The organism is Mesobacillus foraminis, from assembly GCF_004340465.1.
GTDB classification, from domain to species: domain Bacteria; phylum Bacillota; class Bacilli; order Bacillales; family Cytobacillaceae; genus Mesobacillus_B; species Mesobacillus_B foraminis.
In genome coordinates this window covers 233,578-276,994 of record NZ_SLVV01000005.1, presented here as the reverse complement: position 1 = coordinate 276,994, position 43,417 = coordinate 233,578, and the positions used below count along the sequence as shown (strand labels likewise).

Annotated in this window: 36 protein-coding genes; all 36 read left to right on the top strand. The window is 44.4% G+C overall.

Features of this window, described 5'->3' with window-relative positions; all coding sequences use genetic code 11:
- Positions 1 to 236 precede the first annotated feature (236 nt).
- The 36 genes from pyrH to EV146_RS10005 all read left to right on the top strand — a co-directional run bounded on the left by pyrH (position 237) and on the right by EV146_RS10005 (position 42,616).
- Entirely contained in the window at positions 237 to 959 is a 723-nt protein-coding gene (pyrH, locus tag EV146_RS10180; RefSeq protein ID WP_121609234.1) for a UMP kinase, read from the top strand.
- 2 nt (positions 960 to 961) lie between these two features.
- Positions 962 to 1,519: a ribosome recycling factor gene (gene frr, locus EV146_RS10175; RefSeq protein WP_132005477.1), complete on the top strand. Its 558-nt coding sequence runs from the start codon at positions 962 to 964 to the stop codon at positions 1,517 to 1,519.
- A gap of 237 nt (positions 1,520 to 1,756) precedes the next feature.
- The gene (locus EV146_RS10170; protein WP_132005474.1) at positions 1,757 to 2,533 is read left to right on the top strand and encodes an isoprenyl transferase; all 777 of its coding nucleotides are present in this window, start codon (positions 1,757 to 1,759) and stop codon (positions 2,531 to 2,533) included.
- 16 nt (positions 2,534 to 2,549) lie between these two features.
- Positions 2,550 to 3,344: a phosphatidate cytidylyltransferase gene (locus EV146_RS10165; RefSeq protein WP_132005471.1), complete on the top strand. Its 795-nt coding sequence runs from the start codon at positions 2,550 to 2,552 to the stop codon at positions 3,342 to 3,344.
- Between the two features lie 90 nt (positions 3,345 to 3,434).
- Positions 3,435 to 4,577, top strand: a complete 1,143-nt coding sequence (gene dxr, locus EV146_RS10160; RefSeq protein ID WP_132005468.1) for a 1-deoxy-D-xylulose-5-phosphate reductoisomerase — start codon at positions 3,435 to 3,437, stop codon at positions 4,575 to 4,577.
- Positions 4,578 to 4,595: 18 nt separating this feature from the next.
- Entirely contained in the window at positions 4,596 to 5,855 is a 1,260-nt protein-coding gene (gene rseP / locus EV146_RS10155) for an RIP metalloprotease RseP (RefSeq protein ID WP_121609229.1), read from the top strand.
- Positions 5,856 to 5,984: 129 nt separating this feature from the next.
- Positions 5,985 to 7,688, top strand: coding sequence for a proline--tRNA ligase (locus tag EV146_RS10150; protein WP_132005465.1), 1,704 nt, complete (start codon positions 5,985 to 5,987; stop codon positions 7,686 to 7,688).
- 207 nt (positions 7,689 to 7,895) lie between these two features.
- Entirely contained in the window at positions 7,896 to 12,224 is a 4,329-nt protein-coding gene (locus EV146_RS10145) for a PolC-type DNA polymerase III (protein WP_132005462.1), read from the top strand.
- 790 nt (positions 12,225 to 13,014) lie between these two features.
- The gene (gene rimP / locus EV146_RS10140; protein ID WP_121609226.1) at positions 13,015 to 13,485 is read left to right on the top strand and encodes a ribosome maturation factor RimP; all 471 of its coding nucleotides are present in this window, start codon (positions 13,015 to 13,017) and stop codon (positions 13,483 to 13,485) included.
- A gap of 67 nt (positions 13,486 to 13,552) precedes the next feature.
- Complete coding sequence (gene nusA, locus EV146_RS10135; RefSeq protein ID WP_132005459.1) at positions 13,553 to 14,668, top strand: transcription termination factor NusA; 1,116 nt, start codon at positions 13,553 to 13,555, stop codon at positions 14,666 to 14,668.
- 18 nt (positions 14,669 to 14,686) lie between these two features.
- The gene (gene rnpM, locus EV146_RS10130; RefSeq protein WP_121613720.1) at positions 14,687 to 14,968 is read left to right on the top strand and encodes an RNase P modulator RnpM; all 282 of its coding nucleotides are present in this window, start codon (positions 14,687 to 14,689) and stop codon (positions 14,966 to 14,968) included.
- Entirely contained in the window at positions 14,968 to 15,267 is a 300-nt protein-coding gene (locus EV146_RS10125) for a YlxQ family RNA-binding protein (RefSeq protein WP_162990102.1), read from the top strand. Before rnpM ends, EV146_RS10125 begins: the two co-directional genes overlap by 1 nt.
- A 19-nt stretch (positions 15,268 to 15,286) precedes the next feature.
- Positions 15,287 to 17,770 (top strand): translation initiation factor IF-2, encoded by a 2,484-nt coding sequence (infB, locus tag EV146_RS10120; protein WP_132005456.1) that lies wholly within the window; start codon positions 15,287 to 15,289, stop codon positions 17,768 to 17,770.
- Positions 17,770 to 18,051: a DUF503 domain-containing protein gene (locus EV146_RS10115; protein WP_132005453.1), complete on the top strand. Its 282-nt coding sequence runs from the start codon at positions 17,770 to 17,772 to the stop codon at positions 18,049 to 18,051. Before infB ends, EV146_RS10115 begins: the two co-directional genes overlap by 1 nt.
- A gap of 19 nt (positions 18,052 to 18,070) precedes the next feature.
- Complete coding sequence (gene rbfA / locus EV146_RS10110) at positions 18,071 to 18,442, top strand: 30S ribosome-binding factor RbfA (RefSeq protein WP_121609221.1); 372 nt, start codon at positions 18,071 to 18,073, stop codon at positions 18,440 to 18,442.
- Between the two features lie 83 nt (positions 18,443 to 18,525).
- Positions 18,526 to 19,443: a tRNA pseudouridine(55) synthase TruB gene (gene truB / locus EV146_RS10105; protein WP_132005450.1), complete on the top strand. Its 918-nt coding sequence runs from the start codon at positions 18,526 to 18,528 to the stop codon at positions 19,441 to 19,443.
- 38 nt (positions 19,444 to 19,481) lie between these two features.
- A complete protein-coding gene (gene ribF, locus EV146_RS10100; protein ID WP_132005447.1) occupies positions 19,482 to 20,426 on the top strand; it encodes a bifunctional riboflavin kinase/FAD synthetase in 945 nt (314 codons plus the stop codon).
- 120 nt (positions 20,427 to 20,546) lie between these two features.
- Positions 20,547 to 20,816, top strand: coding sequence for a 30S ribosomal protein S15 (rpsO, locus tag EV146_RS10095; protein ID WP_132005444.1), 270 nt, complete (start codon positions 20,547 to 20,549; stop codon positions 20,814 to 20,816).
- 310 nt (positions 20,817 to 21,126) lie between these two features.
- Positions 21,127 to 23,247 (top strand): polyribonucleotide nucleotidyltransferase, encoded by a 2,121-nt coding sequence (gene pnp / locus EV146_RS10090; protein WP_121609217.1) that lies wholly within the window; start codon positions 21,127 to 21,129, stop codon positions 23,245 to 23,247.
- A 129-nt stretch (positions 23,248 to 23,376) separates the two neighbouring features.
- Positions 23,377 to 24,336 (top strand): polysaccharide deacetylase family protein, encoded by a 960-nt coding sequence (locus EV146_RS10085; protein WP_132005441.1) that lies wholly within the window; start codon positions 23,377 to 23,379, stop codon positions 24,334 to 24,336.
- Between the two features lie 91 nt (positions 24,337 to 24,427).
- Positions 24,428 to 25,660 carry a M16 family metallopeptidase gene (locus EV146_RS10080; protein ID WP_132005438.1) on the top strand — a complete coding sequence of 411 codons (1,233 nt, stop codon included), beginning with the start codon at positions 24,428 to 24,430 and terminating at the stop codon, positions 25,658 to 25,660.
- Positions 25,661 to 25,772: 112 nt separating this feature from the next.
- The gene (locus tag EV146_RS10075; RefSeq protein ID WP_121609215.1) at positions 25,773 to 26,015 is read left to right on the top strand and encodes a YlmC/YmxH family sporulation protein; all 243 of its coding nucleotides are present in this window, start codon (positions 25,773 to 25,775) and stop codon (positions 26,013 to 26,015) included.
- A 150-nt stretch (positions 26,016 to 26,165) separates the two neighbouring features.
- The gene (dpaA, locus tag EV146_RS10070) at positions 26,166 to 27,062 is read left to right on the top strand and encodes a dipicolinic acid synthetase subunit A (protein ID WP_132005435.1); all 897 of its coding nucleotides are present in this window, start codon (positions 26,166 to 26,168) and stop codon (positions 27,060 to 27,062) included.
- A 3-nt stretch (positions 27,063 to 27,065) separates the two neighbouring features.
- Positions 27,066 to 27,665 (top strand): dipicolinate synthase subunit B, encoded by a 600-nt coding sequence (locus EV146_RS10065; protein WP_121609213.1) that lies wholly within the window; start codon positions 27,066 to 27,068, stop codon positions 27,663 to 27,665.
- 212 nt (positions 27,666 to 27,877) lie between these two features.
- A complete protein-coding gene (asd, locus tag EV146_RS10060; RefSeq protein ID WP_132005432.1) occupies positions 27,878 to 28,927 on the top strand; it encodes an aspartate-semialdehyde dehydrogenase in 1,050 nt (349 codons plus the stop codon).
- Positions 28,928 to 28,985: 58 nt separating this feature from the next.
- Positions 28,986 to 30,230: an aspartate kinase gene (gene dapG, locus EV146_RS10055; RefSeq protein ID WP_132005429.1), complete on the top strand. Its 1,245-nt coding sequence runs from the start codon at positions 28,986 to 28,988 to the stop codon at positions 30,228 to 30,230.
- 15 nt (positions 30,231 to 30,245) lie between these two features.
- Positions 30,246 to 31,115 carry a 4-hydroxy-tetrahydrodipicolinate synthase gene (gene dapA, locus EV146_RS10050; RefSeq protein WP_132005426.1) on the top strand — a complete coding sequence of 290 codons (870 nt, stop codon included), beginning with the start codon at positions 30,246 to 30,248 and terminating at the stop codon, positions 31,113 to 31,115.
- Positions 31,116 to 31,278: 163 nt separating this feature from the next.
- Complete coding sequence (locus EV146_RS10045; protein ID WP_121609209.1) at positions 31,279 to 32,949, top strand: ribonuclease J; 1,671 nt, start codon at positions 31,279 to 31,281, stop codon at positions 32,947 to 32,949.
- A gap of 159 nt (positions 32,950 to 33,108) precedes the next feature.
- Positions 33,109 to 33,846 carry a ClpP family protease gene (locus tag EV146_RS10040; protein ID WP_121609208.1) on the top strand — a complete coding sequence of 246 codons (738 nt, stop codon included), beginning with the start codon at positions 33,109 to 33,111 and terminating at the stop codon, positions 33,844 to 33,846.
- An 11-nt stretch (positions 33,847 to 33,857) separates the two neighbouring features.
- Positions 33,858 to 34,055 (top strand): YlzJ-like family protein, encoded by a 198-nt coding sequence (locus tag EV146_RS10035; RefSeq protein ID WP_241993882.1) that lies wholly within the window; start codon positions 33,858 to 33,860, stop codon positions 34,053 to 34,055.
- A 153-nt stretch (positions 34,056 to 34,208) separates the two neighbouring features.
- On the top strand, positions 34,209 to 36,563 hold the full coding sequence (locus EV146_RS10030; protein WP_132005421.1) for an FtsK/SpoIIIE family DNA translocase: 2,355 nt from the start codon (positions 34,209 to 34,211) through the stop codon (positions 36,561 to 36,563).
- A 332-nt stretch (positions 36,564 to 36,895) separates the two neighbouring features.
- Entirely contained in the window at positions 36,896 to 37,621 is a 726-nt protein-coding gene (locus tag EV146_RS10025) for a GntR family transcriptional regulator (RefSeq protein WP_121609205.1), read from the top strand.
- 82 nt (positions 37,622 to 37,703) lie between these two features.
- On the top strand, positions 37,704 to 38,816 hold the full coding sequence (locus tag EV146_RS10020; protein ID WP_132005418.1) for a BMP family lipoprotein: 1,113 nt from the start codon (positions 37,704 to 37,706) through the stop codon (positions 38,814 to 38,816).
- Positions 38,817 to 39,081: 265 nt separating this feature from the next.
- Positions 39,082 to 40,617, top strand: coding sequence for an ABC transporter ATP-binding protein (locus tag EV146_RS10015; protein WP_132005415.1), 1,536 nt, complete (start codon positions 39,082 to 39,084; stop codon positions 40,615 to 40,617).
- A complete protein-coding gene (locus tag EV146_RS10010; protein ID WP_121609202.1) occupies positions 40,610 to 41,656 on the top strand; it encodes an ABC transporter permease in 1,047 nt (348 codons plus the stop codon). Before EV146_RS10015 ends, EV146_RS10010 begins: the two co-directional genes overlap by 8 nt.
- Entirely contained in the window at positions 41,657 to 42,616 is a 960-nt protein-coding gene (locus EV146_RS10005) for an ABC transporter permease (protein ID WP_121609201.1), read from the top strand.
- Positions 42,617 to 43,417: the final 801 nt, after the last annotated feature.

Here is a 43,417-nt window from a genome sequence, read left to right as displayed (position 1 = left end):
GTCATAAGTCAAACACCTTCAGAAGTCAAAGAACGACTTCCTGCGGCGTTCGCCTTATGCCTGTCGGGGCTGAGCAAGGCGCTTCCACTTTTCTTTATGTCTAGTTCCAGCGCCTAGCCCCTCGGGGTCATAAGTCAAACACCTTCAGAAGTCAAAGAACGACTTCCTGCGGCGTTCGCCTTATGCCTGTCGGGGCTGAGCAAGGCGCTTCCACTTTTCTTTTAATGGAGGTTTTTATGAGCGGCCCAAAATACAAACGCGTTGTCTTAAAATTAAGCGGTGAAGCCTTGGCTGGCGATAATGGCTTTGGCATCAACCCATCCGTGATCAAAAATGTTGCCGGACAGGTAAAAGAGCTTGCCGAGCTTGGTGTCGAAGTTGCTGTAGTAGTTGGCGGCGGAAACATTTGGCGCGGCAAAATCGGCGAAGAAATGGGAATGGATAGAGCGACTGCAGATTACATGGGGATGCTCGCAACAGTAATGAACTCACTGGCCCTTCAGGACAGTCTTGAACAGGAAGGCATTGAAACGAGGGTTCAAACTTCAATCGAAATGCGCCAGGTCGCTGAACCCTATATTCGCAGACGGGCCATTCGCCATCTGGAGAAAACAAGAGTGGTCATTTTTGCAGCAGGTACAGGGAACCCGTACTTCTCTACCGACACGACAGCTGCTCTTAGAGCTGCAGAAATAGAGGCGGAAGTCATTTTAATGGCTAAAAACAATGTTGATGGCGTCTATTCTGCAGACCCGCGAACAAATAAAGATGCTGTGAAATATGATGAGTTATCCTACCTTGATGTGATTAAAGAAGGCCTGGCTGTAATGGATTCAACTGCTTCTTCTCTATGTATGGATAATAATATACCGTTGATCGTATTCTCCATCATGGAGGAAGGAAATATCAAGAGAGCAGTAATGGGTGAAAAAATCGGAACAATTGTGAGGGGGAAATAATTATGGCAAATCAAGTCATCGAAAAGGCTAAAGAAAGAATGACCAAAGCCATTCAGGCATATACACGCGAATTAGCCAGCATCCGCGCTGGCAGGGCAAGTGCTTCGCTGCTTGATCGAATTACAGTCGATTATTATGGAGCACCAACTCCAATTAACCAGCTTGCCGGAATTTCCGTACCCGAAGCAAGATTGCTTGTCATTCAGCCATACGATAAAACCATTTTGGGCGAGATTGAAAAGGCGATCCTTAAATCAGACCTTGGCATCAACCCGACAAATGATGGTTCAATCATCCGTCTGGCCATTCCTCAGTTAACAGAGGAGCGCCGTAAAGAGCTTGCAAAGCAGGTTAGAAAGGAATCTGAAGACGCCAAGATAGCAGTCCGAAATATTCGCCGTGATGCAAATGACGAGCTTAAAAAGCTTGAAAAGGGCGGAGAAATTACTGAAGATGGACTTCGCGGCTTTTCAGATGACATCCAAAAACTGACAGATGATCAAATCAGTAAGATCGACCAGATTACCAAAGATAAGGAAAAGGAATTATTGGAAGTTTAATTCTTACCATCCAACCTGATTATGAAAAGACCCTCTTTTACAGGGGGTTTTTTTATAGAAACATATTCCTCCAACTGTAAGATTCTGTTTAAGAACCAATCTACATACTATTTTATAGAGATATCTTTTTTCATTTTTGGTATGATAGGAGCATATGGAAATAGGGCAAGATTGTTTAACGCTTTCACCTTATTTTTATATTGGAGGTACGTTTATCCTATTTAGGGGAGCTGTCTTATGTTAAATAAAATAAATCCCTGGAAGACCCAAAATAAACCTTCCAGTCTCCATGAAAGAATAGACCAAATAAAATCCCAGGAGGTTCCTTCCCATATTGCCATCATAATGGACGGCAATGGCCGGTGGGCCAAAAAGCGTTCCCTGCCCAGGATTGCAGGTCACCACGAAGGAATGAAAGTGGTTCGCAAAATAACGAAGCTAGCTAATCAGCTTGGTGTAAAGACGCTGACGGTTTATGCTTTTTCGACGGAAAACTGGAAACGGCCGAAACGGGAAGTTGACTTTCTTATGAAGCTTCCGGAAGAATTCCTTGGAACCTTTCTTCCAGAACTTATTGAAGAAAACGTCAGGGTCAAGATGATGGGGTACAAGGATAAATTGCCTGCACATACCCTAAAGGCAGTTGAAAAGGCAATGGATGACACAAAGGATAACACAGGGCTGATTCTAAATTTCGCTTTAAATTATGGAAGCAGGGCTGAAATATTAGAAGCTGTCAATAAGGTCATAACAGACAGTAAAAATGGAATAATAGAAGAAGAAACGATTTCTGAAGAATTATTCTCGTCTTATTTAATGACCTCTGAATTAAAAGATCCCGATCTGCTGATCAGGACCAGCGGAGAAATAAGGCTCAGCAATTTTATGCTCTGGCAGCTCGCTTATACGGAATTCTGGTTTACCGAGGTTTTATGGCCGGACTTCAGTGAAGAGCATTTTGTTGAAGCTATTGAAGTATTTCAAGGACGCCAGCGGCGCTTTGGAGGAGTTTAATAAAGGTGTGGATTAGATGAAGCAAAGAATCATAACAGCAGTCGCAGCAGCAGCAATATTCCTGCCAATCGTGATTTACGGTGGAATCCCATTTGTCTTAATGGTCTTTTTACTGGCGTCGGTTGGTCTGTATGAGGCACTTAAGATGCGCAATTTGAAACTGTGGTCAGTTCCAGGTATCATTTCTCTTATATTATTGTGGATTTTCCTGATTCCAAATGAATATCATGATATACTTGATCGCCTGAATTATTCTAAAATCGAGCTCGCTCTATTTGCGGTATTGCTTTTCCTGACCTACACGGTTGTCACGAAAAACCGATTCTCATTTGAAGACGTGGCCTTTTCCATTATGTCAACACTTTATGTTGGAATTGGTTTTTACTATTTTATCGAAACAAGAGGCGCGGCCAATGGGTTGACCTTTGTATTTTATTCTTTGTTCATTATTTGGGCAACTGATTCAGGTGCTTATTTTATCGGCCGTGCTTTTGGGAAAAGGAAATTGTGGCCGGAAATAAGTCCTAATAAGACAATTGAAGGTTTTTTTGGCGGCGTCTTTTGTGCGTTAATCGTCGCGGTTCTTTTTGCGGTCTTTAGTGAAGTAGATGTTCCGTTTATCCTTCTTCTGCTGGCTACTGCGGTCCTCTCTATTTTTGGCCAGGTTGGAGATCTTGTAGAATCTGCCTTGAAACGGCACTACAATGTTAAGGACTCGGGAAGAATTCTTCCTGGGCATGGGGGAATTTTGGACAGGTTTGACAGTTTATTATTTGTCTGGCCTCTCCTGCATTTTATGCATTTGTTATAATATAAGAATGAGGTGGGATCATCAATACCGACCTCATCTTTTGGCTTTGAAGCCTGCATGGCTTCACGGTAGAAATTGGGAGTGAAGTTAGTGAAGAAAATTAGTTTATTAGGATCGACAGGGTCGATAGGGATTCAGACCCTTGACATCATTAGAGAGCATCCGGATGAATTTAGGCTTGTCGCGATGTCTGCGGGCCGGAACATTGATTTAGTCAGAAAAGCCATCACAGAGTTTAAACCAGAATATGTATCTGTTCAGGAAAAATCTGGAGCAGAAACGTTAAAGACTGAATTTCCGGCAGTGGCCTTTGGCTTCGGGCCAGAGGGATTAGAAGAAGCGGCAACGTTTGCGAAATCTGATATCCTTGTAAATGCGGTCCTTGGAAGTGTCGGGCTGTCACCCACTTTAAAAGCAATCGAGGCGGGGAAAACAATTGCTATTGCAAATAAGGAAACACTTGTAACCGCCGGTCATCTAGTGATGGCGGCTGCAAAGAAATATGGGGTGGCCATCCTCCCGGTTGATAGTGAGCATTCAGCAATTTACCAGGCTTTACAGGGAGAGAAAACGAAAAATATAGAAAGATTGATCCTGACTGCCTCTGGCGGAAGCTTCCGTGACCGAAAACGAGAGGAATTAAGGAACGTAACAGTCGAAGAAGCCCTTAACCACCCAAACTGGTCAATGGGGGCGAAAATCACTATTGATTCAGCTACCATGATGAATAAAGGTCTTGAAGTGATTGAAGCCCATTGGCTATTCTCTATGCCATATGAAAAAATTTCAGTGCTTCTTCATAAGGAAAGCATTATTCATTCGATGGTCGAGTTTCACGACAGCAGCATAGTGGCCCAGCTAGGGACACCGGACATGAGAGTTCCTATCCAATATGCATTGACGTATCCAGATCGTTTGCCGCTGCCGTCAGGAAAAAGGCTGAATCTTGCTGAAATCGGGAAACTTCACTTTACTGAAATGGATTACGACCGTTTCCGCTGTCTGAAATTTGCTTATGATGCCGGCAGGGCTGGAGGGTCAATGCCTGCCGTATTAAATGCTGCCAATGAAGCAGCGGTCGCCGCCTTTTTGGAAAACCAGATTACTTTTCTGGAGATTGAAGATTTGATACAAAAGGTCCTGGATTCCCATGAGACCATCAGCAATCCGGATCTTGAAACCATACAGAAGATTGATGACGAAACAAGACAAATTGTAAACTCACTTCTTTAAAAAAAGGTGGTTATCCATTTGAGCACAGTTATAGCTTTTATTGTGATTTTTGGAGCTCTCGTTTTTTTCCATGAACTTGGGCACCTGATTTTTGCCAAGCGTGCGGGAATTCTGTGCCGGGAATTCGCGATAGGCTTTGGTCCTAAAGTGTTTTCACATAAAAAAAATGAGACAACATACACGATTCGCCTATTGCCGATCGGGGGCTTTGTCAGGATGGCCGGCGAAGACCCGGAAATGATTGAAATCAAGCCGGGCCACCGAGTGGGACTGTTGTTTGATAAAAATGAACATGTAAACAAGATTATCCTTAATAATAAAGACAAGTATCCAAACGCTGTGGTTGTTGAAGTGGAACAGGCTGACATTGAGCACAGCTTATTCATCAAAGGATATGAAGATGGCGACGATGAGCAGCTGAAAAGCTTTGCGATCAGCCCGACCGCGGTCCTTGTTGAAAATGGAGTCGAAACTCAGCTTGCACCATACGACAGACAGTTTGCCTCCAAGACACTGGGGCAGAGAACAATGGCGATCTTTGCCGGACCAATGATGAATTTTATCCTGGCCCTGGTTGTTTTTATGATCATTGCCCTCTTTCAGGGAATCCCTTCCAACGAGCCGATTTTAGGTGAACTTACTCCAGATGGTTCTGCCCGAGAGGCTGGGTTAAAAGAAGGAGATGTGGTCCAGAGTATAGAGGGATCAGAAATCTCAAGCTGGTCGGATGTAGTGGAAATGATCCAGAAAAATCCCGGAGAGACACTTGAATTCCTTGTTGAGCGTGACGGAAATACAGTTGAAATTCCCGTAGTGCCCGATACCAGGGAAGTCGAAAATGAAACAATCGGGATCATCGGGGTGTACAGCCCTATTGAAAAGTCACCGCTAAAATCCATAGCCTATGGGTTTGAAGAAACCTACACATGGACAAAGGTGATCATTACTTCCGTAGGAAAGCTTGTGACGGGACAATTTTCAATTGATGCACTTTCAGGCCCTGTCGGGATTTATGAATCAACCAGCATTGTGGCTGAATCAGGTGTATGGTATTTGATGAGGTGGGCAGCTATTCTTAGCATTAACCTTGGCATCATGAACCTTTTGCCAATTCCAGCCCTTGACGGCGGCAGATTGATGTTCTTTGCAATCGAAGCAGTCAGAGGAAAGCCGATCGACCGACAGAAAGAAGGAATGGTTCATTTCATCGGTTTTGCACTTCTAATGCTTCTGATGCTCGTTGTTACCTGGAATGATATTCAAAGATTCTTTTTATAAACCTCAGGCATATTACGGTTAAAATTCCATCCCAGTATCAGGGCACGTTGTCCTATGGGGTGGTTTGTCCTGGGTATTTAAGTAAGCATAGTATTCTATCATACGAATTAGATGAGGAGTAATAATTACATGAAGCAAAGTATGACCCTAATCCCTACACTTAGAGAAGTTCCAGCAGATGCCGATATTAAAAGCCATCAACTGCTCTTAAGAGCAGGATTTATCCGCCAAAATGCGTCCGGGGTATACTCCTATCTTCCGCTTGCCAGAAAGGCTCTTCAAAAAGTGGAAACAATTATCCGCGAGGAAATGGATAATGCGGGGGCAGTGGAATTGTTAATGCCGGCTCTCCAGCAGGCAGAATTGTGGCAGGAATCGGGAAGATGGTACACTTACGGTCCTGAACTGATGAGATTAAAAGACAGGCATGACCGGGAATTCGCGCTTGGGGCTACTCATGAAGAAGTAATCACCAGCCTTGTGCGCGATGAAGTGAAATCCTATAAGAGGCTGCCGTTGACTCTTTATCAGATTCAGGCGAAATTCCGTGACGAAAAACGCCCGCGTTTTGGCCTGCTTCGCGGACGTGAGTTTATTATGAAGGATGCCTATTCATTTCATTCCTCCCAGGAAAGTCTCGATGAGGTTTATGACAGGATCTTTACTGCCTATTCCAACATCTTTGCGCGCTGCGGCCTGGATTTCCGTGCTGTCATAGCGGATTCGGGAGCCATGGGCGGAAAGGATACCCATGAATTCATGGTCCTTTCCGATGTTGGCGAGGATACCATCGCTTATTCAGATACGTCCGGTTATGCTGCCAACATTGAAATGGCACCTGTTTCTATGGAGTATACGAAAAAGGCAGAGGAAGCCAAAGAGCTGGAGAAGGTCCGGACAGAAAATAAAAAGTCGATTGAAGAAGTTACAGAATTTTTGAAGGTGGAAGCGAAAGACTGCATTAAGTCACTATTATTTAAAGCAGATGATCGTTATGTCCTTGCGTTAGTGCGCGGAGACCATGAGGTAAACGACATCAAGCTGAAAAATCTCCTCGAAGCAGCCAATTGTGAGCTTGCAGATGCGGAAGAAACGAGAAAAGTTCTCGGCTGTCCAGTCGGTTCACTGGGACCAATTGATGTCAGCCAGGTCGAGATTGTAGCAGACCATGCAGTGGCTGCCATCGTAAACGGTGTTTGCGGTGCCAACGAAGAAAACTTCCATTATATTAACGTAAACCCTGAGAGGGATTTTAAAGTCAGTCATTATGCGGACCTTCGTTTTATCCAGGAAGGTGACCCATCTCCTGATGGACAGGGCAATATCCTGTTTGCAAAAGGAATTGAAGTCGGCCATGTGTTTAAACTTGGGACAAGGTACAGTGAAGCGATGAACGCATCCTACCTTGATGAAAATGGAAGGTCTCAGCCAATGATCATGGGCTGCTACGGAATTGGTGTTTCAAGGACGATGGCCGCCGTAGCGGAACAGTTCAATGATGAAAAAGGGCTTGTATGGCCTGCTGCCATTGCACCGTTCCAGATGCACCTAATTGCCATAAACATGAAGGACGAAGCACAAGCGCAGCTTGCAGGTGATTTATATGGAAAGTTCAGAGCTGCCGGGTATGATGTTCTTTTTGATGACCGTCAGGAACGTCCAGGGGTCAAGTTTGCAGATTCAGATCTTATCGGTATGCCAATCCGTATAACAGTCGGCAAAAAGGCCAGCGAGGGAATCGTGGAGGTAAAGGTAAGGAAAACAGGAGATATGCAGGAAATCCATATCGACCAGCTTCAAGAAGCAATTGAAAATAGTTTAAAGACACTTTAACATATTATGGGATCTCTTCGGAAGAAGGGATCTTTTTTTGAACTAACTCATAGACATATGTCACTTTAACTCGAGCAAACTACTAATCATTTCCTCATTTTTCTCATACCTTGCGAATTATCAGTCATAGTTTTTGTGTTATAATTACCTTTGCTAAAAAGAACTTTCTATCAAAGTTGGATAGTAAAAATAGATAGGAGGGAAAAAATGAGCGATCTTTCCTCTAAAAAGAAAGAAAGTTTCCAAGTGCTTCTGCAGCAGCTGCAGCTGACAGAAGATGCGATCGTACAGCATTTTTACAATGCTTTGATCGACAGGGTAATCATAGAAAAGAAATCCAAGAAGTGGCACTTTTTCTTTCAATTCGAGCGGATTATTCCCTGCAGTGTTTTCAGCAGGTTTAAAACCCAGATAGAAAGAACCTTTTCACATATTGCTTCTGTCACTTACAGCATTCATGTCGTTGAACAAAGTTTCAGCGAACAGGATATTCATGATTATTGGAAAAACTGCGTACAGGAAATCGACGGGATTTCTCCGCCATTACTGAAGCTATTGAATGAACAGCTCCCAAGGGTGCAGGGCACAAAGCTCATCTTAAATGTACGGAATGATACCGAAGGCCTGGCGATTAAAAGAAAATATGCCAGCCTGATTTCTGATATTTTTCAGTCGTTTGGTTTTCCGGCACTGGCTATAGATACTGAAACTGCTGCCAGTGATGCAGCTTCAACCGAGTATCAGGATTTTATAAAAGCGAAGGAAAAGGAAGACCAGGAACGGGCTTTAATGGCAATGGTCGAAATGCAGAAGAAAGAGGCAGAGAAGGACCAGGGAGACGCTGGTGCGGCGGAAGGCCCTGTTACGATTGGTCTTACTATCAAAGACGATGCAGACTACCGCCGGCTTGAAGAAATCGTTGATGAAGAGCGCAGAGTTATGGTTGAAGGCTATGTATTCTTTGCAGAAACGAAAGAGCTGCGCAGCGGAAGGACTCTATTAACCTTTAAAATAACGGATTACACAAGTTCCATCATGGTCAAGATGTTTTCCCGGGATAAGGAAGATGCAGCGATTTTCCAGCGTGTCAAGAAAGGCATGTGGTTGAAGGTCCGAGGCAGCATCCAGAACGACACCTTTGTACGGGACCTGGTCATGATCGGGAATGATGTGAACGAGATAAAACCAAAGCTTCGCCAGGATACAGCACCAGAAGGCCAGAAGCGGGTAGAATTGCACCTCCATTCACCAATGAGCCAAATGGATGCTGTCTCAAGTGTAAGCGACCTTGTTTCCCAGGCGAAAAAATGGGGGCATCCGGCAGTCGCGATAACGGACCATGCTGTTGCTCAATCGTTTCCGGAGGCATTTGGCGCCGGGAAGAAAAACGATATAAAAATTTTATATGGTGTTGAAGCCAACCTCGTAGATGATGGAGTACCAATTGCTTATAACTCTGCCCATCGCCTGCTTGCTGATGACACGTTTGTAGTATTTGATGTTGAGACAACTGGATTATCGGCTGTCTATGATACCATCATTGAACTTGCGGCAGTAAAAATACGCGGCGGCGAAATTATTGACCGGTTTGAATCGTTTGCAAATCCTCACCATCGGCTGTCAGCAACGATCATCGAGTTAACAGGAATTACGGATGATATGGTTGCAGATGCTCCAGAAGTGGATGATGTTTTAAGGCGCTTTTATGAGTGGACGGGCGATGCGATCCTGGTCGCACATAATGCTGCCTTTGACATGGGCTTTTTAAATACCGGCTATAAAAAAATCGGCTTAGGTAAATCGCCCAACCCAGTAATCGATACCCTTGAATTAGCTCGATTCCTGTTCCCGGAAATGAAAAACCACCGTCTTAATAACCTGGCCAAAAAGCTGGATGTCGAACTTACGCAGCATCACCGCGCCATTTATGACGCAGAAGCAACAGGATTCATTCTAGTGAAAATGCTCAAGGAAGCCGGAGAAAAGGGAATTGAATACCATGACCAAATGAACGATTATATGGGGCAGGGGAAGGCCTACCAGCGGGCAAGGCCGCACCATTGTACAATATTGGCACAGAATGAAACGGGGCTGAAGAACCTTTTCAAGCTTGTTTCCATTTCCCATATCGATTATTTCTACAGGGTTCCCCGAATTCCAAGATCCATCCTGGAAAAACATCGTGAAGGACTTTTAATCGGTTCCGGCTGTGACAAGGGCGAGGTTTTTGAAACGATGATGCAAAAGTCGATGGAAGAGGCCGAAGAAGCAGCTTCGTTCTACGATTACCTTGAAGTCATGCCTAAGCAAGTATACGCCCATTTAATTGAGCTGGAGCTGGTCCGGGATGAAAGGTCACTTGAACATATCATTACCAATATTGTCAAACTTGGAGAAAAGCTTGATCTGCCTGTAGTGGCTACAGGAAATGTTCACTACCTGAACGAGAATGATAAAATCTATCGCAAAATTCTTGTCAACTCCCAGGGCGGCGCCAATCCGCTGAATCGCCACCGCCTTCCCGATGTCCATTTCAGGACCACGAATGAAATGCTTGAAGCTTTCTCCTTCCTGGGGAAAGAAAAGGCAAAGGAAATTGTGGTGGAGAACACTAACAAAATTGCCGATATGATTGACGTGATCAAGCCGATTAAAGATGATCTCTACACCCCTAAAATCGAGGGGGCAGATGAAGAAATGCGCAATATGAGCTACGCGATGGCGAGAAGCATCTATGGTGAAGAGCTGCCGGAAATCGTGGAAGCAAGGCTTGAAAAAGAATTAAAGAGCATCATCGGCCATGGGTTTGCGGTTATTTACCTGATTTCCCACAAGCTGGTTAAAAAATCGCTTGATGATGGTTATCTGGTAGGTTCACGGGGATCCGTCGGTTCTTCCTTAGTAGCGACGATGACGGAAATAACAGAGGTTAATCCGCTGCCGCCCCATTATGTCTGCCCGTCCTGCAAACATTCAGAGTTCTTCAATGATGGTTCGGTCGGCTCCGGATTCGACCTTCCTGATAAGGACTGTCCAAATTGTGGCTCCAGATATAAAAAGGACGGTCACGATATCCCGTTCGAAACCTTCCTTGGCTTTAAAGGAGACAAGGTTCCAGATATCGATTTGAATTTTTCCGGCGAGTATCAGCCAAGGGCACATAACTACACGAAAGTTCTATTCGGTGAGGATAATGTATATCGCGCAGGAACAATAGGAACCGTTGCCGAAAAGACAGCCTATGGCTATGTTAAGGCCTATCAGCAGGATAATAATCTCCACATGCGCGGGGCGGAGACAGACCGCCTTGTAGCTGGCTGTACAGGGGTTAAAAGGACAACCGGTCAGCACCCTGGCGGTATCATTGTTGTACCAGATTATATGGACATCTATGATTTTTCGCCGATCCAGTTTCCTGCTGACGCCAATACATCAGAATGGAAGACAACGCATTTTGACTTCCACTCGATCCACGATAACCTTCTAAAGCTCGATATTCTTGGGCACGATGATCCGACGGTTATCAGGATGCTTCAAGATTTAAGCGGAATTGATCCAAAGACCATTCCTACGGATGATCCGGAAGTTATGAAAATCTTTTCCAGTACGGAATCCATCGGAGTAACTGAACAGCAAATCATGAGTAAAACCGGCTCACTTGGAATCCCTGAATTCGGGACTAGATTTGTACGCCAGATGCTTGAGGATACAAAGCCAACGACTTTCTCAGAACTAGTCCAGATCTCAGGTCTTTCTCACGGAACGGACGTATGGCTGGGGAATGCACAAGAGCTCATTCATAACAATATCTGCTCACTGAGTGAAGTAATCGGCTGCCGGGATGATATCATGGTGTATTTGATCTATCAGGGACTCGAACCTTCTTTCGCTTTCAAAATCATGGAATCTGTCCGTAAAGGAAAAGGGCTTTCTGACGAAATGGAAGAAGAAATGAGAAAGAACAGCGTCCCGGAATGGTACATTGATTCATGTAAAAAGATAAAATACATGTTCCCTAAGGCGCACGCAGCTGCATATGTATTAATGGCTGTCAGGATCGCTTATTTCAAAGTACATCATCCGCTTTTATATTATGCAGCCTACTTTACTGTCCGGGCGGAAGATTTCGATGTAGAAGCCATGGTTCGCGGGAGCCAGAGCATAAAGGCACGTGTAGATGAAATCAATGGCAAAGGGCTCGATGCATCAACAAAGGAAAAGAACCTTCTGACTGTCCTGGAACTTGCACTCGAAATGTGCGAACGAGGATATTCTTTCAAAAAGGTTGACCTTTATCAGTCCAGTGCAACTGATTTTATCATTGATGGAGATACGCTGATTCCTCCATTCAATTCCATTCCCGGTTTAGGAACAAATGCTGCGATAAACATTGTTAAGGCTCGTGAAAAAGGAGAGTTTCTGTCAAAAGAAGATCTCCAGCAGCGAGGGAAAGTTTCAAAAACAATCATTGAGTTCCTGGATAATCACGGCTGTCTGGAGGCTTTGCCGGACCAGAACCAGCTTTCATTATTCTAGGGTCTTGTCCTTGAGACTGGAGTCATTTCCAGTCTCTATTTTTTATGTATGTTTACGTAAAAGTATTGTATATTACTTTATTTCGGCCTTCGGGATTAACATAGACGGAGACGAGGCAGCGGCACAACGTGATATTTACCGGAAAATTCCTGTATTCTTGCAATTCTGGTGGTTTTTCACTAGATAAAATTGCGGTTGTATTTCTTTTCTTAAAAAGTGCTTCAAAAATAGAGTCAATTGCGTGTAAAAGAGGATAATGGGACGGTTACATTGCGCTTTGATTTCATGTTATTCTTTTATGCATCGATGAAAAGAATTTATGGATAGTTTTTGTTGATTTATGAATCGATTGTTTTAGTTTATGAATCGATCATTCCCGTTTATTGAAAAACCTGTGTCTTGCTGGTGAACCTCTCCTAAGTACAGGCAGTCCGATGCAGTATGGTACCGTTGGGTCTGGTACTGGGTGAAAACAAGATTGATTTACGTCTTCAGAAGACAAAGCTCACCTTCCTGCCTGGAAATACCTTTTGCTGGAATTGCATACTGAGCATTGCCTCTACGCTCACACAAGGCTTGGCGGTTGTTTAGCTGGATGTTTTTTAAAGACCCTCTGCTTTCCTATATTTGCATTAAAATCCCGGATATGTTATATTTTTATTGGAAATACTAAGGATAACTCGGCAGACAAGAGTGGGGAAACCCACTCTTTCGTGTTGTTATGCCCTTTTCGGGATGTATTTAAAAACCTAAAAACCGTAGTAAAGCCCATTCCAAAAGGAGGGATAGAATGAGCAAAGTGATAGAAGTTGTGGAAGAACTGGTGACTCCAATTGTAACGGAGATTGGTTTGGAGTTAGTGGACGTAGAGTATGTGAAAGAAGGAAAGAACTGGTTCCTCCGTGTTTATGTTGATAAAGACAATGGTGTTGATATCGAAGAATGCGGGATTGTCAGCGAACGTTTGAGTGAAAAACTTGATGCAATGGATCCAATTCCTCATAACTATTTCCTTGAAGTATCTTCTCCGGGAGCCGAACGGCCACTAAAGAAAGAAAAGGATTACCAAAAGGCAATTGGAAAAAATGTTTTTATCAAAACATATGAAGCTATTGATGGCGAAAAAGCTTTTGAAGGGGTTTTAACCGCTTATGATGGTGAAACAGTTACTGTTGAAGTAAAAATTAAGACTCGCACAAAAGCAGTCGTCATTCCTTTTGATAAAATTGCCAGCGCCCGGCTTGCGGTTACTTTTTCGTAAATAAACCTATCTAAACAGCCTTATAAACCATAACTTTGAAGGAAATTAAAAGGGGGATTTTTATCTCATGAGCAGTGAATTGTTGGATGCTCTGACAGTGCTTGAAAGAGACAAGGGCATATCCAGGGATGTATTGATTGATGCAATCGAAGCTGCATTGGTCTCGGCATACCGGCGTAATTTCAATCAGGCACAGAACGTGCGCATTGATTTGAACCTTGCAAATGGGTCGATGCGTGTATTTGCAAGAAAAGAAGTGGTTGAAGAGGTATTTGACCCTCGTCTTGAAATATCCCTTGAGGAAGCACAGCGAATCAATCCAAACTATACAGTTGAGGATGTCGTTGAGCTCGAAGTAACCCCTAAGGATTTTGGGCGGATTGCTGCACAGACGGCGAAACAGGTTGTAACTCAGCGTGTCCGCGAAGCTGAAAGAGGAATTATTTATTCTGAATTCATCGATCGCGAAGAAGATATCATGACCGGGATCGTTCAGCGGCTCGATGCAAAGTTTATTTATGTCAGCCTGGGAAAAATTGAAGCCATCCTTCCTGCCAATGAACAAATGCCAAACGAGCGCTATAAGCCGCATGACCGGATCAAGGTCTTTATTACCAAAGTGGAAAAGACAACAAAGGGTCCGCAGATTTTTGTTTCCCGGACTCACCCTGGCCTTCTGAAAAGACTGTTTGAGATTGAGGTACCCGAAATTTATGATGGAACAGTTGAAATTAAATCAGTGGCACGTGAAGCTGGCGACCGCTCAAAGATTTCTGTCCATTCAGATAATGCAGAGGTCGATCCGGTTGGTTCATGTGTTGGTCCTAAAGGGAATCGCGTGCAGGCAGTGGTAAACGAACTGAAAGGCGAAAAGATCGATATTGTCAAGTGGTCTGAGGACCCTGTCGTCTTTGTTGCCAATGCATTAAGCCCTTCAAAGGTCCTTGACGTCATTGTCAATGAAGAAGAGAAGGCAACGACTGTCATCGTTCCGGATTATCAGCTTTCCCTGGCAATCGGAAAGAGAGGCCAGAATGCAAGGCTGGCAGCGAAATTGACAGGATGGAAGATTGACATCAAGTCTGAAACCGATGCACGTGAAGCGGGCATTTTCCCGCGTGAAGCCGACGATCGGCTATTAGGCGATTTCGAAGAAGAATTTACTGACGAAGAACAGGATTAAGGGGTGAGGTGGATGAGCGTGAACAGCCGAAAAAAAGTTCCGATGCGTAAATGTGTCGCAACCGGTGAAATGAGGCCTAAAAAGGAACTCGTCCGCATCGTTCGTTCAAAAGAGGGAGATGTATCTGTCGACCCTACCGGTAAAAAATCGGGCCGGGGTGCCTATCTGTCCAAGGATAAGGAAGCGGTCCTGCTTGCAAAGAAAAGAAACATACTTTCAAAGCATTTGGAAGCAAACATAGATGAAACTTTATACGATGAGCTTCTTGACCTTATCGAAAAGGAGAAACGACAAATCTGATGGTGAATCAGTGGATGTCATTGCTTGGCTTAGCCAATCGAGCACGTAAAATCATTTCGGGTGAAGAGCTGGCCGTTAAAGAAATAAGAGGCGGCAGGGCAAAGTTAGTTTTATTGTCCGAAGATGCATCTGCCAATACTAAAAAAAAGATTACAGACAAATGTAATTCCTATCATGTACCAATTAAAATGGTCGAGGACCGGTACAAGCTCGGCCAGGCAATTGGGAAAGATGCACGTGTTGTCGTTGCCCTATTGGATGATGGGTTTGCTAAGAAACTGTTGACGTTGCTCGATTAATTCTAGCGGGGGTGAAAATATGAGTAAAACACGCGTGTATGAATATGCAAAAAAACATAATGTGTCCAGCAAAGACGTAATTACAAAATTAAAAGAAATGAACATAGAGGTTTCAAATCACATGACTGCGATTGAAACTGATACCGTGAGGAGATTAGACGCCATTTATAATAAAACAAACGACAAACAACCGCAGCAACAGCAACCAAGGCAGGAACAAAATCAAAGGCCACAAGGACAGGGTCAGCAACAATCAGGTCAAGGGCAGCAGAGACCGCAGGGCCAAGGCCAGCAACGATCAGGACAAGGGCAGCAAAGACCGCAGGGCCAAGGCCAGCAACGATCCGGTCAAGGGCAGCAAAGACCGCAGGGTCAAGGCCAGCAAAGATCAGGCCAAGGCGGCCAGCAAAGACCGCAGGGTCAAGGCCAGCAAAGATCAGGCCAAGGCGGCCAGCAAAGACCGCAGGGTCAAGGTCAGCAAAGACCAGGCCAAGGTCAGCAAAGGCCACAGGGTCAAGGTCAGCAAAGACCACAGGGGAATGCAAATGCTGGTCAATCCTCTTCGAATAGAGGAAACTCTGCTCAAGGTAACCGCGATGGAAAGAACTTCCAATCAGGGAATAACCGCAACAATAATAACCGCAATAATAACAACCGAAACAATAACAATAATAAATCGCGGCAGAACAATACTCGCGGTAGGCAAAACCAGGCCCAAGTTACTCAGCCGCCTGTTAAAAAAGAAAGAGAGCTTCCGGAAAAAATCACTTTCGTTGAATCTCTTACAGTTGGGGAACTAGCTAAAAAGCTTTACCGTGAACCATCTGAAATCATAAAAAAATTATTTATGCTAGGGGTCATGGCTACCATTAACCAGGATCTCGATAAAGATGCGATTGAATTAATCTGTTCAGATTATGGAGTGGAAGTCGAGGAGGAAATCCTGGTTGACACAACCGATCTGGAAGTGTATTTCAATGCTGATGAGGAAGAGCCTCAGGCCGAACGTCCGCCTGTTGTCACCATCATGGGGCACGTTGACCATGGAAAGACAACTCTTCTTGACTCAATCCGTCATACTAAGGTGACTGCCGGAGAAGCAGGCGGAATTACCCAGCATATCGGTGCTTACCAAGTCGTTGAAAATGGAAAGAAAATTACATTCCTTGATACACCTGGGCATGCTGCCTTCACAACTATGCGTGCACGCGGAGCAAAAATAACGGATATTACGATCCTAGTTGTTGCTGCTGATGATGGTGTTATGCCACAAACAGTTGAGGCTATCAATCATGCAAAAGCGGCAAATGTTCCTATCATTGTTGCAGTAAACAAAATGGATAAGGAAGCAGCGAATCCAGACCGGGTCATGCAGGAGTTGACAGAGCATGGATTAGTGCCTGAAGCCTGGGGCGGAGAAACCATCTTTGTACCGATTTCAGCGCTTAAAGGGGAAGGAATCGATTCTCTGCTGGAAATGATCTTATTGGTAAGTGAAGTCGAAGAATATAAAGCAAACGCAGACCGTGCTGCAGTTGGAACGGTTATTGAAGCCCAATTGGACAAAGGCCGCGGTTCCGTCGCAACTCTGCTTGTGCAAAACGGAACGCTTAGAGTAGGAGATCCAATTGTTGTCGGCAATACGTTTGGACGTGTCCGTGCAATGGTAAATGACGTAGGCCGCAGAGTGAAAGAAGCAGGTCCATCTACTCCGGTTGAAATCACCGGTTTAAATGATGTTCCGCAGGCAGGGGACCGCTTCGTTGTCTTTGCTGAAGAAAAAACAGCACGTCAAATCGGTGAGTCCCGTTCTACTCAAGCTGTTCAGGCTCAAAGAAGCGAAAAATCCCGCGTAAGTCTCGATAACTTGTTTGAACATATGAAACAAGGGGAAATGAAAGACCTAAACATCATTATTAAAGCTGATGTTCAAGGTTCTGCTGAAGCACTTGCTGCTGCTCTGAATAAACTGGATGTAGAAGGGGTTAACGTCAGAATTATCCATACTGGCGTCGGAGCAATCACCGAATCCGATATTACCCTTGCTGCCGCTTCTAACGCCATTGTTATTGGTTTTAATGTGCGACCTGACAACAATGCGAAGCGCGCTGCTGAATCGGAGGAAGTTGACATCCGTTTACACCGCATCATCTACAAGGTAATCGAGGAAATCGAATCTGCCATGAAGGGAATGCTTGATCCTGTCTATCAGGAGAAAGTCATTGGGCAGGCAGAAGTCCGCCAGACTTTCAAGGTTTCCAAGATTGGTACGATTGCCGGTTCTTATGTCACTGAAGGAAAAATCACAAGGGACAGCGGCATCCGCCTGATTCGTGACGGCATCGTGATCTTTGAGGGTACAATCGATGCATTGAAACGTTTCAAGGACGATGCAAAAGAAGTGAATCAGGGATATGAGTGCGGAATCACCATTAAAAACTTCAATGATGTCAAAGAAGGCGACGTAATTGAAGCATATATCATGGAAGAAGTGGAACGTTAATGATAGTAGGGCTTGCCGCCTGTGATTGCATCATATATGATGCCCATTCCTTAAAAGATAAACGGGCAGTCCTGCAGCGAATTTTAACGAGGCTGAAGCAGAAGTATAATGTATCTGCTGCGGAAGTGGATTACCATGATGTTTGGCAGAGGACTAAAATCGCCATTGTGGCGGTTTCCTCCGCTAAAGTGTCAACGGAGAGGGAATTGCAAAACGCCCTTGGATTAATTGATTCATTTCCGGAGATAGAACGAACCATTACAGACATTGAATGGCTTTAATATTACGAGGTGATCGAACATGGGCCATAGAGTTAATCGTGTAGGGGAACAAATGAAGAAAGAACTCGGGGATATTATCGGCCGAAAGATAAAAGATCCGCGGATTGGCTTTGTAACTGTTACAGATGTTGAGGTGACAGGCGACCTGCAGCAGGCAAAAGTATTTATCTCTGTCCTGGGTGATGATGCCCAAAAGGAGAATACTCTTAAAGCACTGGCAAAGGCGAAAGGGTATATCCGCACCGAAATCGGCCAGCGGATTCGCCTTCGGAAAACGCCTGAAATTACCTTCGAATTTGATCAGTCCATTGACTATGGCAACAGGATTGATACTCTTCTCCATCAGGTTCAAAATCAGGAAAGAGATCAGGAAAATCAGGATAAAGAATAAATGGATAGACTTATGTCTATCCATTTTTTTGGGAAGAAATAGGCAATGATGACTTGAGTTATCAGCCAGGAAGGGGGATCATTTTGGAAGGCATATTGCCATTATTTAAGCCAGCTGGGATGACATCCCATGATTGCGTATTCCGTCTGCGCAAAATATTGAAGATGAAAAGAATTGGACACACGGGTACACTGGACCCGGATGTAACAGGCGTTTTGCCTGTCTGTATCGGGAGAGCTACCAAAGTGGCCGAGTATATTACCGACGCGGGAAAAGCGTATGAAGGAGAAGTAACAATAGGATTTTCAACCACAACCGAGGATGCTTCCGGGGAAAAGGTTACGGAAAAGTTAGTGAATAGGCCGATTACAAGGCATGAAATCCTTCAGGTACTTCACAATCTGACAGGCGAGATTGTCCAGACTCCCCCGATGTACTCCGCGGTGAAAGTCAATGGAAAGAGACTTTATGAATATGCGCGGCAGGGAATTGAGGTTGAACGGCCATCCAGAAGAGTGAACATCTATCAGATAGAATTACTGGACGACAGGAACAGCTTTGAAGGGGCAACTGTGTCTTTCCGCTTCAGGGTTCAATGCAGCAAAGGTACATACATTCGGACACTTGCTGTCATGATTGGAGAGGAACTTGGCTTCCCGGCACATATGTCCTATTTACAGCGGATCCAGTCTGCATCCTTTTCCCTTGATGATTGTCTTACGTTCGAACAGATTGAAGACTTGTCAGAAAATGGAGCAATCGAGCAGATTCTTAGGCCGCTTGAGGAAGGGATTTCTCATTTGCCCAAATATCAAATAAATGATACAGTAGCAGAAAAAGTGAAAAATGGAGCCTTATTGGAGATTCCTCCTGAACTATCTTCTGAGGAGGGACCGATTGCTGTCGGCCCGAAAGACGGGACTGTATTAGCGATATACAGGAAGCACCCTCGAAAGCCCGGTCTCCTCAAGCCGGATAAAGTACTGAGGAATGACAGTTAAGGTTCATTCAGGCTTTGTTAGAAAAGGTGAGCAATAACGTGGAAATGATTAAACTGAATCACCCGCATACTTTTAATAAAAATGACTTTCCTCCACTTGCCATGGCGCTCGGGTATTTCGACGGAGTCCATTTAGGCCATCAAAAAGTGATAAAAGAAGCGAAGCAAATTGCTGAAAGCAAAGGGCTGAAAAGTGCTGTCATGACTTTTGATCCTCATCCTTCTGTAGTCCTGGGAAAAAGAGTTCAGCAAATCGAATACATTACACCTCTTGAAGATAAGATTAGGGTAATTGAAGGGCTTGGGGCAGATTATCTATTCATCGTCCATTTTACACCTGAGTTCGCCAGCTTGCTGCCTCAACAGTTCGTTGATGACTATATAATCGGATTGAATGTTAAACATGCTGTTGCCGGATTTGATTACACCTATGGGAAGATGGGGAAAGGGAATATGGAAACCATTCAATTCCATTCGAGGGGATCGTTTGACTTTAGTGTTGTCCCAAAGCTCTCGGCAGATGGAGAGAAGATCAGTTCAACTTTGATTCGTTCAGTCATTCATGAAGGAAGGGTGGACGCCATTCCCAGTTTGCTTGGCCGGCATTTTTCAACTGCCGGTGTGGTCGCCCATGGAGATAAACGGGGAAGGACAATTGGATTCCCCACTGCCAATATCGAAACACCGGACGAGTATCTGCTTCCTCCAACTGGAGTTTATGCAGTCAGGATTTTCAGCAGGGATCAATGGCACCATGGAGTGTGCAATGTTGGGTATAAGCCGACATTTAAGGAAAAAAAGGCAAAAAAACCAACCGTTGAAGTACATATCTTTGATTTTTCCGAGGATATATACGGAGAAACGGCAACGGTTGAATGGCATTTGAGGCTGCGGCCGGAGCAAAAGTTTTCCGGCATTGATGCACTTGTTGAACAAATCGGAAAAGATAAACAGGCTGCCCTTGACTATTTTTACACTGACTAGACTTGCTTTTTTTAAAGAAAAGGTGTATTCTTATTAACGTATTAAATAGAACCTTTGCTTGGCAAGTCGAGTCACCGACGCTTGCTCGGTAACAGGGGATCACATTAGGAGGTGAACCGGATGGCAATCACAAAAGAACGCAAAAACGAACTTATCGCTGAATTCAAGACTCACGAAAGTGATACTGGATCTCCAGAAGTTCAAATCGCTGTCCTAACAGAAGAAATCAATAGCTTGAACGAGCATTTGCGCGTTCATAAGAAGGACCACCACTCACGTCGCGGTCTATTAAAAATGGTAGGTAAACGTCGTAACCTTTTGACTTACCTGCGTAACAAGGACGTTTCACGTTACCGTGAATTAATCAACAAGCTTGGTTTACGTCGATAATTAACAAAAGCGGGATTTTTTCCCGCTTTTTTATTGTGTAAGAAAGTTAATTCAGTATAAAATTATATACATATTCCTCCCTGCTTATGAGGGATGTTTTTTCTGTACATAATAAATGATAAAGCATTCCAAAGGACAGGCTTTTATATGCCTAAGCTCTTAGGAGAATTTGTTTCATTTCCACCGAAAAAGGTATATTTCGAATAAGACAGCGTTTCATGCTGAAAAGATACATGAGGAATAAAGCGTATTCCGTCATAAAAAGCATGGGTGCTGTTAAAAGGATACAGGTAAGAGAGGGGCTTAATGAATGGAACAAGGAAAACAGATATTTTCAATTGACTGGGCCGGCCGCCAACTAAGCGTTGAAATCGGACAGCTTGCCAAGCAGGCTAATGGCGCAGTATTAGTACGCTATGGTGATACGGCAGTTTTAAGTACAGCTACAGCTTCAAAGGAACCAAAGAATTTGGATTTCTTTCCGCTCACAGTAAATTACGAGGAGCGTCTTTATGCTGTAGGAAAGATTCCGGGAGGATTTATCAAAAGAGAAGGCCGGCCAAGTGAAAAGGCCATATTGGCAAGCCGCCTGATCGACCGTCCAATTCGTCCATTATTTGCTGATGGATTCAGAAATGATGTACAGGTTATTTCAATTGTCATGAGTGTAGACCAGAATTGTCCTTCCGAAATGGCAGCGATGCTGGGATCATCTCTTGCCCTGTCTGTATCAGATATCCCGTTTGAAGGTCCAATTGCCGGAGTTATTGTTGGCCGGGTTGATGGCAAGTTCATTATTAACCCAACTGTAGAAGAAACGGAAAAGAGCGATATGCATTTAACCGTTGCAGGTACAAAGGATGCCATTAACATGGTTGAGGCCGGGGCAGAAGAAGTGCCTGAAGAAGTGATGCTGGAAGCAATTATGTTTGGCCATGATGAAATCAAGCGCCTTATTGCCTTCCAGGAGGAAGTAGTTGCAAAGGTCGGCAAGGAAAAGATGGATATCACCCTGTTTGAACTTGATAAAGAGTTAGAAGCAGAGGTTAGAAACAAATGTGAACAGGATATGATTGCAGCCATCCAGGTAAAGGAAAAGCATGCCAGGGAAGATGCGATCAAGGAAGTCAAGAATCGTGTAATTTCTGAATATGAGGAAGAAGCAATCGAAGAAGCCGACTTGAAAATGATTAAGCAAATCCTTGATAAAATTGTTAAGGGTGAAGTGCGCCGGCTGATCACTGAGGAGAAAGTGCGCCCGGATGGACGCGGACTGGAGGAAATCCGTCCTTTATCATCCGAGGTTGGCCTGCTTCCGCGCACACACGGTTCCGGGTTGTTTACAAGAGGACAAACCCAGGCATTGAGCATCTGTACCCTTGGAGCGATGGGAGATGTGCAAATTCTTGACGGCTTGGGACTGGAAGAGGAAAAACGCTTTATGCATCATTATAACTTCCCTCAATTCTCTGTAGGGGAAACAGGTCCAATCCGCGGTCCAGGCCGCAGGGAAATCGGGCACGGGGCACTTGGTGAGCGCGCGTTGGAAGTCGTCATTCCATCTGAAAAGGATTTTCCTTACACAATCCGCCTTGTCTCAGAGGTACTGGAGTCAAATGGATCCACTTCCCAGGCGAGCATCTGTGCCAGCACGCTGGCAATGATGGACGCCGGAGTGCCGTTAAAGGCACCGGTTGCCGGTATCGCGATGGGATTGATTAAGTCTGGAGAACATTATTCCATCCTGACAGATATTCAAGGTATGGAGGATCACCTTGGAGATATGGACTTTAAGGTTGCTGGAACCGCTAAAGGGGTAACTGCTCTCCAAATGGACATCAAGATCGAGGGACTTTCCCGTGAAATTTTAGAGGAAGCACTTCAGCAGGCGAAAATAGGCCGGATGCAGATTCTAGAATCCATGCTTGCAACCATCTCCGAGCCGCGGGGCCAGCTATCCAAATATGCTCCAAAAATCTTGACTATGACAATCAATCCGGACAAGATCAGGGACGTAATTGGACCAAGCGGCAAGCAGATTAACAAAATCATTGAAGAAACTGGAGTCAAGATTGATATTGAGCAGGATGGTACTGTCTTTATTGCTTCAGTCAATGACGAAATGAACCAAAAGGCTAAGCGGATCATTGAAGACATTATCCGTGAAGTGGAAGTCGGCCAAATGTATCTTGGAAAAGTAAAGCGCATTGAGAAATTTGGTGCTTTCGTGGAAATATTTAATGGCAAAGATGGCCTCGTTCATATTTCCGAGCTTGCTGAAGAGCGTGTAGGCAAGGTTGAAGATGTCGTCAAGATTGGTGACGAGCTCCTGGTAAAAGTCACTGAAATTGACAGGCAAGGCCGTGTAAATCTTAGCCGAAAAGCGGTGCTCAAGGAACAGCGTGAAAAAGCGGAGCAAAATAACAGTTAAAAGCAGTCAGGGGCAACCCCTGGCTTTTTTTATATCTAAAGGCAGGCCGTTCTACCATCTCCTTCCGCCACATAGTCTATAAAGAGATAATGGACAAGGCGATTGTGGCTATTGTAAGGAGGCAAAGGGATGAAAAAATTATTTGGAGCAGCAGTTATGCTGGCCGGTGCGTGGCTGTTGGTAAGTAATCCGTTTTCCCATCAATATATAACATATTTAAAATCTGAATCCGTTCCCGTATCAATGCATAAGGATTCACTTTACAGGGAATTAGAAACTAAAGCCCCAGATTATGAAATTAAGCCAGTAGATGCCAGGATTGATTCAGTGTGGAAAGCGATTCCCGGCTATAATGGCTTGAAAGTGAATATTGGCAAGTCCTATGACAAAATGAAAAGGGAAGGCAGATTTGAAGCGGATTTACTTGTTTTCGAAGAGATAAAACCACAGGTCCACTTAAGCGACCTTCCTGCTTCACCCATTTATAGAGGAAATCCGGAAAAGCCAATGGTCAGCTTTATCATCAATGTGGCCTGGGGGAACGAATATTTGTCTGACATGCTCGCAACCTTAAAGAAACATCATGTTTATGCTACCTTCTTCCTGGAAGGCAGATGGGCTAAAAATAATCCGGAGCTGGTAAAGATGATCGTAGATGCGGGACATGAGGTAGGGAACCACTCATTTTCACATCCGGATATGAGAAGCCTGCAGGCTGCCGCGATTCACGATGAAATAAAAAAAACCAATGATGTAATTGAGGCTACAACAGGCAGGAAAGCGCGTTGGTTTGGTCCGCCGAGCGGGAGTTTTAAAGAGGAAGTAGTCAAAATTGCTGCTGTGCATCAATTAGGTACCGTATTATGGAGCATTGACACCATCGACTGGAAAAAACCGACTCCAGATGAATTGAATCAGCGTGTATTAGGAAAACTCCATAATGGCGCAATGATTTTAATGCATCCGACAGATTCAACCGAAAAAGCACTGGAAACCATGGTTTTAGGTATAAAGGAAAAACACCTGGAAATTGGAACAGTTTCGGAAATGCTGAGTGAAAAGCGAATTTTACACAAAAAAGCAAAATAATAATCTTCATTTTGGAAAAAGTAACAAAAATGAAATATACTTAGGAATTGCAGGAATAGTTTTAGCAACTGGTTCCAGAGGAGGAATTTATTTGATTAAGAAGTATACATGCCAAAACGGAGTACGGATTGTTCTTGAACAAATTCCCACAGTCCGTTCAGTTGCCATCGGTGTATGGATTGGAACAGGTTCCCGTAATGAAGTTCCAGGCAACAATGGGATTTCCCATTTCCTTGAACATATGTTTTTCAAGGGAACAAAAACAAGGTCGGCAAGGGAAATTGCTGAATCCTTTGACAGTATTGGCGGACAGGTGAATGCGTTCACCTCCAAAGAATATACATGCTATTATGCAAAGGTGCTGGATACTCATTCCCAGTATGCACTTGAAATACTTGCAGATATGTTCTTCAATTCCACCTTCGTATCAGAAGAGCTGGATAAAGAAAAAAATGTAGTGTACGAAGAAATCAAAATGTATGAAGACACACCTGATGACATTGTGCATGATCTATTAAGCAAAGCGATCTACAATGATCATTCCCTTGGGTACCCGATTCTTGGTACAGAAGAGACATTAACGACTTTTACAGGGGATACGCTCAATCATTATATGCATGACACGTATACGCCTGAGAACGTTGTTATTTCAATTGCCGGGAACGTGCCAGAAACATTCATTACAAACGTTGAGAAATTGTTTGGCGCCTACGAGGCAGGAAAAGAAGAAATTCAGTACCACAAGCCTTCTTTTCATTCAAACCGTGTTTCCCGAAAGAAGGAAACGGAGCAAGCTCACCTTTGTATTGGATTTGAGGGTCTTCAAATCGGCCATCAGGATATCTACAGCCTCATCGTTCTGAATAATGTGCTTGGAGGCAGCATGAGCAGCCGTTTATTCCAGGAGGTAAGGGAACAGCGAGGATTAGCCTATTCCGTATTTTCCTACCATTCTGCATACAGGGACAGCGGGGTAGTCACCATATATGGCGGAACGGGGGCTAAACAGCTGGATGTTCTGTATGAAACGATTCAGGACACCCTTGCGAAGCTCAAGCAGGAAGGCATTACAGATAAGGAACTTAACAACAGCAAGGAACAATTAAAAGGAAGCTTGATGCTAAGCTTGGAGAGCACTAACAGCCGTATGAGCCGGAACGGAAAAAATGAATTGCTGCTTGGCCGCCATCGTTCATTGGATGAAATTGTCGAGCAGATTGACGATGTAACAAAAGACAGTGTGAACGGGCTTACAAACAGCATTTTCACTGAAAATTACTCTGTCGCTCTCATCAGTCCGGACGGGGAGCTTCCTAATAGCTGATATAGAATAAAAAAACAGTCTGTCATCCGGCAGACTGTTTTTTATGTTCCCGATTCTAAAAGCCGTTGAAGACGATACATATATAGTAAGGATGCAGAAATGGGGGAGAAGCATGAGGCTTAGTGATTTGGGAGGGAAGGAAATTGTTGATGTCAAGAAGGCTGAGAGGCTGGGTGTTCTGGGACAGACCGATCTGGAAATAAATGAGCGGACCGGGCAGGTGGAAGCACTCGTCATTCCATCAGTCAAGTGGTTCGGCCTCAAGAGGCAGGGAGGGGAATTGAGGGTTCCGTGGAGACATATTAAGAAGATTGGCACCGACATGGTGATTATCGATATACCTGAGGACGACTAAAGCTGGCGCATGCCGGCTTTTTTTTATTTGGGGAAGGATTTTTCATGGGGGCTGCCAGAAAAACTCACCATCTATTGCCGGCCGACATATTATGTGGGAGTAGTTAAAAAAAATTCCTGTTCGACTATTAAAAAGAAGGTGATTATTCTCATGCTGACAGGAATGCAGATCGCTGTCATCGGCGGTGATGCCAGGCAGCTGGAGATTATCCGCAAGCTGACAGAGCGCGATGCCAAGCTGTCGCTGATTGGGTTTGAACAACTGGATCACGCTTTTACAGGAGCAACAAAAGAAAAGATTGATGAATTGGATTTTTCAGTGCAGGATGCACTTATATTGCCGGTTCCCGGAACAAATTTAACAGGACAGGTCGAGACTATTTTTTCGAGTGAGAAAGTCATTCTTACTGAAGATATGCTAAAAAAGCTGCCGCCACACGCAGTTATTTATTCAGGAATCAGCAACAAATACCTGGATGAAATCACCAAGAAGGCCAACCGCCGACTCGTCCAGCTTTTTGAACGTGATGATGTAGCCATTTATAATTCAATTCCAACAGTAGAAGGGACCATTATGATGGTGATTCAGCACACGGATTTTACCATTCACGGTTCCAAGATCGCGGTTTTGGGTCTTGGAAGGGTTGGGGTAACTGTTGCGCGGACATTCCATGCTCTTGGTGCGAAAGTAATGGTCGGAGCCAGGAAAAGTGAACACTTGGCAAGGATTACCGAAATGGGGCATACCCCGTTCCATCTTAACGACATTGAAACTGCGGTTAAAGATATTGATATATGCATTAATACCATTCCGCATCCGATTGTAACGGCGGCAGTTATTTCAAAGATGCCGGCCCACACCCTGATTATTGATTTAGCCTCCAAGCCAGGAGGCACCGATTTTCGTTATGCAGAAAAGCGAGGAATCAAAGCTTTGCTCGCACCCGGCCTCCCAGGGATTGTCGCTCCAAAGACGGCGGGCCAGATTCTCGCAAAAGTTCTGATTAAGCTTCTTAGCGAAGATATGAGGAATAGGAAGGAGAGTTAAAACATGAGCTTAAAAGGAGTTAGAATCGGCTTTGGATTAACGGGATCCCATTGTACCTATGATGCAGTTTTCCCAGAGATTGAGAAACTAGTCAATGAAGGGGCAGAAGTTGTGCCTGTCGTGACAGCCACGGTTAAAGGGACAACGACCCGCTTTGGCAAAGGGGAGGACTGGGTTCAAAGGATAGAAGACTTGACGGGAAATAAAGTTATTGATTCAATTGTAAAGGCGGAGCCTCTGGGTCCCAAAATGCCGCTCGACTGTATGGTCATCTCGCCCATGACTGGAGTTTCGATGAGCAAGTTTGCCAATGCCATGAATGATTCTCCCGTTTTAATGGCGGCAAAAGCCACCTTGAGGAATTCAAAACCAATTGTTCTTGGAATTTCTACGAACGATGCACTGGGTTTAAATGGGGTCAATCTCATGAGGCTGATGGCGACAAAGAACGTATACTTCATTCCATTCGGCCAGGATGACCCTGAGAAAAAACCAAACTCACTTGTTGCCAGAATGGGATTGACAAGAGATACCATTGTGGCAGCACTGAATGGAAGGCAGTTTCAGCCGGTGATTGTGGAAAGATTCAGAGATCCCGAATAGGTTGACTTGCCATTGGAAAGCTGTTTTTATCATTGGTATACTTTATTCAGGCAGAGAATTAATTCTTTCTTTCCTTCGCAGTTTATTATGATAAAATAAATGAAAATATAAAATTGGCAGATTGATTTATTTTAAAGTTGTCTGCCTCTTATTACTTATTACAATCTGGCAACTAGCCAGCTTAAAACTATCTTTGGAAGGGGAAACAGCAAATGCCGCAAGAGAGAGGATTCCATGTAGCAGTGGTCGGAGCAACTGGAGCAGTAGGCCAGCAAATGATTCAAACTTTAGAAAACCGTGATTTTCCTATATCAAAATTATCACTGCTTTCGTCTGCACGTTCAGCTGGCAAGAAAGCAGTATATAAAGGGCAGGAAATAACAGTAGAGGAAGCGACGCCAGAAAGCTTTGAGGGCGTTGATATAGCATTATTCAGTGCAGGCGGAAGTGTATCTAAAGCGCTGGCTCCGGAGGCCGTAAAGCGGGGAGCCATCGTAGTGGATAACACTAGTGCATTCCGTATGGATGAAAATGTACCGCTAGTGGTTCCGGAAGTAAATGCTTCCGATTTGCACAATCATAACGGAATCATTGCAAATCCAAACTGTTCAACAATCCAAATGGTAGTCGCTCTTGAACCATTGAGCCAGAAATTCGGTTTAAAGAAAGTGATCGTGTCAACTTACCAGGCAGTATCAGGTGCCGGTGCAGCAGCAGTGGCAGAGCTTAATGACCAAACACGTGCAATCCTTGATGGCAAGGAAGCCGAACCAAAAATTCTTCCGGTCGGTTCTGGGGAAAAACATTACCAGATTGCTTTTAATGCCATACCGCAAATTGACAAATTTGAAGAGAATGGGTTCACATTCGAAGAAATGAAAATGATCAATGAAACCAAGAAAATCATGCATCTACCAGAACTTCAGGTGGCTGCAACCTGTGTGCGCCTTCCAGTAGGAACGGGACATTCGGAATCTGTATACTTTGAAATTGATGCAGAGGGCATCAGTGCAGAAGAAGTTAAAAGTCTTGTGGGGGACGCCCCTGGTGTCGTCCTTCAGGATAACCCTTCCGAGCAGCTTTATCCAATGCCTGCCTATTGTGTAGGTAAGAATGACGTCTTCGTTGGCCGGATTCGCAAAGATCTTGATAATGAAAACGGCTTCCATATGTGGGTTGTATCAGACAACCTCCTGAAGGGTGCAGCATGGAATTCAGTTCAGATCGCTGAAACCCTCATAGATCTTGGGTTAGTAAAATAATCATCTTCCTGATGGATAGATAGAAACAGAATTAGAGAGTAGTCTCAGAGGTGTAGTAATGAAAATAATCGTCCAAAAATTTGGCGGTACATCAGTCCGTGATGACGAGAGCCGAACACATGCCATTAAACATATTAAACAAGCCATTTCTGAAGGATACAAGGTGGTGGTTGTCGTATCGGCTATGGGAAGGAAAGGGGAGCCATATGCGACCGATACACTTCTTTCCCTTGTCGGCGGAAATGTCAGCGGACTAAAGCCAAGAGAGTATGACCTTCTGCTCTCTTGCGGAGAAATTATTTCAAGTGTGGTTTTTACAAACAAACTTCACGAAAGCGGAATAACAGCGACAGCACTTACAGGTTCGCAGGCAGGATTTTTAACCAATGCCGAGCATACGGGTGCCAAAATTCTTGAAATGAAATGTGACCGGCTCCTTCAGGAACTGGAGGAAGTGGAAGTGGTGGTTGTTGCAGGATTCCAGGGCGCTGCCCCCAATGGCGACATCACTACGATTGGCAGGGGTGGAAGTGACACCTCGGCAGCTGCACTTGGATCAGCCCTAAATGCGGATTACATCGATATCTTCACGGATGTTGAAGGGATTATGACTGCCGATCCAAGAATTGCTGAAAACGCAAGACCGCTTTCGGTGGTCACTTATACGGAAGTCTGCAATTTGGCCTATCAAGGGGCAAAGGTCATCCATCCGCGTGCAGTGGAAATTGCCATGCAGGCAAAAGTGCCAATCCGGATACGATCAACCTATTCCGAAGGACTGGGAACACTCGTAACGTCCGCCAGCAAACAAAATAAAGGCAGCGACATAAAGGAACGGCCTGTAACTGGAATTGCGCATGTATCCAATGTTACACAAGTAAAGGTATTTGCAAAAAAGGATCAATATAACCTTCAATCAGAAGTTTTTAAAGCGATGGCGAATGAAAATATCTCTGTCGATTTTATCAATATCTCGCCAAAGGGTGTCGTCTATACTGTAACGGAAGAAATGACCGATCGGGCCCTTTCCATTTTAAATTCACTTGGTCATGATCCCCAGATTGAACGAAACTGTGCAAAGGTATCGGTTGTTGGGGCAGGGATGGCAGGAGTACCAGGGGTAACCTCTAAAATTGTTACTGCTCTGACGGAAAAAGGTATCCGGATTCTTCAGTCTGCCGACAGTCATACTACCATCTGGGTACTTGTTAAGGAATCGGATCTTGTTGATGCAGTAAATGCCCTGCATGATGCTTTTCAGCTTGAGACGGCACAGCTGGAATATGAACGGGACGAGATTTAAAAAGGAGAGAAACAAATGGTTCAATTTGGACGGATTTCAACCGCGATGGTCACGCCTTTCGACAATAAAGGTCATATTGACTTTGCAAAGACGACCCAACTGGTCAACCATTTAATTGATAACGGAACAGAATCTCTTGTTGTCGCTGGTACAACAGGAGAATCTCCAACCCTCTCTAAGGAGGAAAAAATCGCTCTGTTCAAACATGTGGTAAAGGTTGTGGATAAGCGCATCCCGGTCATTGCAGGGACAGGAAGCAACAACACGTACGCCACGGTTGAACTTACAAAAAAAGCTGAACAGGTGGGCGTCGATGCTATTATGATCGTCGCTCCATACTATAATAAACCTAACCAGGAAGGGCTTTATCAGCACTTTAAGACTGTGGCGGAAGCCACCAGGCTTCCTGTCATGGTTTATAATATTCCGGGAAGGTCTGTAGTCAATATCCATCCTGATACAATCATCAGGCTTTCTGAAGTTCCAAACATTGTTGCCGTAAAGGAAGCAAGCGGTGATCTCAATGCGGTTACCAGGATTATAGCTAACACTCCGGATGATTTTCTTGTATACAGCGGCGACGATGGTATTACACTTCCAGTACTCGCGATTGGAGGAACTGGGGTAGTATCTGTTGCTTCCCATATCATTGGAAATGAAATGCAGGAGATGGTCAAGGCGTTCCTTGGCGGCCAAAACGAGAAGGCAGCCAGGCTTCATCAGCAGCTGCTTCCAGTAATGCAAGGGCTTTTTTCAGCTCCGAGTCCCGGTCCTGTAAAAACAGCTCTTCAATTAAAAGGGATGAACGTTGGAGGAGTCAGGCTCCCGCTGGTACCATTAACGGAACAGGAAAGGGCTGCACTCGTAAACCTGTTGAATAAATAAGAAAAGAGGATGTCCCATGGGCATTCTCTTTTTCCATTAGAAGAATGAAAGTATTTCTTCCCTCGCAGATTGCGGTTTTAAGTTGTAAAGGATTTCAGCTATCAAGTATAATAACAGTAACTGGTCATGGTCGGCCCAATTCAGCATAGGAGGAACTATACAATTGAATGCGAGAAAAAATGAAAGCATCAGGGTAATAGCTTTGGGCGGAGTCGGTGAAATCGGAAAAAATATGTATCTTACAGAAGTGGACGGAGACATTTTTATCGTGGATGCCGGTCTGAAATACCCGGAGGATGAAATGCTGGGAATTGATGTTGTTATCCCCGATATTTCCTATTTAATCGAAAATAAGGATAGAATTCAGGCAATTTTCCTTACTCATGGACATGAAGATCATATTGGCGCATTGTCTTATCTATTAAAAAAGATAAGGGTGCCTGTTTATGGGACAAAGCTTACGATTGCCTTGGCGAGGGAAAAGATGAAAGAACAGGGATTTGAGGGGAAACCGGACTTCAGGGAAATTCACTCTAATTCCAGGCTCCCTTTCAGGTCAGCTGCGGTGACATTTTTCAAAACTACGCACAGTATTCCAGACTCTGTTGCAGTTTGTATTCACACTTCAGAAGGAGCAATTGTCCATACGGGGGATTTTAAATTTGATCAGGCGGCACCAAAGCTGTATCAATCCGAAATCGGCAAAATGGCCCGCATTGGTGAAAAAGGGGTCCTTTGCCTTTTATCCGACAGCACAAAGGCAGAAAAACCCGGCTACACGACTTCAGAGGCAATGATTGCGAAGGAATACTATGATCATTTTTGCCAGGCGAAGGGAAGAATTATTGCTGCTTGTTTTGCTACTGACCTGAACAGGATCCAGCATATCTTTAACTGTGCCAGGGACAGTCAGAGAAAGGTAGCCATTATCGGGAAAAGTTTAAGGCGTACTATAGAGCTTGCAGTTGATCTGGGCTATCTCGCCACGGATGAGGATACGATTTATACCCTTAATGAAATGAAGCAAATTCCGGAAGATGAAAAGGTCATCTTAATTTCCGGAAATCAGGGTGAACCAATAGAAGCCCTTCAAAAGATGGCAAGGCAGTCCCATCCTCAAACCAATATTATGGCTGGGGACACAGTCCTGATTCCGGAATCGCCATTGAAAAACAATGAGGTATTCCATAATAAGACGGTTGATATGCTCTTTAGAGCGGGGGCAAATGTCATTTTTGGAAAAAGGGAACTCCAGATATCCAGCCACGGAAGTCAGGAAGAGCTGAAGTTTATGATCAATTTAATGAATCCTAAATTTTTTATTCCTGTCCATGGGGAATATAAAATGCTGAAAGCGCATAGTTCGGTGGCGAAGGATTGCGGCATTCCCGAAAGCCGGATCCACATCCCTGACCGCGGGGATGTCATTGATTTAATGAATGACAGAATACGATCAACAGACCGGGTGACTGCAGGCAATGTCCTGATTGACGGCATCGGGGTAGGGGATGTAGGGAATATCGTCCTCAGGGACAGAAAGCTGCTTTCCCAAGACGGTGTCTTAATTGTCGTTGTTACCCTGAATAAATCGGAACGCAGGATCGCTGCCGGTCCGGAAATCATCTCCCGCGGCTTCGTCTATGTCCGTGAATCGGAAAAGCTTATGGATGAATCGGGGGATCTCGTAAAAGAGATTGTCGAGAGAGTCCTTGCCAGGGAATCCTTTGATTGGGCAGGATTGAAACAGGATATGAGAGAAGCACTTAGCCATTATTTATATGAAAAAACAAAGCGTCGGCCAATGATCATGCCCATATTAATGGAGGTAAGGTAAAGATTCGCTTGCCGTACCATTCTTAATTAATAAAATTCATGGTTCCTTAAGGCACCCGGTACACGGGTGTCTTTTGCGTTCAAAATTCTCCCTATTCCGCATGAAACGGCTGGGAAAGTCCATACTAAAATCATCATGCATGTAGGGGGTAAAATCAGAATGCAAATGAATGAGGTTAATCCAGAAAAACAAGAGGGGCAGAAAGATGAGAAGTCCTCTTCTTTAATTGAGAAAATTCAGCAGCTCGGTCAGACGAATGTACCTCAATTATCACAGGATTCAAAAATTCACTGTTTGACAATTGTCGGCCAAATCGAAGGCCATGTGCAGCTCCCACCGCACAATAAAACAACCAAGTATGAACATATCATTCCACAGTTGGTGGCAATCGAACAGAACCCAAACATCGAGGGACTGATGGTCATCCTTAATACGGTCGGTGGAGATGTCGAAGCAGGCCTGGCGATTTCGGAAATGATCTCATCGTTGTCCAAACCGACTGTGTCTATTGTTCTTGGAGGAGGCCACTCCATAGGTGTACCGATTGCCGTTTCCTGTAATTATTCGTTTATTGCTGATACGGCGACGATGACCATCCATCCGATCAGGCTGACTGGCCTCGTCATCGGTGTGCCGCAAACCTTTGAGTACCTTGATAAGATGCAGGAGCGGGTAATCCGGTTCGTTACCAAACATTCCAATATAACGGAAGATACCTTCAAAGATTTAATGTTTGCAAAAGGCAACCTGACCAGGGATATTGGAACGAATGTAATCGGACCTGATGCTGTTGACACCGGCCTGATTGACGAGGTGGGCGGACTGGGCCAGGCGATGAAGAAGCTGAATGAGTTAATCGAGCTGAATAAGGAAAGAAAAGAAGGGATCGTTCAATGATCTTGTACACCATGATGCCACAGGAACTTATTTATCCTCATGAGGAGGAAAAGGCTTCTCCGGGGCTAATGGTATCCTACAATGGGATTCCAGTTCTCGCTGAGCAAGAAGACGGTTTTAATTATCGGATTGTTCGAGTCATGAGTACAGATCCCGCCCACTTTTTAGAGCCCAACTGCACGCCAGGAACAAAATTTTCCCTGTCCTAGAACAAATGTTTGACAATAATATGTGGACGTTATGATATAATAGGGTTAAACTTTAACAGCAGCCGACTTCAGGCTGCTTCTTTTCTTATTGGGAGTTTACGGGTACAGGTTTTGTTTATACTTAAAATGAAGACTAGATAATAAGGTGATAGAATGGTTAAAAAGAAAAAACGACAAACACGGAAAAATAATGACCAGCTAAAGACAACGCTGAAGTATGAATTAGGCGGCCTGATTCTTCTTGCCCTGGCTGTCATTGCAATTGCAAAGCTTGGAGCAGCGGGTAACGCAACGGTTATGTTTTTTCGTTTTTTTCTGGGAGAATGGTATATGATTGGCCTCTTGGGGCTGGTGATATTCTGTGTCTACATTATGTGGAAGAGAAAACTTCCGTTTATCTTTCAAATCAAGCTTTTTGGTACATATTTAATCATAGGAGCCATCCTGCTCCTGAGCCATGTAACACTTTTTGAGCTCCTGTCGAATGGAGGGAAGTTTGAAAACCCAAGTGTGATTGCGAATACATGGGATTTATACTTAATGGAAGCCAAGGGGGAAACCAGTACAGTGGACCTTGGCGGAGGAATGATTGGTGCTATTTTATTTGCTCTGTTTTATTATTTGTTCGACGCAGCCGGATCCCAGCTGATCGCCTTTGTTGCGATTGTTATTGGCTTTGTCCTTATCACTGGCAAAACCTTCAGTGAGCCGGCGGGAAAATTCATCTCCGGTATTGGTGCTTTTTTCAAAAGACAGTGGGAAGCTTTTAAGGAAGATGTAAAAGATTGGAAGGAAGCGCAATCGCATAAGAGAGAAGAAAAACTGGAGGCTAAGAAGGCACAGCGAAAATCAGAAGAACCAAAGGCTGCTCCGGTTTCTGCCACTCCTGAACCTGAAGATATTCCTTCAGCTGAACCGCTTATTTCAAGCTTTGCGGAGCGGGCCTATCCGGCCGAGGATGAGCATGAAACTGAAAAGGGAGCTGTCAGACCAAATCAAAAGAATACACAGAACCAGAATGAACCAGAAGATAAAACGGGAGACGACAGCCCCCCGCCAATGACATTTACAGAAGTGGAAAATGCAGCCTATGAGCTGCCTCCGATCAAGCTGCTGAAAACTCCAAACAAAACGGACCAGAGCGGGGAGTACGAATTAATCCATGCAAATGCAGCTAAGCTCGAAAGGACTTTCCAGAGCTTTGGGGTAAAAGCCAGAGTAACCCAGGTACATTTGGGTCCGGCAGTTACCAAATACGAGGTTCACCCTGATGTGGGGGTTAAAGTAAGCCGAATTGTGAGTTTGAGTGATGACCTGGCTCTTGCCCTGGCAGCAAAGGACATCAGGATCGAAGCGCCAATTCCCGGAAAATCAGCGATTGGAATTGAGGTTCCCAATTCAGAGGTTGCCATGGTTTCTTTAAGAGAAGTGCTTGATGCCAAACAGCATAATAAGCCGGGGTCAAAGCTTCAAATTGGTCTGGGCCGTGACATTACCGGCGAAGCTGTGCTTGCCGAGCTTAATAAAATGCCCCATCTTCTTGTGGCAGGGGCAACCGGAAGCGGAAAGAGTGTCTGTATCAACGGGATTATTACCAGCATCCTGATGAAAGCCAAACCCCATGAAGTCAAGCTAATGATGATCGACCCAAAGATGGTCGAGCTGAATGTTTATAACGGAATACCCCATTTACTTGCGCCGGTTGTGACCAACGCCAAAAAGGCCTCCCAGGCATTGCAAAAGGTTGTAAGTGAAATGGAACGCCGCTACGATTTATTTTCTCACACTGGCACAAGAAATATTGAAGGCTATAACGAGTATGTCAAAAGAAATAATGAGGAGGAAGGCGTAAATCAGCCGCTCCTTCCGTATATTGTCGTAATAGTGGACGAGCTTGCCGATTTGATGATGGTCGCCTCATCTGATGTTGAGGATTCTATAACCAGGCTTGCTCAAATGGCCCGTGCTGCAGGAATACACTTGATTATTGCTACACAGCGCCCTTCCGTTGATGTCATTACAGGGGTAATCAAAGCCAATATCCCATCCAGAATAGCATTCGCCGTCTCATCCATGACCGATTCAAGAACCATTCTTGACATGGGAGGGGCAGAGAAGCTTTTGGGAAGGGGAGATATGCTGTTCCTTCCTGTGGGAGCTTCAAAACCAGTACGTGTCCAGGGAGCGTTTTTATCGGACGAAGAGGTTGAGGAAGTTGTTAACTTTGTAATTGGTCAGCAGAAGGCTCAATACCAGGAAGAGATGATACCGGAGGATATACCGGAAAATTCTTCTGAGGTTGATGATGATTTATATGAAGATGCCGTGGACTTGATTGTAGAAATGCAGACCGCTTCCGTTTCCATGCTGCAGCGGAGATTCAGGATTGGCTATTCCAGAGCGGCCAGGCTCATTGATGAAATGGAACAGCGAGGAATTGTTGGTCCCTACGAGGGCAGCAAACCAAGAACCGTTTTAGTGTCAAAGTCAGAAGAAGCGAGCTCCTGAACATATAAAACTCGTATGTGATGACGTATCCCCTTCAGTAAAAACCGCTGAAGGGGATTTTTCGTGCCTGGAAGAAAAAATAGAACCGATAAAATATAGGTAGGCAGCCTAAATATAGCATACTATTGAAAGCGTTACCATTGTAATCACCTTCCAGTTAATGGGGACTTTTGGAGGTTGAATTTTCTTAATTTATTATTTGTTTGGTTTTTTCTACAAAATCGACAAACTCTATTTATTTATAAATAAAAAAGTGTTATAGTATTTTCGATTAGTAGGAATGTAAAACATCAGAGGTCTGATGTCTGGAGAAGAAGGTTGGAGGAAACCCTATGTCAATCAAGTCAGATAATCGTCACCTTTATTTACAAGTTATCGATCACCTTAAAAAGGACATTCAAAAAGGAGTCTATAAAGAGAAAGAAAAGCTCCCGTCTGAATTTGACCTATCAAAACAGCTTGGTGTAAGCAGAGCCACTCTTCGCGAGGCATTGCGGATTCTTGAAGAAGAAAACGTTATTATTCGCAGGCACGGAGTCGGCACATTTGTGAATGCCAAACCGCTGTTTACCTCGGGAATCGAGCAGCTGAACAGTGTGACAGATATGATTGCACAGGCAGGTATGAAACCGGGGACCATCTTTCTTGAAACTTCTACAACTGGACCTACCGAAGAGGATATTAACCGTTTCACATGCTCACCGGAGGACGAATTAGTCGTGTTTGAGAGGGTAAGGACTGCGAACGGGGAGCCAGTTGTCTATTGCATAGACAAGGTTCCTTCAGAGATTTTACCAGAATCCTTTGCATATGAAAGAGAATCGATATTCCAAATGCTTGAGGAAGGATCGAGCAGGAAAATTGCATACGCTGTCGCCCAAATCGAGCCGATTGGCTATCACGAAAAAATATCGCCCATTCTGGAGTGTGACCCTGAAACTGCATTGCTAGTTTTAAAGCAGATGCATTTCGATGAAATGGATGTACCAATTCTTTTTTCAGTCAATTATTTTAAGGCAGATAAGTTTAGTTTTCATGTTCTGAGAAAAAGATTTTGACTTTTTATGGACAAGGAAACCTTAACCTGCTGACCTTCCGTTTCTACTAAATCGACCAAACAATCCTTAGGGGGTACCAAACTTGAAAAAGCGAAAATTTGGTTTAGCTCTGTCGCTTGTACTGGCTGCTGGAACAATCCTTGGCGCTTGTGGCAACAATGACGCAAAAAAAGACGAAACCACTGGTGACAATGGCAAAAACACAGAAGAGACATTCAAAGTAGCCATGGTTACAGATGTCGGAGGAATTGATGATAAATCCTTCAACCAATCCGCCTGGAAAGGAATCCAGGAATTTGGTGAAGAAAATGGTCTCGAAAAAGGCCAGGACGGATACAATTACTTACAATCTCAATCAGATGCTGATTATACAACTAACCTTAATTCCCTGGCTCGCCAAGATTTCAACCTAGTATTTGGTATTGGGTTTATGATGGCAGAGGCTGTAAATGAGATCGCAGGGCAGCAAAAAGATGCTCACTTCGGTATCGTCGATAGTGTAGTAGAACAGCCCAACGTTGCAAGCGTCCTTTTCAAAGAGCAGGAGGCATCTTTCCTGGCTGGAGTTGCAGCGGGACTTGCAACAGAATCCAATAAAATTGGTTTTATCGGCGGAATGAAGAGTGAGGTTATCGAACGCTTTGAAGCTGGTTTCCTTGCCGGAGTCAAAGCTGTAAACGCAGATGCAAACGTAGATGTTCAGTATGCAGAGGCATTTGACAAAGCAGAAATTGGACAATCCATCGCTTCTAGAATGTATTCTTCTGGAACAGACGTCATTTTCCACGCAGCTGGTGCAACTGGTAACGGACTATTCAAAGAAGCTCGCGACTTAAAGATGAAGAATCCTTCTAAAAACTACTGGGCAATCGGGGTTGACTCAGACCAGGAAGCAGAAGGTGTAGTGACAATTGACGGGAAAAAACATAATGTGATCATCACTTCTGCTCTAAAACGTGTAGATGTTGCAGTTAAAGACCTTTCTACAAAAGCTAAGGAAGGAAATTTCCCTGGCGGAGAAACAACTGTATACGGTTTGGCTGAAGATGGCGTAGGCCTGGCTAAAATCAATGATGAAGTGGCTGCGAAAGCTGACATTGAAGCTAAAGTTAAAGAATTTGAAGAAAAAATCAAAAATGGAGATATCACAGTTCCGGGGACTTTAAAGGATCTTAAAAACTTCTCTGTAAAATAAAATAAACCAACTGGCTCATAAGGATCTTCCTTGCATGCAGCTGGATCACTTTACCTGAAAGGAATAAGGTGCACATTGCATCTTATTCCTTTCAGTAAAACTATGAATGGGGACTAAGATGCCAGCAAAACCCTAACTGAAGAGCAGAAAACGTTCTGCTTTTCATTTAAGGTTTTCAGGGGGAAACCCCATTTTTTGCATGTAATTGAGGTAAGACCTCTTACTACTATCTTTTTCTACCTAATGTGGGGAGTGAAGCAAACAAGTGGAATATGTTATTGAAATGCTCAATATTCGTAAAGAATTCTCGGGCTTTGTCGCAAACGACAATATTACACTGCAAGTAAAAAAAGGGGAAATCCATGCGCTTCTTGGCGAAAATGGAGCAGGTAAATCAACTTTGATGAATGTTTTATTCGGCCTTTATCAGCCAGAACAAGGAGAAATAAAAGTCAAAGGAAAACCTGTTAATATTACAAATCCCAATATTGCAAATGATCTTGGAATTGGGATGGTTCATCAGCATTTTATGCTGGTTGACACCTTTAGCGTTACGGAAAATATTATTCTCGGCATGGAAACAACCAAAGGCGGAGTAATCGATATTCGAACTGCCGAAGAGGAAGTCAGGAAAATTTCAGAACGCTATGGTCTTGCAGTTGACCCGCAGGCCAAGATTTCAGACATATCTGTTGGTATGCAGCAGCGTGTTGAAATTTTGAAAACGCTGTATCGCGGTGCGGAAATCCTTATTTTCGATGAACCGACGGCTGTTTTGACCCCTCAGGAGATTAAAGAACTGATTCAGATTTTACGGACTTTGATAAAAGAAGGAAAATCCATCATCCTTATTACCCATAAACTGAAAGAAATTATGGAAGTTTGTGATCGTGTCACTGTTATTCGCAAAGGGAAAGGAATTGGCACTGTAAACGTCAGCGAAACAAATCCAAACGAACTGGCCAGCTTGATGGTCGGCCGGGATGTTGTTTTTACCACTGATAAATCAGAAGCCAATCCTGCCGGCGATGTTCTGAAAATCAAAGGACTGGCTGTGAAGGATTCCAGGGGAGTCCAGGCTGTCAGGGGTCTAGACCTGTCTGTTCGGGCAGGTGAAATCGTAGGGATTGCAGGGGTGGATGGAAACGGACAAACCGAATTGATCGAGGCGATTACAGGGCTGCGCAAAGCGGAAAGCGGCAGCGTAAAAATTAAGGGCAAGGAAATACTGAACCTTACTCCAAGAAAGATTACAGAATCCGGATTGGCTCACATTCCCCAGGATCGGCACAAACATGGCCTCGTTTTGAATTATCCGATTGGGGAAAATATGGTTCTTCAAACCTATTATAAAAGTCCTTTCTCCAAGTCAGGGGTTATGAATTTTAAGAATATCTATGATAAGGCACGGAAGTTAATTAAAGAGTATGATGTCCGCACTCCCAATGAATTTACTCCTGCAAGGGCCCTGTCAGGCGGAAACCAGCAGAAGGCTATCATAGGCAGGGAAGTTGACAGAGACCCGGAAATCCTTATAGCGGCTCAGCCGACGCGAGGACTGGATGTAGGAGCAATTGAATTCATCCATAAACGCCTGATTGAACAGCGGGATAAAGGGAAAGCAGTACTTCTCATTTCGTTTGAATTAGATGAAATTATGAATGTGAGTGACCGGATTGCGGTTATATACGAAGGCGAGATTGTGGCTATTGTGAATCCAAAAGAAACGACGGAGCAGGAGCTGGGGCTTCTGATGGCCGGTTCGAAGCGGAAGGAAGCAGGTGAAGAAACGAATGTCTAACCGGACGAAAAATATACTTGTCCCTGTCATAGCCGTCCTGCTGGGAATCCTGGTAGGGACGATTATCATGGTTGCCAGCGGATACGATGCGGCAGCGGGCTATACCGCACTATGGAATGGTGCATTTGGAGATGTTTACTTTACGGGTGAAGTCATTCGACAGGTTACCCCCTATATCCTTGCTGGTCTTGCTGTAGCTTTTGCATTTAGGACAGGACTATTCAATATCGGGGTAGAGGGACAGCTGATCGTTGGCTGGCTTGCAGCCGTCTGGGTAGGGGTATCCTTCGATCTGCCTAAAGTCATTCACCTGCCGCTCGCCATTCTTGCTGCGGCAGCTGCTGGTGCATTATGGGCCTTTATACCTGGTTATCTAAAGGCTAAGTTCAGGGTCCATGAGGTTATCGTAACCATCATGATGAACTATGTGGCACTTCATGTGACCAATAATGTAATTCGTACAGTTTTATCAGAAGGAAAAGAACGTTCAGAAAATATTGCAGACACTGCTTCCCTCCGATCTCCATTCTTTGAGGGTTTGACAGAGTATTCCCGTCTTCACTGGGGAATATTTATAGCCGTCATCTGTGCCATTCTGATGTGGTTTATCCTTGAAAAAACGACAAAAGGGTTTGAACTTCGAGCAGTAGGATTTAACGAGCACGCTTCACAATATGCAGGTATGAACGTAAAGAATAATATTATTTTATCAATGGTTATTTCCGGGACTTTTGCAGGGCTCGCAGGTGCTATGGAAGGTCTGGGAACATTCGGCTATACAGCAATCAAGAGCGGATTTACAGGAGTCGGCTTCGATGGTATCGCTGTGGCTCTACTGGGAGGAAATACAGCAATCGGTGTAGTTCTTGCGGCATTTCTTTTTGGAAGCCTGAAGGTCGGCGCATTGAACATGCCGCTTGAAGCTGGTATTCCAAACGAATTGGTCGATATCATAATTGCCCTTATAATTTTCTTTGTTGCTTCAAGCTATATTATTCGATGGTTCATTCAAAGAATGAGCAAGAAGGGGGTGAAATAAGTGGGCTTGATGGATATCCTTTTAATTATTATCCCATCTACTTTACTTTGGGCAGCACCACTTATTCTCACTGCATTAGGTGGTATATTCTCCGAAAGATCCGGGGTTGTTAACATCGGGCTCGAAGGCTTGATGGTAATCGGCGCCTTTACAGCCATTGTTTTCAATCTCAGTACTGTTGATACTCTTGGAAATATGACTCCATGGGTTGCCCTTTTGGTTGCGATGGCTGCGGGAGCGGTATTTTCCATGCTGCATGCCGTAGCATCGATCACCTTCCGAGCCGATCATACCGTTTCGGGGGTTGCTATCAATCTCCTTGCAGTAGGGGTAACTTTGTTCCTGGTAAAATTGATCTATGATAAAGGACAAACAGACATTATCCAGGAAGGGTTTAGCAAAATTGACATTCCGGTATTAAGCAGCATTCCAGTGATCGGCGATTTGTTCTTTTCGAATACGTACTGGACATCCTATGTTGCGATTATTATCGCGATAATTGTATGGTTTGTTATCTACAAGACACCGTTTGGCCTGCGCCTCCGTTCGGTCGGGGAGCATCCGATGGCAGCCGATACAATGGGTATCAATGTAACAAAAATGCGATATATCGGAGTCATTCTCTCTGGAGCGTTAGGAGGACTAGGCGGTGCTGTATATGCTCAGTCCATTTCTTCTGACTTCAGTCACGCAACCATCAGCGGACAAGGCTTTATGGCGCTGGCGGCGATGATCTTCGGAAAGTGGCATCCGCTGGGAGCGATGGGTGCAGCGATTTTCTTCGGTTTTGCACAGAGCTTGAGTATCATCGGAAAGAGCCTGCCTTTCCTCGAGAACATTCCAAATGTATACTTGTTAATTGCACCGTATGTATTGACAATCCTGGCGTTGACAGGCTTTATCGGACGCGCAGATGCGCCAAAGGCATCCGGAACGCACTATATAAAGGGTAGCAGGTAAAAGAAAAGCGGATCCGCCTTGTATAAAGGACCGTCAACTAAAACCCGCCACGTCCTGTGGCGAACGTTGACGTCAGCACGTCCTGTGCAAGTCAGACAGGCATAAGACAGTCCCCGCAGGAAGGCGTTCTTTGCCTTCAGAAGGGGAATGGCTTATGACCCGAGGGGCTAGGCGGAGGAGCTGGACAAAAGAAAAGCGGAATCGCCTGTTCAGCCCTGACAGGCATAAGACGATTCCCGCAGGAAGGCGTTCTTTGCCTTCTGAAGGGAAGTGGCTTATGACCCGAGGGGCTAGGCGGAGGAGCTGGACAAGTAGAAAAGCGGAATCGCCCTGTATTAAGGACCGTCAACTAAAACCCGCCACGTCCTGTGGCGAACGTTGACGTCAGCACGTCCTGTGCAAGTCAGACAGGCATAAGACATGCCCCTCAGGAAGGCGTTCTTTGCCTTCTGAAGGGAAGTGTCTTATGACCCGAGGGGCTAGGCGATGGAGCTGGACAAGTAGAAAAGCGGAATCGCCAACTATCCTGAGACGTCCTCTTGCGAACGGTGATCAAGCACATAGTGTGTTTTACAAAAACCCAGGTGGAAAACCTGGGTTTTTTCGTGCTTTTTATAGGAATAATTAAAAATGCAAGGCATGATGATCCAAATCAATTAGGTTTTCTATTTGAGGACAAGCTTTTGTACCAGTCTCAAAGGAAAAACTTTGCCATTAATCATTAAGCGATCTCAATGAAAAAAAGCAATAACTAGCTTCCTTTTCAAGCTTCTTCTATAAAGGAAGCTATTAATTTATCCA

Excerpts from the sequence above, each read along its gene's own strand:
- pyrH (WP_121609234.1), top strand. The coding sequence starts at position 237 with ATGAGCGGCCCAAAATACAAACGCGTTGTCTTAAAATTAAGCGGTGAA.
- frr (WP_132005477.1), top strand. The coding sequence starts at position 962 with ATGGCAAATCAAGTCATCGAAAAGGCTAAAGAAAGAATGACCAAAGCC.
- EV146_RS10170 (WP_132005474.1), top strand. The coding sequence starts at position 1,757 with ATGTTAAATAAAATAAATCCCTGGAAGACCCAAAATAAACCTTCCAGT.
- EV146_RS10165 (WP_132005471.1), top strand. The coding sequence starts at position 2,550 with ATGAAGCAAAGAATCATAACAGCAGTCGCAGCAGCAGCAATATTCCTG.
- EV146_RS10150 (WP_132005465.1), top strand. The coding sequence starts at position 5,985 with ATGAAGCAAAGTATGACCCTAATCCCTACACTTAGAGAAGTTCCAGCA.
- EV146_RS10145 (WP_132005462.1), top strand. The coding sequence starts at position 7,896 with ATGAGCGATCTTTCCTCTAAAAAGAAAGAAAGTTTCCAAGTGCTTCTG.
- rimP (WP_121609226.1), top strand. The coding sequence starts at position 13,015 with ATGAGCAAAGTGATAGAAGTTGTGGAAGAACTGGTGACTCCAATTGTA.
- nusA (WP_132005459.1), top strand. The coding sequence starts at position 13,553 with ATGAGCAGTGAATTGTTGGATGCTCTGACAGTGCTTGAAAGAGACAAG.
- EV146_RS10125 (WP_162990102.1), top strand. The coding sequence starts at position 14,968 with ATGGTGAATCAGTGGATGTCATTGCTTGGCTTAGCCAATCGAGCACGT.
- infB (WP_132005456.1), top strand. The coding sequence starts at position 15,287 with ATGAGTAAAACACGCGTGTATGAATATGCAAAAAAACATAATGTGTCC.
- EV146_RS10115 (WP_132005453.1), top strand. The coding sequence starts at position 17,770 with ATGATAGTAGGGCTTGCCGCCTGTGATTGCATCATATATGATGCCCAT.
- rbfA (WP_121609221.1), top strand. The coding sequence starts at position 18,071 with ATGGGCCATAGAGTTAATCGTGTAGGGGAACAAATGAAGAAAGAACTC.
- rpsO (WP_132005444.1), top strand. The coding sequence starts at position 20,547 with ATGGCAATCACAAAAGAACGCAAAAACGAACTTATCGCTGAATTCAAG.
- pnp (WP_121609217.1), top strand. The coding sequence starts at position 21,127 with ATGGAACAAGGAAAACAGATATTTTCAATTGACTGGGCCGGCCGCCAA.
- EV146_RS10085 (WP_132005441.1), top strand. The coding sequence starts at position 23,377 with ATGAAAAAATTATTTGGAGCAGCAGTTATGCTGGCCGGTGCGTGGCTG.
- EV146_RS10075 (WP_121609215.1), top strand. The coding sequence starts at position 25,773 with ATGAGGCTTAGTGATTTGGGAGGGAAGGAAATTGTTGATGTCAAGAAG.
- dpaA (WP_132005435.1), top strand. The coding sequence starts at position 26,166 with ATGCTGACAGGAATGCAGATCGCTGTCATCGGCGGTGATGCCAGGCAG.
- EV146_RS10065 (WP_121609213.1), top strand. The coding sequence starts at position 27,066 with ATGAGCTTAAAAGGAGTTAGAATCGGCTTTGGATTAACGGGATCCCAT.
- asd (WP_132005432.1), top strand. The coding sequence starts at position 27,878 with ATGCCGCAAGAGAGAGGATTCCATGTAGCAGTGGTCGGAGCAACTGGA.
- dapG (WP_132005429.1), top strand. The coding sequence starts at position 28,986 with ATGAAAATAATCGTCCAAAAATTTGGCGGTACATCAGTCCGTGATGAC.
- dapA (WP_132005426.1), top strand. The coding sequence starts at position 30,246 with ATGGTTCAATTTGGACGGATTTCAACCGCGATGGTCACGCCTTTCGAC.
- EV146_RS10040 (WP_121609208.1), top strand. The coding sequence starts at position 33,109 with ATGCAAATGAATGAGGTTAATCCAGAAAAACAAGAGGGGCAGAAAGAT.
- EV146_RS10035 (WP_241993882.1), top strand. The coding sequence starts at position 33,858 with ATGATGCCACAGGAACTTATTTATCCTCATGAGGAGGAAAAGGCTTCT.
- EV146_RS10030 (WP_132005421.1), top strand. The coding sequence starts at position 34,209 with ATGGTTAAAAAGAAAAAACGACAAACACGGAAAAATAATGACCAGCTA.
- EV146_RS10025 (WP_121609205.1), top strand. The coding sequence starts at position 36,896 with ATGTCAATCAAGTCAGATAATCGTCACCTTTATTTACAAGTTATCGAT.
- EV146_RS10010 (WP_121609202.1), top strand. The coding sequence starts at position 40,610 with ATGTCTAACCGGACGAAAAATATACTTGTCCCTGTCATAGCCGTCCTG.